The sequence below is a fragment of the Acetobacterium sp. genome (assembly GCF_041752335.1).
Lineage (GTDB): Bacteria > Bacillota > Clostridia > Eubacteriales > Eubacteriaceae > Acetobacterium.
In genome coordinates this window covers 1-40,428 of record NZ_JBGSHG010000010.1, presented here as the reverse complement: position 1 = coordinate 40,428, position 40,428 = coordinate 1, and the positions used below count along the sequence as shown (strand labels likewise).

Here is a 40,428-nt window from a genome sequence, read left to right as displayed (position 1 = left end):
CCAATGATCACTATTGACAGCCTTCGAATCATGTGCAAAAATGGATTCATATTTTAAAACTTATATTTTCATCGCAAATTTTTAATTCTGTATTTTACATTAACCTGGAAAACGAGAAAACACAAAATTATTTACACTACCCACTATCTAGCAAGGATGCGGATAAAATGTATTTTCTTATTGCATATGTTCCAACTCTTGTATTTTGGGGTTTGGACGCATATTATTTACTGCAAGAACGACTGTATCGAGCATTATACAATTCAATACGTGTGAAATGCGAAGAAGAAATCGACTTTAATATGAATGCATATCTACCTGAAATTCAAAATAAAAAAACAACCTATTGTAGATGCTTGTTATCTATAACTGAATTTTTCTTTTACTTTCCTCTGGCGCTACTCTCAACGGGTATTATTATTATAACTCACCTATAATACTTCTTGCCACCATTGCTAACGATAGCTTTCTCTTTGCGGTTACTTGGTCTCCTCTTTCAGTCGGAATTCGACCGCATATTCCTACAACCCCAATCTGCTACCTTCGAAATGCAATTCGCCAAGCACAAGATTTTATGAAAACAGAACATATCCTCTAAGTTGATTATATCCTCTTAAAGTATTGGCAACCTACGACTGGACAATATTGCATTTATCTAATTATTGACTACCTTAATTGCAACTTAGCTTCTCAATTAGCCCAAAGACAGGTATTTCTATCAGCACATTGGTAATTAGTTCGACAATCGGCCTCTCAAATAAGAAAACCACCACTGTAGTTGGATATTTAAGAGTTCTAACTTTAGACAATAAGTTCTTTCTGTACATAATTCTCATCTTTGAGTCGGTCAAAAATAATTTGAAAATCCGGATTAACGGTCAATTGAAAGTCCAAAGCGTCCTGATATGAATAACCCATTGTCAACATCATCATTCGCAAAGCATGTAATTGAACTTCAAACCACTCATACGTGGCATTATTTGCTAGTTCTCTTAAAGTACTTCTTGAAATAAGTAGGTTATGAGTATCACCTGATGAAAAAGCTTGTATTATTTGAAGGAAATTACCTTTAGTTGCAAACTTACGTGCATAAGTATTTCCACCTATTTTATTCCACGGTGGTATATCTCCGGTAAACAGTCTGTATGCTTCAATCAATTGACCTTCTACTAATTTTATATGCTCTAATCCTTCTTCACCCACATAATTGCCAACGGCGATCCCTTTGGGTTTCTCTAAAAAAATCCGATACATTTTCTCATTTCTTTGAACAATCGGTTGTGATAAAGGTGACTGCACTAAAATTGTATATCCGAGCTTTTTGTGTGTTTTGAAATAATCCTGTATTTGAAGATATTTACATGCACTATCATCAATAGGAAGAAGCCCGTTATGTTGTTTAAAACGCACACATAAATCAGATGCCAATCCAATATAAAGAATCTCTTTTGTATCGTACTCCCAGAATGAATATATCCCCGCTGAAGCCCATCCTACGGTGTCCATTGGGGAACAGATTTCATCAATGAAATTAGCCATAATTTCAAGTTCATCACTTTTATAAGCATCTAAAATAATTGTACCAAACATACTTCAACCCTCCAACAATTGTGTTTTCATCACAAATGACTAAAGATAGGCAATCGTTACAACTAGATCCGGTAATTGCCAATTGCTAACTTTCTCCTGCTTTTTCTTTATGACTCTACCTTTTTATTTTTAATTTAATCCCAGAACTGCATTTCCCACCCCAACGTTCACTCCAATAATCCACAGTCTTGCAATATCTTTTCAATTGCTACCCAAATAGAAAGGGACGGATTTTCTTTATAGAACCGGAAGCCCTTATATTGCTGCAGTACCAAACCGTTTTCTTGATTATTTCGCATAATAGTCTTTGATCGTTGGATAGCCTTTTTAACATCATCTAAAGTCAATTTACTGAGGACCCGCTTGAAGTTGTCTTCATGCTTATACTGATCAAGATTTTCGAAACATTCACCATACGCTCGATTGATGGATTTAATGTACTGCTTACGGTGAGTCAGACAACCCTGGCAGTCTATTTTATGCAATACCATCCATAGTTCAAATGTGAAATTACTGTATCCAAGTTGATATTTGATGGATTTACCAATTGACTGAGATTCCTTCATTTGATCCAACGTAGTTTGAAACTGGGTCGTGTGAATTTCGTCATTACTCTCATAGTCAAACATATGGGTTATCTCAGTTTTCCCCAAGCTCACTAATGACTTTGCCCGTTTCAAAGGATTTTTTTGAATGGGGCAGTCAATAGCAATCCTTCTATAATTCGAAGCTGGTTCAGCATTGACACTGTTTTGCAACCACTGTAAATACCACCGCTCAGTTTCACCCTCAACGGTAAAATAGTATTTTCGATTTTCTTTCATCGCTACTGCTCCTCTTTTTTGTCATCAAACAGACTTTCAAAAATTGGTGCGAAATCAATGTCCTTAATAGCACCGTAGCGACTGATAAAGTAGTTTTTTAAATAATCTTCATTCTTGCGAACGCCATTCCTGCCTGTCGTGCCAAAATCAGAAAGAGAATAGTGAATGCTGTAGTGTGTATCATCATCTCTTTCGACAAATTTTATCTCATCACGCCGAAATAAATTGGCATTCAAAAAAATCGGGTTATGCGTGTTAAAAATCAGCTGTGCATTATGGATATTAATCTCGTCGTTATGAAAAACATTGATAATACTCATTAATGCCATTGGATGAATCGAAGCATCGAACTCATCAACTATTAAGGTCCCTCCATTCAAAAGGGCATTTACTACCAAAGGAAACATATTAACAAAGCGAATCGTACCATATGATTCAAATATCTCTGCAGAAATAGCTGTGCTTTTCTCGGCATCATTAAATAGCGAATATAATTTCGCTTCGGCCTCATCCCCTTCAATTACATAACCCAAGGCATTAGAGGTGATCCCAAAATAGTTTGCGGCCTCGTTCATCGTCTTTTCAATATAGACCGACTTTTTTTGGGGATCTGAGAATTTACGAATCAGATGTAATGAGTCCGCGCGGTAGATCACCATAAACTTATTATCTAGCCAGTTGCTTATTAACAAGGTCAACTTTGCACTAAACATCGTTTTAAAGCCATTCATTAAAAACAGTTCTTCATCGTTCAAATTACTTTTTGCCAATGAAATTGCACCTTTTTCATTCTGGTCAAAAGCATTTACCAGCAAATTATCAATGGTGTCAAACGTTCCAAATTCCAAATCTTTATTTCTGACAAACACCACTTTGTCGTTGACTATAAGAGATTCCGAAATAATCTTTCTCGGGAAATCCGCCTCCAAAAACTTACCAAGATTTACTTCGAACGAATACTCAATTAAAAAGTTGTTGTCAATAAATTTAACGGAAAACGCAACCGGGCTTTGCTCAATATTTGAGTTGTTTGGAATCAACTCTAACGTATTCGCTGCTGCGTTGGGAGTATTTTTATCATCTAAATTACGGATATTTCCACGAAGCACAATTGTTTTAAAGGTATCCATGGCACCAATAATGTTTGTTTTTCCTGATGCATTGGGGCCATAAATCACTGCCGAACACAGCCCTTTGTACGCCCTCTTTCCAATTTTTGAATGCTGCACACTGTAATCCAGTCCCTTTTGCTTGGGAGCTGGGATCATCGAAAAAACTAATTCCTCTTTAAACGATTTATAATTTTTAGTTTTGAATTCAAGCAGCATAAAATTTCTCCATTCTGCAAATTTTTATCAAAATCTTATTTGTATTATATGCTTTATTAGATAAAAAAGTCAATATTATCTCTTATTTTGCAGTATTTCCTCAAATTTATGAAACAGCATTGATAATGGGCGACTTCCGCAATGCATATTATTATACTTTTACTGCTGTCCTTTAAGACTTGCTGATTTTTCTTTTCAGTTATATAATGGTACTATCATTTTATTTAAAATTTGTATTTCTGTTTTATGTTCACATCAATCGGAAATTTTATAAAATAAAGTATTTAATTATTTCTATCTCTCAAGTATTTCAAGAATAGGAAATCACTATGAAACATTCAAAAGAAAATAAGATCTTCTCATTAAAAAGCTTCGATCCCCATACCCATGGCGGCCAGTATCTGGAAAATATATCCTCAGCTAACTGGGTATCCGAGGCTTTATTCACAGCTCTGGATTTGGATCTTTTTGAAACCCTGGAGACCTATGGAATTGATGGTGCTTCGGCTGCCCGGCTTTCCCAAAAGCTCGGCACTGAGACCGTTGCGCTCTCCCCCTATCTGGCGCTGCTGGAAAGCCTGGGGCTACTTTTTTGCTTTGAGAAAAGCTACAGCAACGCCAGCCTGACCAAACGTTATCTACTTTCATCCAGCCCGGATTATCTGGGGGATGCCCTTCGCTTGCGCCAAACCCAGGCACTCCAGTGGCATCATTTAAAGTCTTCGTTGATGCCAAATAAATCCATTATCCGAAGCGAACAATCAGATCCGGTTACCAATCAAGAATTAACCGCCCTGAAAAATAAGGCGGTCAATCAACTTACTCGCATGAAAGCCCTTGAGTGTGTGGGTTTTTTCACTGACTTAACGGGAAATATTCTGATTATTGGTCCTGGTTCAGAAACAATGGCTCGGTCTTTTGTTGAAGCCTTTCCCGATATTTCAGTGACCCTCTTAACTGATGAAAGTGTTTTCTCACCGTCTTTGATGTCGATAAATGATTTTCCCCGGATTCACCTGGCGACAAAAACGGGTCTCAAAACAGCTGCTGGAAATTCCGACAATGACTATTCCCTGATTATTCTTACCGGGCTGTTTATCAACAGTAACCCCCAACTTCTTCACGATCAATTGTACAGCTATTTACCGATGCTTAAACCTGATGGAATCCTAATGCTTCACGATGCCTTTGATGAACATGCAACGCTGATGGCCAGACTGTCCGGTATCAACCGGATGATCCATTTTGGCGGCCAGGTCTGCTCTGGCAAAGAAGTCATCCGCAGATTAGAAGTAGCCGGTCTCACCACCACTGCTCTGATTCCGCTGGAAACCGATACCGCCGTTATTTTTGCCGGTAAATCGCCTGATTTTATCGATAGTCTATCGCTTACGCCCCTCCAGCGCTTAAAACATCCGATCCTTAATATCGGCTTTGATGATGTCCTGGAAATCACCACCGATTCGGTAGTCGTTACCGAATTTGCCAAGAATAAGTGCGCTTTTGGCTGCTCATCGGCCAATCTCAAACATTGTCAGGCCAATGAGATCCCTTTCGAAGAAACGAGCCGACTGCTTTCCAGCTACTCCCGCGCTTTTCTTATTAAAGGAACCCCGGGAACCGGGGAATTTCAACGAAAGATCCTCGAAGCTGAACGGTTGGCCTTTACCGGTGGCTTTCATAAGGCTTTTGCCTTCTGGGCCGGGCCTTGTCATATCTGCCCATCCTGTGATTTAGAGAAACCTTGTCTCAATACCAAAAACCGTCGACCTTCCATGGAAGGCTCCGGCATTGATGTCTTTCAAACCGTGCGAAATAATGGCGAAACCCTCAAAACCCTGGCAACCAAAGATGAATTTATTAAGTATTATGGCTTGCTGCTACTTGAATAGAACAGGTTCCCAGCAAATCCAATAATAATACTTATGTTAACTTATTTTCTCAAACAATTCCAGCCGGGGTTCATACCGGGCTGCTAAAACAAAAACCACGAAGAACCTCCGTGGTTTTTGTTTTAAACACTATCATAAACTATTCAATTACAATCACCCGTTTTTCTATTGGCACAAACTCTTTTTGAATCGGTTCTGCTGTCGGGCTACCAAAAGGCATTTGAGCAATTAAACGCCAGGCTGAAGGGATATTAAAGGCGGTCTTGACATCGTTATCAATAATAGGATTATAATGCTGAATAGTTGCTCCCAAACCTTCGGCTTCCAGTTGGGCCCATATTGCAAATTGCAGCATCCCATTGGACTGTTCAGCCCAAATCGGAAAACTTTCTTTGTAGTTTGTAAACCGCTCCATCAGACCTTTGGTGATAGACATATCATCATAAAACAGCAGGGTACCGCATCCGGCTGCAAAACCTTTGATCTTCTTTTCTGTTGCTCTAAAATCTTCGGCCAGAATGATTTTTCTGAGGCTCTCCATGACGATTCCCCAGAACTCCAAATGCCGTTCTCCAAATAAAACTGCAACACGTTGACTTTGACTGTTAAAAGCAGAAGGCACATGTTTAGTTGAATTATCAATAATTTCAAGTATTTCTTCAGCGGAAATAGGACTTTCATCACAGATTGCATAGAACGAACGACGTTCCTCCATTGCCTCTTTAAAACCTTTTGGCATACGATTTCTCCTTTATCATTCTAAATTATTTGCTAATTTAACCCCTTTAAACCTTATTATACCTTAATTATTAATAATTACCATGATAAAATGCCAGATTACTCGTAACAGTAAAAAAACAGAGTCCCAAAGACCCTGTTTTTTTATCAATTTATCTCATTATTATTCTTTTTCTACTATTTTCGGGCGATCGCTTTTTTTGCCGCTGTTACGATATCTTTGGCTGTTAAACCATATTTTTCCATCAGTGGCGCAACCTTACCGGATTGTCCAAACAGATCCTTGACGCCAACCCGTTCCAGGGGCACTGGTGCAACATCACATAACACTTCGGCCACGGCACTGCCCAGACCGCCAATGATGCTGTGTTCTTCAGCCGTAACAATGGCACCGGTATCAACGGCAGCAGCTTCAATGGCATTCACATCGATGGGTTTAATGGAGCCCATGTTTAATACTCGGGCCAAAACGCCATCCGCTTCTAAGAGTTGCGCAGCTTCCAGGGCTGGTCCCACCATCATGCCGGTGGCAATGATGGTCACGTCTTCGCCGCTTTTTAGCAAACCAGCTTTTCCCAGTTCAAATTGATAGTCTTCATCGAACAGAATGGGTACATCACTGCGACCCAGGCGAATATAAACCGGTCCGTCAATTGCGATGGCGGCATCCATCATTTTTTCTGTTTCGATGGCATCTGCCGGTGATAAAACTGTCATATTGGGAATGACCCGCATCAGCGCAATATCTTCGATGGACTGGTGCGAACCGCCATCTTCACCTACAGAAATCCCAGAATGGGTTAGAGCAATTTTTACATTCAGTTTCGGATAGCAGATGCTGTTACGAATGATTTCATAAGCCCGCCCGGCGCCAAAAATGGCAAAGGTGCTGGCAAAGGGAATTTTTCCTGCAGTTGCCAGACCGGCGGACATTCCCATCAGGTTTGCTTCAGCAATCCCGACATTGAAATGCCGTTCGGGGCAGGCCTTTTTAAAGATATTCGTCTTGGTTGCGCCCGAGAGATCCGCATCCAGAACCACCAGATTCTGATTTTTTTCTCCCAGTTTCACTAAGTATTCGCCGTATGCCTGTCGAGTTGATTTTTTATCTGCCATGATTATGCCTCCAATTCTGCCAATGCTTGTTTCACTTCTTCCGCATTCGGCCCTTTTCCATGCCATCCCGCATTGTTTTCCATAAATGAGACACATTTACCCTTGACCGTTTTACAAATGATCACGGTTGGTTTATCCTCTGATTTTTTTGCCGCTTCTACAGCGGTTCGCAGTTCATCAAAATCATGACCGTCTTCCACCGTGATGACATTCCAGCCAAAGGCTTCAAACTTGGCATCAATGGGGAATGGTGACATAACCTCACAGATGGCCCCGTCAATCTGAAGATTATTATTATCCACAAAAGCAATCAAATTATTAAGCTGGTAATGGCTGGCAGCCATGGCGGCTTCCCAAACCAGGCCTTCCTGCAATTCACCGTCGCCCAGAAGGGCATAGATTTTATGAGATTTGTTGTCCATTTTTCCGGCCAAGGCCATCCCTGCTGCCACCGAAATCCCCTGTCCCAAAGAACCAGTTGACATATCAACCCCTGGTACCTTGTTCATGTCCGGATGTCCCTGGAGCATCGAACCCAGTTGCCTCAGGTTTTCCAGCTCGGCTCTGGGGAAAAAGCCTTTTGCTGCCAAGGTTGCATAAAGCACCGGGGCGGCGTGTCCTTTTGACAAGACAAAACGATCCCGGTCTTCTTTGCGGGGATTGTTTTCATCGACATTCATTTGTTCAAAATAAAGCAGGGTCAGAATTTCTGCTGAAGACAATGATCCTCCGGGATGACCTGAAGCTGCTTTGCCAATCATTTTTACAATATCTTTGCGAATTTCCCTAACGGTTTCTTCTAAAATTGCCATTTAATTCTCCTCTTTAATAAATATCACTGTTTGCGTTAATTTGCCGATTTAAAATGTCACGTCTAATCGTCTGAGGTACCCCATCCTTAATGAACACTCGGGGTACCCGTTTGTTCACCATACAGGTAATTTCATAATTAATGGTTCCCAATGCCTCGGCCAAGACATCGGCTGAAATGTTGTTGCCAAAAAGCTCCACCTCGTCATAAAGGGAAACCGCTTCCACATCGGTCAAATCGATCATGCATTGATCCATACAAATGCTGCCGACCACCGGCACCAGCTGGCCGGCAATCCAGACCTTGCCCAAACCGTTTAACATTCTGGTGTAGCCATCGGCATAGCCAATTGGCAAGGTCCCGATGATCCGGTCTTCATTGGCGACAAAACGGTTACCGTAGCTCACTGTCTCGCCGGGATGGAGGGTTTTTAGATGAACAATGGTTGATTTCAGGGTCATTACCGGCTTTAAATCGATTTTCGACCGGTCCACTTCAGCCGATGGATAAAGCCCGTAAAGGATAATCCCCGGACGCACCATATCAAAATGAACCCCGTCGACATCAAATATTCCGGCGCTGTTGGCCATATGCTTGATGGGAATACTGATATTTTTTTCTGTCAGTTCAGCAAGAACCTGTTGATAGCGCCTGATCTGCTCTTTGGTATGGGTTTTATCGGCGGCGTCGGCGGTAGAAAAATGCGTATACAGACCCTGAAGTTCAATGCCTTCCAAGCGGTACATCGCTTCAATCACTTGTGAAGCCTCCCGCCAGCCAATCCCAATGCGTCCCATACCGGTATCAATTTTTACATGAATGGGATGGCGAATTCCGATTTCCAAACAGTAATCCGACAAGGCCTGGGCAAAATCTATCTGATAGACTCCGGGAATCAGATCCCAACGGATCAGATCGGGGATATGAGCTTTTGCTGTATAGCCCAGCAGTAAAATCTGTTCGGTGATGCCGCCCTGGCGGAGGGCAATGGCTTCATCAATAAAAGCAACTGCCAGCATATCCACCCCGGCATCACAAAGAGTTCGGGCACATTCCAGACTGCCATGTCCGTAGGCATCGGCTTTAACAACCCCCAAAACTTTAACGTTGGGTCCGACAATTCGGCGGATTTCTTCATAATTACTGGTCAGAGCATCCAGGTCTATTTCCGCCCAGGTCGGGCGCAGTGCCAATTCTTTCATATCTATGCGACTCCCTGAACGATGTTCAGCACCATCGCGACCCCATTTTTAATGGAGGCTTCCAGGTTGGCCTTGTAATCATCAGTCAGATTGGAATCGGCCTTGTCGGACATGGAGCGGATCACCAGATAGGGAACCTGGTTCAGCATGGCAACCTGTCCAACTGCCGCTCCTTCCATTTCGACACAGAGTCCGCCAAATTCTTCCCGCAGTTCTTCTTTGAGCTTGTTGGAGTCGACGCCCAAATCAGCGGTCATGATTCGACCCGTCCGGTAGGAAACCTTCAGCGCTTCGGCGGCTGCCTCCGCCAGCTTAATCAGGGCGGGGTCTGCTTTAAAAAAGGTAGTATCCATGTTTGGTATTTCGCCGCGGGGATGTCCAAAAGCCCGTGCATCCATATCATATTGACAGCTGTCCGCTGAGATGACAATGTCACCAATTTCCAGATCCGGATGAACCGCACCGGCCACACCCACATGGATGATAGTTGTTGCCTTAAAAATGTCAATCAAAACCTGGGTACACATGGCGGCATTAACTTTTCCAACTCCGCTTTTAACTGCAATGACCTCTTTTTGGTGGAGTTTTCCCTTGAAAAAAGTCATCCCTCCGTGGTGGATCTTAATTCCATCTTCCATCACCGACTTGATGTCACGAACCTCACTGTCCATGGCTGCAATAATACCGATCATCTATTTATTTCTCCTTTCAAAAGACTCACCACTGCGTTGGCAGCGATCCCCTGTTCACTCCCGGTAAAGCCCAAACCTTCTTCGGTCGTCGCTTTTACACTCACACAATCCCCTGATAAATCCAGAGTTCTACTAATGTTTGCCCCCATGGTTTCAATATAGGGCGCAAGCTTTGGAGCCTGGGCAATAATTGTAGAATCAATGTTATTGATTCGATACCCCCTCGCTGCCACAAGCTGCCCCACTTTTTCAAGCAGCAACAAACTGTCACAATTTTTATAGGCTCCATCAGTGTCAGGAAAGTGTTTGCCGATATCACCCAGCGCCAGCGCCCCTAACAGCGCATCGATAATAGCATGCACCAGCACGTCAGCATCCGAATGTCCCAGCAGACCCAAAGGATGTTCTATTTTTACACCGCCTAAAATGAGTGGTCGATTTGCAACTAAACGATGGACGTCATAACCGCTTCCTATCCGTATCATTTTACTCCTTTTAGCCACTTTTACAAGTAGATTTAACCATATTTTCAGCCATTTGTACAGGATTATTTAGTTTGCGCATGTTTATATTTGGCTGCTCCGATCCTCAAAAATAAATCAGTTGACAACTGATTTTATTTTTACAAATAGAAAAATCGTGAAAACTTTTGAAAATTACTTTCGCTTTCTAAGTCGCTGGTCGTTTGCGCTGCTGTATTCTTAGACCCTGGTGATTTGAATTTTCCGGGAGCCTCAATTTACATTAAAATTATAACATAAATAACCAAAAAAAATGCCACCAAATAAATAACTCAAAAGGTTTTTAAGCTATTTGATCTGGCAGCTAAATATCTGTTGTTAATTTTCTTTCATGTTTCCATTTTTCAGCAGATCCCGTACCACTTCACCAGCGATCAGAAGTCCAGCCACCGAAGGGACAAAAGCAATGCTGCCAGGCGGAGTTTCACGGATTATCGGTTCTTCTGTAGAATAAAGGACCTTCAGCGATCTTACGCCCCGTTCCCGCAATTCTTTGCGCATAACTTTGGCCAGAGGGCAAACTGAGGTTTCATAGATATCGGTAATATTAAAACGACTGGCGTCCATTTTATTTCCGGTTCCCATACAGCTGATAATCGGAACCTTGTTTTCCTGACTTTTGACGACCAGATCAATTTTTGCCGTTACCATATCCACCGCATCGATAACATAGTCATAATCCTGGAGGTGAAACTCCTGGGATGTTTCCGGAGTATAACATATATGCATGGGATGAACGATGGATAGCGGGTTGATGGCAATGAGCCTTCTCGCCATCACCTCCACTTTTTTCTTTCCCACCGTTTTGACATTGGCCATAATCTGGCGATTCAGATTGCTAGTATCGATGGTATCCTTATCCACAATGGTTAAAAAACCCACCCCACTTCTGATTAGCGCTTCCGCCACAAATGAGCCGACACCGCCCACGCCAAACAAAATAACTCTTGAATTTTTTAGAATCTCCAAACCCGATTTCCCAATCAGTTTTTCAGTTCGGTCAAAGATTCCTGATTCTGTTTTCATTTTTACATTCTTTCTGGAGCAGATACTCCCAAAATACCCAGGGCATTTTGAATAACTTGTTGAGTTGACTCGATCAGCGCAACTCTGGCTTTCATCAAGGCCTTATCTTCAACCCGGACGTGGCAGGCATTATAAAAACTATGGAATGCAGCCGCCAGATCAATGGCATATCGGGTAATTCGGCTGGGATCCAGTTTGTCTTCCGCAGTCAGAATTTCATCTGGGAAATTCGACAATATTTCCATCAGATACAATTCTTCTTTTTCAACCAGTCGGCTGTAATCCAGGGGAATCGTTTGATCCAACTCTTCCGTCATCTGGCGAATAATGCTGCAGATTCTGGCATGGGCATATTGCACGTAAAATACCGGATTATCATTGGACTGCTCAATAGCCAGGTCCAGATCAAAGTCAAAATGGCTGTCCGGCGAGCGCAGATTAAAGAAGAATCGGGTCGCATCAACGCCCACTTCATCGATGAGATCAGTCAGCGCAATAGCTTTCCCCTGACGTTTGGACATTCTTGCCACTTCGCCGTTTCGGAGCAGTCGCACCAGTTGCATGATGACCACATCAAAATTAGCGGCATCAATTCCGACCGCCTCCAGCGCCCCTTTGAGCCGGGCCACATGGCCGTGATGATCAGCACCCCAGACGTTGATGCAGCGATTGAACCCGCGGTTAATAAACTTATCCATATGGTAGGCGATATCGGCCATAAAATAGGTGGGCAGTCCGTTAGCCCGGATTAAAACATCATCCTTATCAGAACCAAATTCAGTGGCTTTAAACCATAAAGCACCTTCCTGTTCGTAGGTGAAACCGCCTTTTCCCAACAGCTCAATGGTCTTCTCGATGGCGCCACTGTCATAAAGGCTTTGTTCTGAAAACCAGACATCATAGCGGATCCCATAGGCTTCCAGATCGCTTCTCATTTGGGCGAGGTTTTTATTCAGCGCATAATCAATCAGGATCGGCTTACGTTCTTCCGGAGTCATCGAGCGGTGAACGTCACCATTTGCTGCAATGAAAACTCTCATATGTTCGGTAATGTCTTCACCCTGATAACCATCCTCGGGAAATGGGATATCTTCTCCCATCAATTGGCGGTAACGGGCATCCAGTGAATCGCCAAATTTAACAATCTGATTTCCGGCATCATTAATATAGAATTCCCGGGTGACATCATAGCCGGTCCAGTCGGCAACTGAAGCTAAAATATCACCAATGGCCCCACCTCTGGCATTTCCCATATGCATAGGTCCGGTAGGATTGGCAGAAATAAACTCCAGATTGAATTTTTTTCCGGCATTTTTCTGACTGCGGCCGTAATTGGCTTTCATCGCTGCTACTTCTGCTAAAACTACATATTGCCAATCGGGTTTCAGTTTAAAATTAATGAAGCCAGGTCCAGCTATTTCGATTGACTCGATGTAAGAGTCTCCGGTTTTCATATTGGCCACCAGGGTTTCGGCAATAAAACGGGGAGCTTTCTTAGTCTGTTTGGGTAACTGCATGGCGATATTGGTGGAATATTCACCATGTTCTTTTTCTCTCGGAATTTCCAGAAAAAGATCCGGCATGGTTTCAATCGCCAATGCTCCGGATTCAACCGCTTGATCTAGTGCATCGCCAATGATTTTTTTAACTTGTTCGGTGATCTTTTCGCGTATGTACATCCTTAATTTCCTCTCACTCTTCTATATATTATCAACTAATGGGGCTCTTCTATTCGTTCTCAGACTGTTGAAATTTAAAGGAGAAGCGCTCCCGGCGCTTCTCCTGTGATTGGCATCCCTGCCATTTTTTATTGGGTAATTTTTATGTTCAGGATATTCTGAGAATTTGTAACGCCTTCGATTTCGATGTTGTAATCGATGGACACCTTGGTCGGCTCTTTATCCTCATTATAGTTTACAAACACATCCTTGGTTAAAATCCCCATGGTCACATCCCCGTAAGGGGTGGAATACCAGGTCAGGTTTCTTTTTCCACGTTCAAATTCCATAATGGAGTTGGTTGTTCCCAAACGAATGACTGACACTTTTTGAGCATCAACACAAACGGTGGTGATTGTTCCTTCCATACCGGAAACTTCCGATTCTTTATAAGTCACACAGGATCGATTGGCTTCTTTATACAAATCCCCTTCGGTCAGAAACTCCAGGCTATCCTTATCTTCTTCATTTTTAATGGTTCCCGAAATGGATAACCATACTTTTTTTCTTTCTTCAGTCATTGGTCTCCTCCTAGAGGTATAATTACTCCCACTATTAAACCATTGATGGGTTTTTTTATCAAGAAAAATTATCCTCTTAAGTTTTTATTAGGATTACGCATCATAAAGAAATCGAACAACCTAGTTGGTGGTGGTGCGTTTCCGCTTTGCTGACGCAATAATCAGGTCTACAAGTTCTATATACCCAATTCCGGTAGCTTCCCACATTTTTGGGTACATACTTATATTTGTAAATCCCGGCAGGGTATTTACTTCATTGATTAAAATGCGTTCATCATCGGTGACAAAGAAATCAACCCGGGTTAAACCAGAGCCTTCAATGGCTTTAAAGGCTTTGATGGCGTAATCTCTCACTTTCTCAGTGACTTCTTTGGATAGATCAGCTGGTATGACAACCTTGGAGTCTTCCGTGGCTGAGTACTTAGCTTCATAATCATAAAACTCTTTGGAAGGGATAACCTCTCCGAGAATCGATGCCCGAGCAACGTCGCCCACTTCCAGCACTGCACATTCAATTTCTCTTCCTTTGACAAAGTCTTCCAGAATCAGTTTGTTATCATAAACAAAGGCTTCTTTAATGGCCACAACGAGTTCGGATCGGTCATGGGCTTTACTGATTCCCACACTTGAACCCATGTTAGCCGGTTTTACAAAAATAGGATAGCTCAGTTCCCTTTCGATTTCGGCAATTTTGGCATCAGGATCTTTTTTCCAGTCATTTTCCCGGAAATAAATATATTTCCCGGTGGGGATTCCCACGCTTTGGAACATGATTTTGGAAAATACCTTATCCATGCCTACTGCAGAACTTAACACCCCGCACCCCACATAGGGTTTATTCAACATTTCAAAAACACCCTGGATGGTGCCATCTTCTCCCATCGGTCCGTGAAGAACTGGAAAAAAAACATCAATCTTAGAGATTTCCGGATGAGAGAAAATTGAAAAGTCTGAAATAAGGTTCTTTTGATCCTGTTCCCAGGAACCATCCTTGATTTTTTCGGTATCGCCTGAATAGATAAACCATTTCCCCTGTTTTGATATGCCGATGGTTACAATATTATACTTTTCCCGATCGATGACACCCAAAACATTGTACGCAGAAACCCTTGAAACCTCATGCTCTCCTGACTGTCCTCCAAAAACTACTCCAATATTGAGTTTATTTTTCATATCGTTTCCTCTCTTTTCTTTCGAGATCTCCCTGTTACTTTTTAATACAATCCAGAAAATCTTCTTCTGTTATCACACGAATACCATTTGCTTTCAATAACGCCACAGTGATACCGTCCCCATCGACTAAATTACCGCTGAAGGTTCCATCATATATTTTCCCACAGCCGCAGGAAGGACTATTGCTTTTCATGATGGCAATTTTTGCACCTGATGTCCGAGCCGTATCCGTGGTTCGCTGGGCACCAAGAGTATAAGGCTCCGTAAAGTCAACTTGCTTATCATTATACACTTTCCGTTCCCCATTGACCATGACTATTTCACACGGATCTCGGGGAATTGGCAGACTTGCCAACACCTCCGGACAAACTGGAATAGCCTGTCCCTGAAGAAAAAGCTGGCGCAACTCATTGACCGGATGAGCCTTTTCCTCATAATTAATCTTCATTCCCAGCAGACAGCTGGATACTAAAATTTTCTTTTTGTTTTCTAACGCTTCTTTCAAACAAGTAAAATCTTTCTGATTCATTTTTTCTCCTCAATCTTCATTTTTATAATTTAAACTATCTTCCCGATAAATCCAGGCGCCCCGTTTAAAAACCATTTTATAAATCATATCCTTTAATACGATTTCACCAATTTTTATTACTTGATCGGGTCCGATCGTTACCCCATCGGTCACCCGGGCACCAATTCCAATTTTCGCATTCTTACCGATGGTTACTGCCTTGCCAATGATCACCCCAGGTTCCAAAGTACAGCTGTCTTCAATCCTGCTGTTTGCTTCGACTATCACCCCGGTACCAATCTGACATTGATCACCGATAACGACCCCAGCTCCAATAATCGCCCCGGCACCGATAACGGTTTCATTGCCCAGAATGACATCCTTTGAAATCACCGCACTGGGATGGATCTTTGCCCCGTTCGCCTGGTTACTCATGCTGTTTTCTCCTATTTTTTTCTAATTCTCAGTCCTTTGGGATAGTGATTTTTAATCAAGCCTTCACTGGCTTTTCCAAATCCCAGCGAATAACCATCATAACCAACCAGGATCCACCCTTTTTTTACTTGCAGATTTAACGCTTCACCTTTTAAATACTGATAGGCGAGCTCTTCACCTGTTAAGTCACAGACATTATTGGCCTGTGCTAACTTAAGTGCCATTGCCAGCGCATAACTGGGTTCAAAGCGATTTTTTTTAAAGGTTCCCAGATGAAGACCAGTACGCAAGAGTTTTAGATTGGCAATCCGCTCCAGCTCCACCCCCTCAGGGATAGCATAGAGATGTTCACCCAAAAGATAGAGACGTTCTTCGATTTTCTTGGAAAATTCCGGTTCCAGATTATTTTTGGCAAAATCAATATAGTCTTGCAACTCAATTCGGGTTGCTTTTTTTAACCGCGATTTGGCGTATCCCTGTTTGATCTCAATGGTGTCGGTGACGGCGGCTGATTTTATTAATCTGGCAATAAAATGGCCTTCACCTAAGACAGTCATGGGCATAATCCGCAGGGTTTTAGCGATCGCCTGCTCCTGATTCCGGGTCCATTCCACTCGTCCATGATCGGTAATCCCCGGTAACTCAATGGTTTCCAGAGTATAAGGATACTTCGCAATAAAAGCTTCAATCATTTGCTCATTTTCTTCCGGCGAAAAGGTACAAGTTGAATAGACCAGCACCCCTCCGGGTTTTAACAGTCGATGGGCGCTTTCCAGTATTTTTTCCTGCTTACCCATACAGCGGTCAACCCGTTCCAGACTCCAGTCGGCCAGAGCTCCCGGGTCTTTCCGGAACATACCTTCGCCGGAGCAGGGCGCATCCACCAGGATCTTATCAAAGCTTTCGTAAAAAGAATCCACCAGACGCTCCGGAAATTCATTGGTGACAATCGCATTGGTGATCCCCATCCGTTCGATATTGGAAGACAGGATTCCGGCCCGGGAATTAACCAGCTCATTGGCTACCAAAAGCCCTGCGGCCTGAAGCCTGGCGCCAATTTGGGTCGATTTTCCGCCCGGCGCTGCACAAAGATCCAGCACCCAATCCCCGGGTTTTGGATCCAGCACTTCAACCGCCGCCATCGCCGTCGGTTCCTGAACATAATAGAGTCCCGCATAATAATAAGGGTTTTTCCCCGGCCGCACCTCATGATCAATATAAAACCCTTCTCTGCACCAGTTCACACCCTGGGTTTTAAACGGTAATTTATTGGCCAGCTCTACTGGGGACAGCTTTAGGGTATTGGTTCGGATGCCTTTGCTTTCTGGCTGGTCATAGGAATCTAGCAGGCTCTGATAGGATTCACCCATCAGATTCTTCATTTTTATCTTAAATGCTTCAGGTAATTCCATTATGATCCCCATTTTTTCCACTATTTTTTTCTTGCAAGTCCAACTTTAACACTACGTCGATTTTTAACAATACTAATTTTATTATACGTAAAGCTCCAATCAATTACAATAAATTTATCAAAAAACGCCGAAATAAAAACACCAACCCAAGCGTTGGTGTTTTTATAAAAACTTTTCTATTCATACTTATGATTGCTGGTTCATTATTTCTTTGGTTTTGCAAATATCATCCGTCCGGCTGCTGTTTGCAGAATACTGGTGACAATCACCGCAGCGGTGGTGCCAATATATTTCTTGCCATTTTCAACCACAATCATGGTGCCGTCATCCAGATAGGCAACGGCCTGGCCGTTTTCTTTTCCACCTTTTACCAGGAGAACCTTCATCTCTTCCCCGGGCAGAACAATTGGCTTCACGGCATTGGCCAACTCATTAATATTAAGCACGTCGACCCCTTGAACGGTGGCAACCTTGTTAAGATTATAGTCATTGGTCAGAATCTTACCTTTGGTTGATTTTCCCAGTTTTACCAATTTTGAGTCAACCTCATGAGTGTCTTCAAAATCTTCTTCAGTAATTTGAACTTCGATTTCCAGGTCCGTCTGAATTTTATTTAAAATATCCAAACCTCGACGGCCTCGATTCCTTTTTAATTCATCCGCTGAATCCGATATCAGCTGGAGTTCGTTAAGTACAAATACCGGGATCACCAATGGGCCTTCTATAAAACCCGTTTTACAAATATCAAAGATCCGTCCATCAATGATCACGCTGGTATCCAGTAGCTTAGGAATGGCCGCGCCTTTCTTTTTGGCGGGCCGCTTTTGTCCGACCGGCACATTGGCATCTTTTTCGCGCTTAGCACTCTGAAAAGCCTGGAGAATATCTTCCCGTTTTTTAATTGGTAAAGAAAAACCAATATACCCCAGGACAATATAAATACTAATGGTTAGCAATCCGCCGATCCAGGGAATGGGAATCTGCGAAAATGCAAAACTGATCAGCATAGCAATCACCAGACCAATCACCAAACCGCCGATGCCCAAGCCAATGTCAATGAGCCGCACATTTTCCATACTGGTCTCAACAACTTTTGACAGCTTTTTAACGCCTTTAAGCATCAGTGGAAATAGAATGAAAAAAATAAGTCCAAATAAAACAATGAGCGCCGCATAAAGGACAACTTCCAATTCAGGAGTCAGGTTTATCTTCAGGGTTTTCAAAAGCCACGTATTGGTTACCAATACGTTGGCCAAGGCCATCCCAACCAGAACTCCAACAATTCCGAATGACACACGAAGTATCTTTTGTATCATCATCTTCACCTCCTTTCATAATATTACCTTATAATTATAGCACTTGATTCTTAAGATTAAACTATTAAATACAACAAAAGGCGTGAAATTCACGCCTCACTGTGTACCGAACTATTGATCAAATCTAAGATTTCTTGTTTGTCTTTATCTTGAATCAAGACCATTTCGCTGACGATGAAATTTCGGGCATTATTCAACATTTTCTTTTCTCCGGTTGAGAGGCCTTTTAATCGATCCAATAGGATAAGATTCTTGACAACCTTTGCTACTTCAAAAATATCGCCAGTTTTTAAACGCTCCAGATGTTCCCGATACCGTCGATTCCAGTTTTTTTCCATCGCATCCATTGGTAATTTCAGCGACTCGATCATCTCATCGATTACTGACTGGGACACAATGGTTCTTACCCCAATGTCATCGACTTTATCAACAGGAATTAAAATCTGTAAACCTTCAGAAACGATCTGCATGATGTAGTAAGGTTTTATTTCTTCAAATATTTCTCGTTCTTCGATTGCTTCAATGATACCCGCTCCGTGCATCGGATAAACAATTTTATCCCCAATTTTATACATTTCAACCACTCCTATCATCGATTCTCTCTATATTATAGCATATAAAAAAGGAATAAGCCTTTTATTTTATTAAAAACTTATCCCTGTGTCAATATTTATTTAGATAATCATAGTTAAACTAATTCGTTTTCGTTTCAGGTCCACAGCCAGTACTTTAACGGTAACCACATCCCCCAGGGAGACCGCCTCAGACGGATGTTTGATATAACGATCAGTGATTTGCGAAATATGCACCAACCCATCCTGATGGACACCGATATCCACAAAGGCGCCAAAATCGATGACGTTTCGGACCGTGCCGATCAGTTCCATATCCACTTCCAGATCGCTCATCGATAAGACGTCGGATCGCAAATGGGGCTTGGGCGCATTCTCCCGGGGATCCCGTCCCGGTTTTTTTAATTCTTTGACAATATCATAAAGGGTTGGGATCCCGATCTCCAGCTGGGTAGCCATTTCTGAATAGTTCAGATCGTTAAATAAATCCTGCTGTTCCCGGGTACCCAGTTTTTCTTTCTTGATGCCTTTAAGCTTCAGGAGTTTTTCCACACTTTTGTAGGCCTCCGGGTGAACCCCGGTATTGTCGAGAATGTTATCCCCGTCATCGATCCGCAAAAAACCGGCGCATTGCTCATAGGCTTTGGCGCCCAGGCCTTTGACCTTCATCAGTTCTTTTCTGCTCTTAATGGGGCCGGCGCTGTTACGATAATCCATGATATTATTGGCAATGGTTTTATTAACTCCAGCCACGTATTTAAGCAGCGCTACCGAGGCCCGGTTGACATTGACCCCGACGTTATTAACAGCATCCTCGACGGTTGCTTCCAACACCCGCTCCAGTTCTTTCTGATTGACATCATGCTGATACTGGCCGACCCCGATGTGTTTGGGATCGATTTTAACCAGTTCGGACAGCGGATCCTGAAGCCGGCCGCCAATGGAAATGGCACCCCGGATCGACACATTGATGTCCGGGTATTCCTCGGTTCCCAGTTCAGATGCTGAATAAACCGAAGCCCCGGCCTCATTCACCACAATGTATTGCACCGGCACCTTCGTTTTTTTAATCGTTTCGGCAACAAACGCTTCCGACTCCCGGGAGGCAGTGCCGTTACCGATGGCGATGATATCGACCTGATGTCGTTCAATCAGTTCAAGCAGCTCTTTTTCAGCCTTTTCAACCTGTCCCTTACCAAAGGTTGGGTAGATGGTGGTGTAATCCAGCACCTTTCCGACCTTGTCCAAAACGGCAATCTTGCAGCCGGTGCGAAATGCCGGATCAAAACCCATAGTGACCTTTTCTTTAAAAGGCGGCTGGAGCAACAGTTTTTTCAGGTTAAGGGCAAACATCTTGATGGCTCCTTCTTCAGCCCGTTCTTTTAAAGCGGTGCGGATTTCCCGCTCAATGGCCGGCGCGATCAGCCGGGTGTAGCTGTCCCCGAGGGATTTTAATAAATAGCTTGAGGGCTGATCTTTTACCAGTTCCTTTTTTAAATAGGCTTCAATTTCTTCGCTGGGGGCCAATAGTTTAACCGACAGGGCTTTTTTCTTTTCGCCCCGGTTCAGGGCTAAAACCCGGTGATCCTTGATGGTTTTAATGGCTTCGGTATGATCGAAGTACATTTCCAGTTCCGGATTTTCCGCTTCTTTGCCTTTGACCACGGTGGCTTTAATCTGACCCTTATCATAGGTACACTTCCGGATCACGCCCCGGTAGGTACCGTTGTCGGAAATGATTTCGGCAATAATATCCATGGCTAATTGCAGGGCTTCTTCAACGCTATTGATTTCTTTTTCGGCGTCAATATAGACAAGTGCCGCTTCATCCAGCTCGGCTTCTGTCAGTTTTTGCGCCAAAATTTGCAGTGCCAGCGGCTCCAGTCCTTTTTCTCGGGCTACCGATGCCCGGGTTTTCTTTTTTTGTTTATAGGGCAGGTAGAGGTCTTCCACTTCCTGAAGGGTTTGGCTTTTTAAAATGGCGCTTTTAAGTTCCGGGGTCAGCTTACCCTGTTCCTCAATACTGCCGGTGACCTCTTCTTTTCGTTTTTCCAATTTTCTTAAATATGTTAACCGCACATCCAGATCCCGTAACAGAGCATCACTTAAATTCCCGGTGACCTCTTTTCGATAACGGGCAATAAAGGGGATGGTATTCCCGCCATCGATTAAATTGATGGTATCTTCCACCTGCTGGGGGCGTATTGAAAATTCTTTAGCGAGTTGATTGATTATCTGTTCCACAAAATTCTCCATTTCTTCGTTTTTAAATTGAACGCTTCGGTTTTAATTTCCAAAGATTAGTTTAACATTTTTTTGATACAATCACAAACCTTCCTTAAAAACCGCCATTATGCTTAAGGCTAATGGCGAGAGTAATTGTAATAAGACGCGGTTCATGGTAAAATATTTTGTACTAATCGAAAAGGAGCGTCACCTTAATGGCTATAAAATTTATTGTGGATTCCATGTGTGATACCAACAGCGACATCTTAAATCGCTATGATTTTGATATATTACCCTTTCCGGTAACCCTTGATGATAAAACCTACTTTGATGGCATCAATATCACCCCCGAAATGGTGGTGGATTTTGTCAATAATAACAGTAAACTTTTTCCAAAAACTGCCCAGATCCAACCCCTGGATATAACCAATACGATTGAGAAACACCTTAAAAACGGTGATGATGTCATTTACCTGGTGCTTTCCTCCAAGCTTTCCGGCACCTACCAGACCGCCCGACTGCTGGCCCGGGATTTGCTGGAAAAATATCCGGATCGGAAAGTCGCGATTGTGGATTCCCTTTCGGCCACCACTGGTTCGGCATTGATTCTTTATCAGGGTCTAAAGCTGAATAAGCTCAACCGTCCCTACGCGGAAATTGTTGACACGATGAGCTTTCTGGCCCAGCACGCCCAGATCTTTTTTATGGTCGGGGACATCAAATGGCTGGCCCAAGGCGGCCGGATCAGTCGTAATGCGGCGATGCTTGGCGATATGCTGAAAATTGTCCCGATCCTATATTTTAAAGACGGGGAGATCCTGGTCTATGAAAAAATCCGCGGTCAGAAAAAAGCCTTAAAAACGCTGTTTGCCATTATTGAAGAAAAAATGGGCAATCGGGAGCAGGTTCTCGGGATGATCCAAAGCACGGCCCCGGATCTCCAGGACAAGGCGAAGAAATATTTTGAAAAAGAACTGGGAATTAAAAATTTCTTGCTGCCTGAAAAAGCCGGTTCTACCCTGACCGTCCATATTGGCACCAATTGTCTGGGGATTATGTTTTTTGATCAGCTGCCGGATAATTATGTCAATGTCATCCCATGAAGTCCAATTATTTAGAATGGATGAAATAAAGCACCTGACCGAATTCAAAATCGGCCAGGTGCTTTATTGTATCAATTGAATTTTAATCAGTTCTAGCCTCTTGGCGGCAGGCTTGAAGCCACCAGCTGAACCAGCCGGCTCAGCGGCATGGTTTGCAGCCAGACCTTCCCCGGTCCTTTTAAGGTCGCCAGGAATAATCCTTCGCCGCTTAAAAAGATATTCTTCATACCTTTGACGGCCTGAATGTCAAAACTCACAGATTCTTCAAACATCCCGATATGGCCCTGATCAATTTTGATCACCTCGCCGGGGGCCAGATCGTACTCGATCATTGCCCCATCCATTTCCACAAAGGCCGTTCCCGGTCCTGAGAGTTTTTGCAGAATAAAACCTTCACCGCCAAAAAAGCCGACGCCGATATTCTTTTTAAAGTACAGATCCACATCCAGGGTCGATTCCCCCGCCAGAAAGCTGCTTTTTTGACAGATAATCGACTGTCCTTTTTGTAAGGTCAAAGCTTTGATTTCGCCCGGATAACTGGAACAAAAAGAAATTTGACTATTGTTTTGCTCGGCAGTATAAGTGGTCATAAACAGCGAATCCCCGGCCAGGGTTCGTCGTAACCCCTTCATCAGACCACCTTTGGTGTTGGTTTCCATGCGGATGTTTTCGGTCATCCAGGACATCCCCCCGGACTCGGTAAACATCGATTCACCACTGTTTAAAGTCACCGTTACCACCGGGAGATTGCCTCCCCTGATTTCAAAATTCATTTTCTCCTCCTCGTTTTTGTTAATATACAAAAATCGCCAACTAGTGGATATTTACCCCAAAATTGGCGATTTATTTTATTGTATTTGATTATTTTTAAACTTTTTCAGATTATTTTTTTAATTTGATCAGGTTGATCAGTCCGCCGGCCAGCAGCATCTCTTTTTGCCGTTCGGAAACTTCCAGCAACATCTCATAGGTTAGGCCTTTGGTTTTATTTACCAGCTTGGCCTGACCTGACTTAACCGCGTCCAGGGCATTTTCAATGATCAGTTCATCATTTAGTTCGATGGTGTCATAATCGGCTTCATTTTCGAATACCAGTGGCAGAATCCCATTATTAATCAGGTTGTTCTTATGAATCCGGGCAAAGGATTTAACCGCCACCCCTTTAATACCCAGGTAAACCGGTGCCAAAGCTGCATGCTCGCGGCTGGAGCCCTGACCGTAGTTGGAGCCGCCGACAATAAAGCCGCCGCCATTATCCAGAGCTCGTTGCGGGAATTCGGCATCACAAGGCGCCAGGCAGTAGTTTGACAGGTAGGGAATGTTGGACCGATAGGGTAGTAATTTGGCGTTGGACGGCATAATATGATCTGTGGTGATATTATCTTCAACCACAATCAGCGCTTTGCCGGCAACCGTGTCTTTAAGTGGTTTGGTAGCCGGGAAAGGTTTGATGTTGGGTCCTTTGATGACTTCCACTGCGGTGCCTTCTTGAGCTGGTGCCATCACCATCGTGTCGTTAAGTAAAAAGTTTTCCGGCATCGCAATTTCCGGCAGATCAAGCTTGCCTAACGGATTGGTAAGCACCCCTGCCAGAGCGGAAATGGCTGCTGCTTCCGGGCTTAACAAATAGACATCGGCCGAGGGCGTTCCAGAGCGGCCAAAAAAGTTCCGGTTAAAGGTTCGCAGTGACACCGCCTCCGTTGAAGGTGCCTGACCCATGCCGATACAAGGGCCGCAACCACATTCCAGCACCCGGGCGCCAGCGTTTAACAGATCGGCCAGGGCACCGTTTTCGGCCAGCATCGTTAACACCTGTTTGGATCCTGGGGCAATAACCAGAGAGACATTTTCAGCCACGGTTTTGCCTTTGACAATGGCCGCAACCTTCATCAGATCCAACCAGGACGAATTGGTACAGCTGCCGATGGCAACCTGATCAATCTTTAATCCTTCGATATCCGAAATTTTTACCACCTTGTCGGGACTATGGGGACAGGCGGTTAATGGTTCCAAACCATCCATATCAACCTTGACCACTTCGTCATAGACAGCGTCAGCATCAGCGGATAGTTCAATGTAATCCCCGCCTCGTCCCTGGGCTTCCAAAAACACTTTGGTCATTTCATCCGATGGGAAAACCGAGGTAGTTGCCCCCAACTCGGCACCCATATTGGTAATCGTCGCCCGTTCCGGAACCGTCAGGGTTTTGACCCCTGCACCGGTATACTCAAAGACCTTGTTGACGCCGCCTTTTACGGTACATTGACGTAACACTTCCAGAATGACATCCTTGGAGGATACCCCAGTACGCAGTTTGCCGGTTAACTCTACCTGAACAACTTTTGGCATGGTAATATAATATGGGTCTCCAGCCATGGCCACCGCCACGTCCAGACCGCCGGCACCAATAGCCAGCATGCCGATGCCGCCACCAGTGGGGGTATGGCTGTCTGATCCCAGCAGGGTATCGCCCGGCACCCCAAAGCGCTCAATCTGGACCTGATGGCAAATGCCATTCCCCGGCTTTGAATAAAAGACGCCGTGTTTTTTGGCCACGCTTTGAATATAGCGATGATCGTCCATGTTCTCCGGACCTTCCTGAAGCATATTGTGATCAATATAGGCCAGGGATTTTTTTGTTTTAACCCGGGGTACCTCCATGGCTTCAAACTGCAAATAGGCCATCGTTCCGGTGGAGTCCTGGGTCAGGGTCTGATCGATCCGAATCCCAATTTCTTCGCCTTTGATCATTTCTCCCACGACAAGGTGTGCCGCAATAATCTTCTCTGTTAATGTTTTTCCCATTTAATTTACTATTTCCTTTCCATTCTGCAATTTTCCTGATTTCTTGGTGTGTATTTTATTATACTTATAAATCCTGATTGTATTATTATACCATCTTTTTTTCGAACTTTCCATTTTTTTACTTTCCCGGTTCTGCTTCAATTTAAATCGAAACTATGTTATACTGAGGCTCAATCAACACAATCGTTGTAAGTGGATGTGGAGGAAATCATGACTTTTCTTAAATGCTTCAGCCGCTTTTTATATGCCCAGGGAAGAAAAAACAACATCATCAATCTTTCCGCTCAGATGTCCTACCGAACCCTGTCAGCATTTATTCCTTTTTTGATGTTGCTTTATAATCTCATCAACTGGTTTTCTGCCGGAATAAATGAAACCCTGGTTTTTGTGCTTTCAAAAATACTGCCCCAGTCGATTATGGCTTACGTTAATCTGGCCATCGAAAATGCCAGCACCATTTCTTTTTCATTGGGAACCAATCTGATTCTTGGTTTTTTTATTTTGTATGTCTCGGTTTCCGCCATGCATTCGCTGATCACTTCTTTAAACCGGATCTTCGGACAAAAGGAGACCCGGGGAATCATTGCGCTCTGGATCCAAGCCATTCTTTATCTGTTCTTATTTCTGCTAATTATCTTTTTTACAATTTTTTTCTATCTGTTCGGAGAGAAACTGCTTTCCTTTATTTTTAACGCCTTGAATTTATCCGAGTTTTTTGCTGTTTTCATCATCCTATTTACACTGCTATATATGATTCTTGTGCCAACATTTATTTTTACCCTGATCTATATGTACGCTCCCAAAAACCATCTCGGTTTTTTTGAAGCCTTGCCCGGCGGCTTTTTTGTGAGCGTCAGTTGGTTTATCATCCTTTTTCTATACGCTCTGTTTGCCAATTCAGCCCTGGATTTCAACACCTTTTTCTTTAATTTGCAAGGGCCCTTCTCGCTGTTTTTCGTGGTCTATCTGATCTGCTTTAGCCTAACTCTGGGGGGCGTTGTCAATCTTTATGGAGCTGAGCAAACATTACTGAAAAAAAAATCCCGGGAGGCTCGAAGATGATTGAATGGATGCTGAATTTGAAAATTGTCAAGCTGCTCTTCTTTCTGATGGAAGATTTTAAAGAGACGGATTTTTCAGGAATCTGCACCCAAATGTCTTTTTACCTGCTGCTGGCTTTTTTTCCGTTGCTGCTCTTTCTGATTTCATTTATCGGGAATTTTATCAAACCTTTTGAATCCTATCTTTACGAAATTTTAAAAACATTTTTGCCCAATCTTTCCTATGAATATGTGACCAGCCTATTGGACAGTATGATCAGTCAGATTTCCGGTTCCCATTACAGTCTGATTCTGATCGCCTTTTTCTTTTCTTCCCTGGCGGCCAGAGCCATTATGGTTGGCATCAACCAAACCTATGGCCGAGAAGAAACCCGAACATTGAAGTTAATCTGGCTTTATTCTTTTCTGTTTACGATCCTGTTTACCCTGGCCATTTTATTAATTGCCTTTGCCTATATTTTCAGTGCCGATGTAGGTGCTGTTATTTTCCAGAAAATCGGGCTATATACATATTATTACCCCGTCCTGAGCTTTGTTGCGATCGCTTTTTCATGGATCATCTCAACCTTTATCTTTAATATGATCTATGTGATGGCACCAGCGCAGCCGTTAAAATTTAAAAGCGGTCTTCCCGGTGCGCTATTTGCAACTTTGGGAATTAATATTGCTTTTCGTATTTTCACCTTATTTATCAATCATTCCACCAAATACAGCACCCTTTATGGGAGCCTGGGCGGACTTTTCGCTCTGATGGTGGCCATCTACTTTATTTGTGTAATTCTGAATCTGGGCGGAAAGATCAATCTGTACTGGTCTTTATATCAGGACAAAGAATTCTCTTTTAAGCGATAGGTGTTACACTTTGCGTGAAATTGTTAAAAAGATTTTACTTTGTTTAAAAAGATGCACTATCAATATTAGGAGATTGTGTTAAAATGTTAGGTGAATAAACACTAGATTCCAACCAAAATTGAAAGGACACGTGTACAATCATGAATAAAATCGATGACCATGCAGATTTAGCCAGTAACAGGCGTTTTCTCAGTTACCAATATTTTGGTGCCCATCTTAACGAAAAAGGGGTCACTTTTCGGGTCTGGGCTCCCCATGCCCAGGGTGTTTCCGTTGTCGGCGATTTCAATGGCTGGAACATCCATGATCATCACATGAAACCAGTTTTCGGCACCGATGGGATCTGGGAGCTATTTATCCCGGAACTATCCCCGGGACTGCTTTATAAATATGCGGTTCGCCAACACGATGGCGAGCTGGCCTATAAAGCTGATCCCTACGGTTTTTACAGTGAGGTTAAACCTAAAACCGCCTCCATTATCTGGGAACTTGATGGCTATTCCTGGCAGGATGAAACCTGGTGCAAAAAAAGAAACGAAACCGATTGGCTGAAAATGCCGATAAATATTTATGAAGCCCATCTGGGCAGCTGGAAGCGCAATGAAAAAGGGGAGTATCTGACCTACCGTGAACTGGCCGATCAGCTGGTTCCCTATCTGGTGGAAATGCATTATACCCACATTGAACTGATGCCGATTATGGAACATCCCTTTGATGGTTCCTGGGGCTATCAGCTCACTGGCTATTACGCTGCTACCAGTCGCTACGGCAATCCCCAGGGACTGATGCATTTCATCGATTGCTGCCACCAGGCCGGCATCGGCGTGATTCTCGATTGGGTTCCCGGTCACTTCTGCAAAGATGATCAGGGTCTGCGGCATTTCGACGGTACCAGTCAATACGAGTTTTCCGAACACCAGCAATGGGGCACCATGGTCTTTGATTACGGGAAGCCGGAAGTAATGGACTTTCTTATTTCCAATGCCCACTTCTGGTTTGACCGCTACCATATCGATGGCCTGCGCATCGATGGGGTGGCCAGCATGATTGAACTTAATCACGGCCTGGACGGTGAACCCTACCATAATACCGAGGGCGGTACGGATCGGCTGGAAGCCCTGTCCTTTCTCCGGGAATTGAATACCATTATTTTCCGAGACTATCCCTTTGCGATTATGTCAGCCGAAGATTCCACCGCCTATCCGATGGTCACCTGGCCAGTAGATAAGGGCGGCCTTGGCTTTAACCTGAAATGGGACATGGGCTGGATGCACGATACCCTGGATTATATGAAAACCGATCCGATGTTTCGGAATCGCTTCCACAATCTGTTAACCTTTTCGATGGCCTATGCCTTCAACGAAAATTTCATCCTGCCCCTGTCTCATGACGAAGTGGTTCACAGCAAACGAACCATTCTTGACAAGATGTTTGGGGATTATAATATGAAATTTGACCAGTTTCGCATCCTCTTCGGGTATTTAATGACTCACCCGGGAAAGAAACTTTCGTTTATGGGCAACGAATTTGCGCCCTTTCTGGAATGGCGGGTCGACGAATCCCTGGAATGGTTCCTGCTGGTTTATCAAAAACATCAGGAAATTCACACTTATATAAAAGATTTGAATAAGTTTTATATTAAAGAAAAAGCCCTCTGGACCGATGACCATAGCTGGGACGGTTTTGAGTGGCTGGAACCCAACAACAGTGAACAGAGCATTCTCATTTTTAAGCGCCTGGGTTTAGAGGATAAGGATTCCCTGATTATCATCATCAACTTCTGCCCGCTTACCTACGCTGATTATCAGATTGGCGTTCCGGCTGAGGGCAATTACCGTCTGGCCTTCAATTCCGATGACATCAGCTATGGCGGCAGCGGTTTCAAAATGAAAAAAACCATGAAGGCTCAAGCCATCCCGCTCCATGGACAAAACTATTCGGTTTCCATCAATATCCCGCCCTCATCGTTCATTGTCTTAAAAGGTGTTGTTCCCCGGGCAAGCGCTAAAAATGAACCGGCACCGGCTAAAAAAACGAAGTCAAAAAAATAAAACTATCTTTGTTGAAAGGAACTACCATGAATTCTTCCGAAAGAGAAAAACTAAAAGCAAGCTATAAGGCTACCTTTACCAAAAAAATCGAAGAGGTTTCCGGAAACTGTCTGGCTGATGCCTCCCTGCTTAAGCAATACCAGGCATTGGCTGAAATGGTAATGGAAAGTATTACCTCCCAATGGGCCAAAACCAACACCCTCTATAACAAAAACGAATCCAAACAGGTCTACTTTTTTTCCATTGAGTTCTTAATCGGACGCCTGATGAAATCCTACCTCAGCAATTTGGGGGTCGAAGATCTGGTTCAGGAATGCTCGGCCGAAATGGGGCTGGACTATGAGGCTATTCTTACCCAGGAATCTGACCCGGGGTTAGGAAATGGTGGCCTGGGCCGCCTAATGGCCTGCTACCTGGATTCCTCTTCGGCCATGGGGATGCCGGCCCACGGCAATGGCATCCGTTATAAATACGGCCTGTTTGAGCAGCGGATTATCAATGGTGAACAGATTGAAGTAGCGGATAACTGGCTCAAAAACGGCTATCCCTTTGAAATCCGCAATCCTGATAAGTCGGTTATTGTCAAATACTACGGCCAGATCCACTCCGAAAATATTAATGGCAACCTCACCTTTGTCCACGAAAATTACGAAGCCATTATGGCAGTTCCCTATGATGTTCCGGTTAAAGGTTATCTCAATGAAACCGTAAATTCTTTGCGGCTCTGGAGTGCCGAGCCGCTGGAAGCCTTTGATCTGCCAAGCTTTAACCAGGGCCATTTTTTAAACGCCGTTCGACATAAATCCGAAGCCGAAGCCATCAGCCAGATCCTCTATCCCAATGACAATGGTTTCGATGGCAAGCTGCTGCGTCTCAAACAAGAGTACTTTTTTGTCTGTGCCGGGATCAAGCGGATCATTGTGGATTTTAAACGATCAAATAATAATTCCATGGACGGTTTTAGTGACAAAATTTGTATTCATATTAACGATACCCACCCGGCCTTATGTGGACCCGAACTGATGCGGGTACTAATGGATGAAGAAGGCCTGGGTTGGGAGGAATCCTGGAAAACCACCTTGGCCGCACTAAGTTTCACCAACCATACAGTCCTCCCTGAAGCTCTGGAAAAATGGCCGGTGGATATGATGAAGGATTTACTGCCCCGGGTTTATATGATTATTGAAGAAATAAACCGCCGTTTTCTACTGGATCTGGATAGCGAATTCCCTCATGATTTAGACCAGAACCACAGCCTTTCGATTATCCGGGATAACTATGTCCATATGGCCAGCCTGGCCATCGTATCCAGCCATTCCATCAATGGCGTGGCGGCCCTCCACAGCAAAATCTTGAGAGAAGAAACCTTTAACGGCTATTATCAGGTCTTCCCCAAGCGGTTCTATTCGGTAACTAATGGGGTTTCACCGCGACGTTTTCTGATGAACAGTAATCCGGAGCTGAAAGAGCTGCTTAATGAATCGATCGGATCGGATTGGAATCATAACCTGTTTCATCTCAAAAAACTGTTGAACTTTATCAATGATCCAATTTTTTATCAAAAGTTCGCTGCGGTCAAACTGTCAAATAAGATTCGGCTTGCCAATTACATGGCCAGCCATAATGATGTGAAGGTCGATCCCGACTCGATCTTTGACATCCAGGTCAAGCGGATCCATGAATATAAACGACAGCTACTTAACGCCCTCCATGTCCTTTATCTGTATAATCGGCTTAAAGAAAACCCCAACCTGGAAATGGCGCCGCGAACCTTTATCTTTGCCGGTAAAGCCGCACCCGGGTATTACTATGCTAAAGAGGTGATCAAGCTGATTACCGCTATTGCCGAGCTGGTCAACAACGATCCGATCCTCCATGACAAGCTGAAGGTGGTTTTTCTGGCCAATTTCAACGTTTCGCTGGCGGAGATCATCTATCCGGCTGCCAATATTTCGGAACAGATTTCAACGGCGGGAAAAGAAGCCTCAGGAACCGGAAACATGAAATTCATGATGAATGGTGCCGTCACCCTGGGCACCATGGACGGCGCCAATATCGAAATTCTGGAAGCCGTAGGCCCCAGCAATATTGTGACCTTTGGTCTGTCTGCCGATGAGGTCCATCATTATCAGAAGTACGGCGGCTATCGATCGATTGATATTTTTGAACAGGATCCACGGATTCAGCAGATCCTTCACCAACTGATTGATGGAACTCTGGGACATGGTCTCAGCTTCCAGGCCATCTATGATTCCCTGCTTTTGTATAACGATGGCTATTTTGTGTTAAAAGATTTTAACGCCTATACCGATGCTCAAAATCAGGTGGATCATCTCTTCCGCAATCCGACCATTTGGACAAAAATGTCCATCAGCAACGTAGCAAATTCCGGTGTTTTCTCAAGCGATCGTTCGATTGCCGACTATCAACGAGAAATCTGGAAAATCATTTAAGGAGGTATCACTTTGAATACTGAATGTGTCGCAATGCTCCTGGCGGGAGGGCAGGGGAGCCGTTTAGGCTCACTGACCTTTAATAACGCCAAACCGGCCGTTTTATTTGGGGGGAAATATCGAATCATTGATTTTCCTCTCAGCAATTGTATGAATTCGGATATTGATGTGGTGGGCGTGCTGACCCAGTACCGCCCCTATATCCTCAATAATTATATTGGTGATGGGTCAGCCTGGGCGCTGGATCAGGTCCAGGGGGGGGTCCATATCCTGCCGCCATATATGGGGCAAAAAGGAGGCCGATGGTACTCGGGAACGGCCGATGCTATTTACCAGAATCTGGACTTCATTGACCGCTTTGATCCTGAATATGTGCTGATTCTTTCCGGCGATCATATCTATAAGATGGATTATTCTAAAATGCTGGCCTTTCACAAAAAGCAGGAAGCCGACCTGACCATTGCGGTGATGGATGTACCCTGGGAAGATGCCCACCGGTTTGGTATTGTAAACACCGATGAAGAACATTGCATCAAAGAATTCCAGGAAAAACCCGAACACCCCAAAAGCAACAAGGCATCCATGGGTATTTATATTTTCTCCTGGAAAGAACTAAAAAAAGCCCTGCTGGACGATGCCGGAAACCGTGAATCCGAACATGATTTTGGCCATAATGTGATTCCCATGCTCCATGAAAGCGGCAAGCGAATTTACGCCTACCCCTACTCCGGCTACTGGCGGGATGTGGGAACAGTTCAGAGCTATTATGATGCCAACATGGATCTCCTGAATTGCGATTGTGACTTTGATCTCAGCGACCGCAACTTTCGGGTCTTTTCCAATAATACCAGCCGTCACCCCCAATTCATCGGCCCCCAGGCCAAGATCAGCAATAGCCTGATCTGTGATGGCTGTATTATTTTTGGAAAGGTCGAGAATTCTATTCTATCCCATGATGTGGTGATTCACAAAAAAACCAGTTTAAAGAATGTGATTGTTCATACCGGAGCTGTCATCGAGGATGGGGCTATTTTAGAAAATTGTATTGTCGGAGCCCGGGCAAGAATCAAAGGTGATGCCCGATATATTACCGATCCCGCCGACACAACTCCTGAAATACACGTCATCAACAACTGAAAGGAGTAAGAAAAAATGAAAAATGCTGTTGGACTTATCTTAAATGTAGATGGAGAGGATGATTCCTTAAAAGATTTTCTTCAACATCGCAGCTTGAGCACCCTGCCTTTCGGCGGACGTTATCGACTGATCGATTTTACCCTTTCCAATATGGTCAATTCCGGTTTATCTCATATTGGTGTCATCGGCTCCCATAAATACAGTTCACTGGTGGATCATCTGGGAACCGGCAAGGAGTGGTCCCTGAGCCGAAAAACTCAGGATCTTTCGATCCTCTCCGGATCAAATAATTACCATATCGGACGGCTGATCAAGGTTAATCTGCGCAATCTCCAGAATAACCGGGGCTTTCTGGACGCCACCGGTGCCGAACATATACTGATTGCCACGCCAAACCTGGTCACCACCTTTGATTTTCGAAATGCCTATGATATTCATATGAAAAACGACAGTGACATTACCCTGATTTTTAAAAAAGATGATCCCCTGTATCATCTCAGAGACAATGATCTCTATCTGGAATTTACTAGAAACCGGGTCAGCGGTCTCCATTATAAACGCGAACATACCACCGGTCATTTTTTCACCGAAATGTTTTTTGTCAAGAAATCCATTCTGGAGGAATTGCTGGATCTCAGTGAGCGTACCGGAGACTGGGATTTAATGGATATGATCAAATATAATATCGATTCCCTCCGGGTTTTTGGCGCCCAACATACCGGTTATATTAAACGGGTGAACTGCCTGGAAAATTATATGAAAACAAGTATGGATCTGCTTGAGTACGAGATTATGCAGGAGCTTTTTCTGGGTAAAAATTCCATCCATACCAAAATAAAAGACAATCATCCCACCCTTTATGAAGATCCTGCCCAGGTATCCAATTCCATCGTCGGCAGCGGCTGCATCATCGACGGAACCATTAATCACAGCATAATTTTTCGAGATACGCAAATGAACGTTGGTTCACACATCCAAAACAGTATTATTATGCAACGATGCGAAATCGGGAGAAATGTCAATCTGAACTATGTAGTCATGGACAAGGATACCAGAATCAGTGACCATACAACCTTAGTGGGCAAACCCCATGCTCCCATTGTTTTAAAGAAAGGCACGGTAATTTAAATGTTGAATGTCCTATTTGTTGCTTCGGAAGCTTACCCTTTTTCAAAAAGTGGTGGCTTGGGAGACGTCCTTGGCGCCCTGCCAAAATCATTTCCCGAAGATGTCGACGCCCGGGTTATCCTTCCCTATTACAGCACCATTCCAGAAGTATTACGGCAAAAAATAAAGCCTCTCAAGCATTTTCAGATGTGGATGTCTGACACCCTGCACTATTGTGGCCTGTTGACCTGTGAATACGAAGGCGTCACCTTTTATTTTATCGACAATGAAGCTTTTTTCAAACGCCCATCGCTTTATGGCTATTTTGATGACGGAGAACGGTTTAGCTTTTTTTGTCGGGCGGTACTGGATTCTATGCCCTTGCTGGATTTCAGCCCGGATATCGTTCACTGCAATGACTGGCAGACAGCTGCTGTTCCCTATCTGATCAAACATCAGTATCGGCGGGCTTTTCCCGATACCAAGGTGGTTTTTACGATTCATAATATCCGCTATCAGGGAGTTTATGGTTTTCACGATATCAGTCCCTATCTCCATCTGGGTTTCTTACCCTCGGACCTGGAGTTTTACGGCAAAATCAATCTGATGAAAGGGGCTCTTTATGCTGCTGATTTGATCACCACTGTTAGCCCAACCTATGCTGAAGAACTGACCGATCCCTATTATGGAGAGGGCCTGGACGGGGTGATCCGCCATCTTAATCAACAGGTAGTGGGGATTCTCAATGGCATCGATGAGTCCATTTATAATTCAAAGACCGATCCCGCCTTATTTGTCCCCTTTGACAATCCGGAAAAAAAGAAAGCCGATAATAAGAAAGCTTTACAGGAGTATTTCGACCTGCCCGTCCGGGGGGATGTTCCGATGGTATCGATGATCACCCGGTTAGTTGAACAAAAAGGCCTGGATCTTGTATCCAACGTGATTCATGAGATTTTACAGCAGGATTTGCAGCTAGTTATTCTGGGTACCGGTGATGCTGTTTATGAAAATCTGTTCCGGAGCATCGCCTATAACTACCCCGATAAGATGGTGGCCATCATCGATTTTGATGAAGCGCTATCAAGGAAAATTTATGCGGCCAGCGATTATTTCCTGATGCCTTCTAAGTTTGAACCCTGCGGCCTTTCCCAGATGATTGCAATGCGTTATGGAGCAGTCCCCATCGTGCGGGAAACCGGCGGGCTTAAGGACACTGTCAGTTATTTTAATGCCAAGACAAAAAAGGGTAACGGCTTCAGCTTTGCAACTTATAATGCACACGACATGCTTTTCACTATCCAGCATGCGGTAACCTTATACCACAACTCTCCATCTGCCTTTAAAAAACTGGTAAAAAACGCCTATAACACGCATTTTGACTGGAAACAATCAGCCGATATTTATCTTTCATATTATAATAAATTAATGGAGTGATAAAATTATGAATTTTCGTCATCATTCATGGGAACAGGCATTTCGCAGTCCCTTTGGGGCACTGCCAGTTGGCAGTACCGTTACCCTGCGAGTCGATGCCACTGAAATTGAAAAATTGCAACTGCGAGCTTCTTTTAATGATCAGGAATTACTACACCCCATGATCAAATCCCAGGAATCAAATTTTTGGGAAATCACCTTAGATATGCCCCTGGTTCCCGGCATCTTCTGGTATGATTTCAGTTTTTCCTCCCGGGGGAGAGCCTATGCCTATGGCACCCTGAGTGACCATTTAGGTGGCGAAGGACGGGTTTATGAATCAAAACCGCCCTCTTATCAAATTACGGTTTATGATCCCAAACGACAGTCGCCGGCCTGGTATTCCCAGGGCATTATGTACCAGATCTTCCCGGACCGGTTTAGGCGGGGAGCAGACTTCGATCTTGATAACTTCCATCAAGATGCCATCCTCCATCCCAACTGGAACGATACCCCCCACTATTTCAGAGAAAAGGACGGCGGCATTAAATACTGGGATTTTTTTGGTGGCACCCTGACAGGAATTACGGAAAAGCTGGACTACCTGCAGAGTTTAAATGTCACAATTCTCTATCTCAATCCCATTTTTAAATCCCAAAGTAACCACCGCTATGATACTGGCGATTATATGTGTATCGACCCGGCCCTGGGAACCCAAAAAAGCTTTGAAACCCTGGCCTCAGAATGCAAAAAACGCGGAATTTCAATTATTTTGGATGGGGTTTTCAGCCATACTGGTGATGACAGCCTTTACTTTAATCGTTATGGTCATTATTCCGGTGTCGGTGCCTATCAATCGCAAGATTCAGAGTACTATCCGTGGTATACCTTCACGGACTATCCCAAAACCTACACCTGTTGGTGGGGGGTTGATGCCATGCCGAATACCAATGAGATGCATCCTAACTTTCAAGCCTTTATCTATAAAAACAAAGACAGCGTCATTCGCCACTGGATGAAAGCTGGGGCTTCCGGCTGGCGGCTCGATGTGGCTGATGAACTGCCAGATCTTTTTATCAAGGGCTTGAAAGAAGCCATGATTGAGGAAAACCCTGACAGTATTCTGATTGGCGAAGTCTGGGAAGATGCCTCCCGAAAAGTCGCCTATGATGAACTGCGTAGCTATTTTTCCGGCTATGAGCTGGATGCCGTCATGAACTACCCATTCCGGGAAACCTTCATCGATTTTGTTCTTGGTGACAAAAGCTCAGTCCTGGCCGCCCGGATTATGATGTCACTTTATGAACACTATCCCCAAAATCAATTTATGGGAAACATGAATCTGATCGGCAGCCATGACCGCCGGCGGATCCTTAACGTGCTTGGTGAAGCCTATAAGTATCTGGGAAACCACAGTCATAAAACCTATCGACTGGATGACACCCAATACGCGCTCGCCGTAAAACGTTTAAAACTGCTCAGCCTGATCCAGTTCACCTTCCCTGGCGTCCCCTGCCTATACTACGGCGATGAGGCCGGAGTCCAGGGTTTTGAGGATCCCTACAACCGGCGCACCTATCCCTGGGGCAATGAGGATCAGGATCTCCTTGCCTGGTATCAATTGATCACCAAACTCCGGGCCGATCATTCGGTCTTTCAAAACGGTACCTGGAAACCCTATGAAGCCAGCGATGATCTTTTTGTCTTTGAACGGCGAAACAAAGAAGCCCTCTGTTTCTGCCTGTTCAACCGAAATTCCCGAGCCGTTCATTTGTTTAAACACCCTGACTTTACCGGCTGCCGAGGTTTGGATCTGATCTCAGGGGAAGCCGTCTCATTAAACCCCATTGTCCTTCAACCCCTTTCTTATGCCATTGTTATGGTAACACCCAACACCTGTCAAATTATTTAGACTCACCATTTCAAAAGGATTGCGGTTATCCGCAATCTTTTTTGTTTTATTATTCTGATAAGGGGTAAGTAAATTAGGATACTTTGAATGCTAAAATGAAAACCAAAGTTTCTCTGATTCTTACACTACTTTATTGAAAGGAATACTCATGAAACCATCAGCACACCTAAAAATAATCGAAGAGTTTAAAGCTGCATACATTAAGAAGATTGAAGAAGTTTCCGGTGAATATCTGGCAGAGTCATCTGTACTTGATCAATATCAGGCTTTAGCTGAAATAGTCATGGACAAAACAGCTTCCCAATGGGCTAAAACAAGATCTCAGTACGACGAGGTCCCGCACAAGCGGGTCTACTTGTTTTCCATTGAATTTTTAATTGGCCGGTTGCTGAAATCCTATGTTAATAGTCTGGATATGGAGGAAACCGTCAAAATTGCCATGGCTGAACTGGGCTTGGATTACGAGACCATTCTCAGTCAGGAAACCGATCCGGGTTTGGGAAATGGTGGTTTAGGACGACTAATGGCTTGTTTTTTAGAATCTTCTGCCACCTTGGGTTTACCCTTCCATGGCAATGGTATCCATTACAAGCATGGTCTTTTTGAACAGAAGATAATTAACGGTGAACAGGTTGAAGTCGCCGACAATTGGCTGCGCAATGGCTATCCCTTTGAAATAAGAAAGCCCAATGAATCGGTTATTGTTAAGTTTTATGGCGATCTCCGTTCTGAGAAAATCAATGGTGTGCTGACCTTTGTTTATGAAAATTACGAACCGATTCTGGCGGTACCCTATGATATCCCATTAAAAGGTTACCATAATAATACGGTGAACTCGCTGAGACTGTGGAGCGCTGAGCCGATTGAGGAATTCGATCTACCCAGTTTCAATGAGGGTCAGTTTCTCGATGCTGTCCGGCATAAATCCGAGGCTGAAGCCATTACCCAAATTTTATATCCCAACGATAATAAATTCGATGGCAAACAACTGCGTTTGAAGCAGGAGTATTTTTTCGTCTGTGCCGGTTTAAAACGGATGATCACACGATTTAAGCGCTATAATAACGATTGTCTGGATGAGTTTGCCGACAAAATTTGTATCCACATTAACGATACCCACCCCGCTCTGTGCGGGCCTGAAATGATGCGAATTTTTATGGATGAAGAAGGCTTAAGCTGGGATGATGCCTGGAAGATTACTGTCAACTCACTAACCTTTACCAATCACACGGTTCTGCCGGAAGCTCTGGAAAAATGGCCGGTGGAAATGATGAAACTTCTACTCCCGCGAATCTATATGATTATCGAAGAGATCAATCGGCAATTCCAGGAAGATTTGAGGATAAAATCTGGACTCAATGAATTGCAAATTAGTTTACTATCGATCATTCAAGATGGTCAAATCAATATGGCTAATCTGGCCATTGTCTGCAGCCATTCTGTGAACGGTGTTGCCGAGCTGCACAGTAAAATCTTAAAAGAGGAAACCTTCAATGGCTATTATAAGCTATTTCCTGAACGATTCCATTCGGTCACAAACGGGGTTACTCCCCGTCGTTTTCTAATTAACAGCAATACCGGTCTCAGAGATTTGATTACCGAATCCATCGGCACTGATTGGATCAACAATCTTTTTGCACTTGAAAATCTCATGGCTTTTAAAAATGATGTGCCGTTTTTTGATCGATTCAACCGGATCAAACTGGATAATAAAATCCATTTTGCAAATTATATTAAGGAACATCATCATATCTCAGTAAACCCGGAATCTATTTTTGACATTCAGGTCAAACGTATCCATGAATACAAACGACAGCTCCTGAACGCCTTGCAGATACTCCACTTGTATAATCATTTAAAAGCAAACCCCCATATCGAAATCGTCCCCCGAACCTTTATCTTTGCCGGTAAAGCCGCCCCAGGATACTATTTTGCCAAAGAAGTCATTAAACTGATTAATTATATTGCCGATCTCGTCAATAATGACAAAGATATCCGCGATCAGATTAAAGTGGTTTTTCTGGCGAACTTTAATGTATCTTTAGGTGAGATCATCTATCCGGCCGCCAATATTTCAGAGCAGATTTCGACTGCCGGAAAAGAAGCCTCCGGTACTGGTAATATGAAATTTATGATGAATGGTGCCATTACTCTGGGTACCATGGATGGCGCCAACATTGAGATTCATGAAGCCGTAGGGGATGACAATATCATTACCTTTGGCTTATCCTCTGATGAGGTCTCGCATTTCGAAAAATATGGTGGCTACAGTTCCGTGCAAATTTATGAAAGCGATCATCGTATCCAAAAAATTATGCATCAGCTCATTGATGGTACCTTTGGGCATTTAACGAATTTCCAAAGTGTTTATGACTCGCTGCTTTTGTATAATGATACCTACTTCGTATTAAAAGACTTTGATTCTTATGTAAACGCTCAGCATCGTATCAATGAACTATTTAAAAACAAAAACAAATGGTTTGCAATGTCGCTCAGCAACGTGGCCTACTCTGGTCTTTTTTCCAGTGACCGGGCGATTCTGGAATATCAAAAGAATATTTGGAAGACACTGTAGATTAGACACCCTCCTTTCCCCCCTTTATCTGGAAACCTAACCTGAGTTTAACCCGGGTTGGGTTTCCTTAGAACTTGAATCAGGCTCTTAACTTCACTACCGTTGTACTCGCTCATGCGGCACTTCGGCTCCGCGGTGCTGCGCCTCAGTCGCGTCAGTCGCCAGATGGCTCCTTCCTAAAAAATACAAAAAGAGTAAGCGTCAAATACAGCCCACATTGAAAAGCAGTCCAATTGATGAGATAATGTTCTCACAAAAGGACTGCTTTTTTATAGCGGTTATTCTTTATTGATAGTTGACCGGCATTCTTCCGGCAGTGTCTCAGACCAGGGTAA

At 43.7% G+C, this 40,428-nt stretch carries 32 protein-coding genes; 11 read left to right on the top strand and 21 right to left on the bottom strand.

The annotated features are described in order from the left end of the window. Positions 1 to 801: 801 nt before the first annotated feature. The 3 genes from ACEW8F_RS01950 to ACEW8F_RS01940 form a co-directional block, all read right to left on the bottom strand. Positions 802 to 1,590, bottom strand: a complete 789-nt coding sequence (locus ACEW8F_RS01950; RefSeq protein ID WP_373481791.1) for a GIY-YIG nuclease family protein — start codon at positions 1,588 to 1,590, stop codon at positions 802 to 804. Between the two features lie 167 nt (positions 1,591 to 1,757). Beyond that, positions 1,758 to 2,414: an RloB domain-containing protein gene (locus tag ACEW8F_RS01945; protein ID WP_373481790.1), complete on the bottom strand. Its 657-nt coding sequence runs from the start codon at positions 2,412 to 2,414 to the stop codon at positions 1,758 to 1,760. Positions 2,415 to 2,416: 2 nt separating this feature from the next. Then, positions 2,417 to 3,742, bottom strand: a complete 1,326-nt coding sequence (locus ACEW8F_RS01940) for an ATP/GTP-binding protein (RefSeq protein ID WP_373481789.1) — start codon at positions 3,740 to 3,742, stop codon at positions 2,417 to 2,419. 329 nt (positions 3,743 to 4,071) lie between these two features. On the opposite strand from ACEW8F_RS01940, the gene ACEW8F_RS01935 reads away from it, so the two are divergent. After that, entirely contained in the window at positions 4,072 to 5,634 is a 1,563-nt protein-coding gene (locus tag ACEW8F_RS01935) for a DUF2284 domain-containing protein (RefSeq protein ID WP_373481788.1), read from the top strand. Between the two features lie 139 nt (positions 5,635 to 5,773). On the opposite strand, the gene ACEW8F_RS01930 is transcribed toward ACEW8F_RS01935, so the two are convergent. The 16 genes from ACEW8F_RS01930 to ACEW8F_RS01855 all read right to left on the bottom strand — a co-directional run bounded on the left by ACEW8F_RS01930 (position 5,774) and on the right by ACEW8F_RS01855 (position 21,639). Then, entirely contained in the window at positions 5,774 to 6,373 is a 600-nt protein-coding gene (locus ACEW8F_RS01930; RefSeq protein WP_373481787.1) for a nitroreductase family protein, read from the bottom strand. 176 nt (positions 6,374 to 6,549) lie between these two features. Beyond that, positions 6,550 to 7,488: a transketolase family protein gene (locus ACEW8F_RS01925; RefSeq protein ID WP_373481786.1), complete on the bottom strand. Its 939-nt coding sequence runs from the start codon at positions 7,486 to 7,488 to the stop codon at positions 6,550 to 6,552. Positions 7,489 to 7,490: 2 nt separating this feature from the next. Beyond that, entirely contained in the window at positions 7,491 to 8,300 is an 810-nt protein-coding gene (locus ACEW8F_RS01920) for a transketolase (protein ID WP_373481785.1), read from the bottom strand. Positions 8,301 to 8,313: 13 nt separating this feature from the next. After that, positions 8,314 to 9,501, bottom strand: coding sequence for an alanine racemase (alr, locus tag ACEW8F_RS01915; protein WP_373481784.1), 1,188 nt, complete (start codon positions 9,499 to 9,501; stop codon positions 8,314 to 8,316). A gap of 2 nt (positions 9,502 to 9,503) precedes the next feature. Continuing rightward, positions 9,504 to 10,193: a 5'-methylthioadenosine/adenosylhomocysteine nucleosidase gene (locus ACEW8F_RS01910; protein ID WP_373481783.1), complete on the bottom strand. Its 690-nt coding sequence runs from the start codon at positions 10,191 to 10,193 to the stop codon at positions 9,504 to 9,506. Further along, positions 10,190 to 10,675, bottom strand: a complete 486-nt coding sequence (gene ispF, locus ACEW8F_RS01905; protein ID WP_373481794.1) for a 2-C-methyl-D-erythritol 2,4-cyclodiphosphate synthase — start codon at positions 10,673 to 10,675, stop codon at positions 10,190 to 10,192. The genes ACEW8F_RS01910 and ispF overlap by 4 nt, the downstream gene beginning before the upstream one ends. A 357-nt stretch (positions 10,676 to 11,032) precedes the next feature. Further along, complete coding sequence (locus tag ACEW8F_RS01900; RefSeq protein WP_373481782.1) at positions 11,033 to 11,740, bottom strand: ThiF family adenylyltransferase; 708 nt, start codon at positions 11,738 to 11,740, stop codon at positions 11,033 to 11,035. 2 nt (positions 11,741 to 11,742) lie between these two features. After that, complete coding sequence (gene argS, locus ACEW8F_RS01895) at positions 11,743 to 13,419, bottom strand: arginine--tRNA ligase (protein WP_373481781.1); 1,677 nt, start codon at positions 13,417 to 13,419, stop codon at positions 11,743 to 11,745. Positions 13,420 to 13,547: 128 nt separating this feature from the next. Then, the gene (locus ACEW8F_RS01890; protein WP_373481780.1) at positions 13,548 to 13,979 is read right to left on the bottom strand and encodes a DUF1934 domain-containing protein; all 432 of its coding nucleotides are present in this window, start codon (positions 13,977 to 13,979) and stop codon (positions 13,548 to 13,550) included. Positions 13,980 to 14,099: 120 nt separating this feature from the next. Beyond that, complete coding sequence (locus tag ACEW8F_RS01885) at positions 14,100 to 15,152, bottom strand: D-alanine--D-alanine ligase family protein (protein ID WP_373481779.1); 1,053 nt, start codon at positions 15,150 to 15,152, stop codon at positions 14,100 to 14,102. 34 nt (positions 15,153 to 15,186) lie between these two features. Then, on the bottom strand, positions 15,187 to 15,681 hold the full coding sequence (locus ACEW8F_RS01880; protein ID WP_373481778.1) for a DUF523 domain-containing protein: 495 nt from the start codon (positions 15,679 to 15,681) through the stop codon (positions 15,187 to 15,189). A 9-nt stretch (positions 15,682 to 15,690) separates the two neighbouring features. Further along, on the bottom strand, positions 15,691 to 16,095 hold the full coding sequence (locus ACEW8F_RS01875) for a DapH/DapD/GlmU-related protein (protein WP_373481777.1): 405 nt from the start codon (positions 16,093 to 16,095) through the stop codon (positions 15,691 to 15,693). Between the two features lie 11 nt (positions 16,096 to 16,106). Continuing rightward, on the bottom strand, positions 16,107 to 17,507 hold the full coding sequence (locus tag ACEW8F_RS01870) for an RsmF rRNA methyltransferase first C-terminal domain-containing protein (protein ID WP_373481776.1): 1,401 nt from the start codon (positions 17,505 to 17,507) through the stop codon (positions 16,107 to 16,109). 203 nt (positions 17,508 to 17,710) lie between these two features. Beyond that, positions 17,711 to 18,823: a PIN/TRAM domain-containing protein gene (locus ACEW8F_RS01865; RefSeq protein WP_373481793.1), complete on the bottom strand. Its 1,113-nt coding sequence runs from the start codon at positions 18,821 to 18,823 to the stop codon at positions 17,711 to 17,713. Positions 18,824 to 18,912: 89 nt separating this feature from the next. Continuing rightward, positions 18,913 to 19,398 (bottom strand): CarD family transcriptional regulator, encoded by a 486-nt coding sequence (locus tag ACEW8F_RS01860; protein ID WP_373481775.1) that lies wholly within the window; start codon positions 19,396 to 19,398, stop codon positions 18,913 to 18,915. Between the two features lie 99 nt (positions 19,399 to 19,497). Continuing rightward, positions 19,498 to 21,639 (bottom strand): Tex family protein, encoded by a 2,142-nt coding sequence (locus ACEW8F_RS01855; RefSeq protein WP_373481774.1) that lies wholly within the window; start codon positions 21,637 to 21,639, stop codon positions 19,498 to 19,500. Positions 21,640 to 21,836: 197 nt separating this feature from the next. Between ACEW8F_RS01855 and ACEW8F_RS01850 the strand changes: the two genes are divergently transcribed. After that, positions 21,837 to 22,724 (top strand): DegV family protein, encoded by an 888-nt coding sequence (locus ACEW8F_RS01850; RefSeq protein ID WP_373481773.1) that lies wholly within the window; start codon positions 21,837 to 21,839, stop codon positions 22,722 to 22,724. Positions 22,725 to 22,816: 92 nt separating this feature from the next. On the opposite strand, the gene ACEW8F_RS01845 is transcribed toward ACEW8F_RS01850, so the two are convergent. Both ACEW8F_RS01845 and ACEW8F_RS01840 read right to left on the bottom strand, forming a co-directional pair. Beyond that, complete coding sequence (locus tag ACEW8F_RS01845) at positions 22,817 to 23,497, bottom strand: TIGR00266 family protein (protein WP_373481772.1); 681 nt, start codon at positions 23,495 to 23,497, stop codon at positions 22,817 to 22,819. A gap of 109 nt (positions 23,498 to 23,606) precedes the next feature. Then, the gene (locus ACEW8F_RS01840) at positions 23,607 to 25,529 is read right to left on the bottom strand and encodes an aconitate hydratase (RefSeq protein WP_373481771.1); all 1,923 of its coding nucleotides are present in this window, start codon (positions 25,527 to 25,529) and stop codon (positions 23,607 to 23,609) included. A 210-nt stretch (positions 25,530 to 25,739) separates the two neighbouring features. Between ACEW8F_RS01840 and ACEW8F_RS01835 the strand changes: the two genes are divergently transcribed. The 9 genes from ACEW8F_RS01835 to ACEW8F_RS01795 all read left to right on the top strand — a co-directional run bounded on the left by ACEW8F_RS01835 (position 25,740) and on the right by ACEW8F_RS01795 (position 40,093). Beyond that, entirely contained in the window at positions 25,740 to 26,591 is an 852-nt protein-coding gene (locus ACEW8F_RS01835; RefSeq protein WP_373481770.1) for a YihY/virulence factor BrkB family protein, read from the top strand. Then, on the top strand, positions 26,588 to 27,442 hold the full coding sequence (locus ACEW8F_RS01830; protein WP_373481769.1) for a YihY/virulence factor BrkB family protein: 855 nt from the start codon (positions 26,588 to 26,590) through the stop codon (positions 27,440 to 27,442). Before ACEW8F_RS01835 ends, ACEW8F_RS01830 begins: the two co-directional genes overlap by 4 nt. Before the next feature lie 140 nt (positions 27,443 to 27,582). After that, positions 27,583 to 29,493: a 1,4-alpha-glucan branching protein GlgB gene (glgB, locus tag ACEW8F_RS01825; RefSeq protein ID WP_373481768.1), complete on the top strand. Its 1,911-nt coding sequence runs from the start codon at positions 27,583 to 27,585 to the stop codon at positions 29,491 to 29,493. A gap of 26 nt (positions 29,494 to 29,519) precedes the next feature. Beyond that, positions 29,520 to 31,946, top strand: a complete 2,427-nt coding sequence (locus ACEW8F_RS01820) for a glycogen/starch/alpha-glucan phosphorylase (RefSeq protein WP_373481767.1) — start codon at positions 29,520 to 29,522, stop codon at positions 31,944 to 31,946. 12 nt (positions 31,947 to 31,958) lie between these two features. After that, positions 31,959 to 33,083 (top strand): glucose-1-phosphate adenylyltransferase, encoded by a 1,125-nt coding sequence (locus tag ACEW8F_RS01815; RefSeq protein WP_373481766.1) that lies wholly within the window; start codon positions 31,959 to 31,961, stop codon positions 33,081 to 33,083. A 15-nt stretch (positions 33,084 to 33,098) separates the two neighbouring features. Next, positions 33,099 to 34,211 carry a glucose-1-phosphate adenylyltransferase subunit GlgD gene (gene glgD / locus ACEW8F_RS01810; protein WP_373481765.1) on the top strand — a complete coding sequence of 371 codons (1,113 nt, stop codon included), beginning with the start codon at positions 33,099 to 33,101 and terminating at the stop codon, positions 34,209 to 34,211. A gap of 3 nt (positions 34,212 to 34,214) precedes the next feature. Next, positions 34,215 to 35,627 carry a glycogen synthase GlgA gene (gene glgA, locus ACEW8F_RS01805; protein WP_373481792.1) on the top strand — a complete coding sequence of 471 codons (1,413 nt, stop codon included), beginning with the start codon at positions 34,215 to 34,217 and terminating at the stop codon, positions 35,625 to 35,627. A 7-nt stretch (positions 35,628 to 35,634) separates the two neighbouring features. After that, on the top strand, positions 35,635 to 37,518 hold the full coding sequence (locus ACEW8F_RS01800) for a glycoside hydrolase family 13 protein (RefSeq protein WP_373481764.1): 1,884 nt from the start codon (positions 35,635 to 35,637) through the stop codon (positions 37,516 to 37,518). A 148-nt stretch (positions 37,519 to 37,666) separates the two neighbouring features. Beyond that, on the top strand, positions 37,667 to 40,093 hold the full coding sequence (locus tag ACEW8F_RS01795; RefSeq protein WP_373481763.1) for a glycogen/starch/alpha-glucan phosphorylase: 2,427 nt from the start codon (positions 37,667 to 37,669) through the stop codon (positions 40,091 to 40,093). Positions 40,094 to 40,428: the final 335 nt, after the last annotated feature.

Excerpts from the sequence above, each read along its gene's own strand:
- ACEW8F_RS01950 (WP_373481791.1), bottom strand. The coding sequence starts at position 1,590 with ATGTTTGGTACAATTATTTTAGATGCTTATAAAAGTGATGAACTTGAA.
- ACEW8F_RS01945 (WP_373481790.1), bottom strand. The coding sequence starts at position 2,414 with ATGAAAGAAAATCGAAAATACTATTTTACCGTTGAGGGTGAAACTGAG.
- ACEW8F_RS01940 (WP_373481789.1), bottom strand. The coding sequence starts at position 3,742 with ATGCTGCTTGAATTCAAAACTAAAAATTATAAATCGTTTAAAGAGGAA.
- ACEW8F_RS01935 (WP_373481788.1), top strand. The coding sequence starts at position 4,072 with ATGAAACATTCAAAAGAAAATAAGATCTTCTCATTAAAAAGCTTCGAT.
- ACEW8F_RS01930 (WP_373481787.1), bottom strand. The coding sequence starts at position 6,373 with ATGCCAAAAGGTTTTAAAGAGGCAATGGAGGAACGTCGTTCGTTCTAT.
- ACEW8F_RS01925 (WP_373481786.1), bottom strand. The coding sequence starts at position 7,488 with ATGGCAGATAAAAAATCAACTCGACAGGCATACGGCGAATACTTAGTG.
- ACEW8F_RS01920 (WP_373481785.1), bottom strand. The coding sequence starts at position 8,300 with ATGGCAATTTTAGAAGAAACCGTTAGGGAAATTCGCAAAGATATTGTA.
- alr (WP_373481784.1), bottom strand. The coding sequence starts at position 9,501 with ATGAAAGAATTGGCACTGCGCCCGACCTGGGCGGAAATAGACCTGGAT.
- ACEW8F_RS01910 (WP_373481783.1), bottom strand. The coding sequence starts at position 10,193 with ATGATCGGTATTATTGCAGCCATGGACAGTGAGGTTCGTGACATCAAG.
- ACEW8F_RS01900 (WP_373481782.1), bottom strand. The coding sequence starts at position 11,740 with ATGAAAACAGAATCAGGAATCTTTGACCGAACTGAAAAACTGATTGGG.
- argS (WP_373481781.1), bottom strand. The coding sequence starts at position 13,419 with ATGTACATACGCGAAAAGATCACCGAACAAGTTAAAAAAATCATTGGC.
- ACEW8F_RS01890 (WP_373481780.1), bottom strand. The coding sequence starts at position 13,979 with ATGACTGAAGAAAGAAAAAAAGTATGGTTATCCATTTCGGGAACCATT.
- ACEW8F_RS01885 (WP_373481779.1), bottom strand. The coding sequence starts at position 15,152 with ATGAAAAATAAACTCAATATTGGAGTAGTTTTTGGAGGACAGTCAGGA.
- ACEW8F_RS01880 (WP_373481778.1), bottom strand. The coding sequence starts at position 15,681 with ATGAATCAGAAAGATTTTACTTGTTTGAAAGAAGCGTTAGAAAACAAA.
- ACEW8F_RS01875 (WP_373481777.1), bottom strand. The coding sequence starts at position 16,095 with ATGAGTAACCAGGCGAACGGGGCAAAGATCCATCCCAGTGCGGTGATT.
- ACEW8F_RS01870 (WP_373481776.1), bottom strand. The coding sequence starts at position 17,507 with ATGGAATTACCTGAAGCATTTAAGATAAAAATGAAGAATCTGATGGGT.
- ACEW8F_RS01865 (WP_373481793.1), bottom strand. The coding sequence starts at position 18,823 with ATGATACAAAAGATACTTCGTGTGTCATTCGGAATTGTTGGAGTTCTG.
- ACEW8F_RS01860 (WP_373481775.1), bottom strand. The coding sequence starts at position 19,398 with ATGTATAAAATTGGGGATAAAATTGTTTATCCGATGCACGGAGCGGGT.
- ACEW8F_RS01850 (WP_373481773.1), top strand. The coding sequence starts at position 21,837 with ATGGCTATAAAATTTATTGTGGATTCCATGTGTGATACCAACAGCGAC.
- ACEW8F_RS01845 (WP_373481772.1), bottom strand. The coding sequence starts at position 23,497 with ATGAATTTTGAAATCAGGGGAGGCAATCTCCCGGTGGTAACGGTGACT.
- ACEW8F_RS01840 (WP_373481771.1), bottom strand. The coding sequence starts at position 25,529 with ATGGGAAAAACATTAACAGAGAAGATTATTGCGGCACACCTTGTCGTG.
- ACEW8F_RS01835 (WP_373481770.1), top strand. The coding sequence starts at position 25,740 with ATGACTTTTCTTAAATGCTTCAGCCGCTTTTTATATGCCCAGGGAAGA.
- ACEW8F_RS01830 (WP_373481769.1), top strand. The coding sequence starts at position 26,588 with ATGATTGAATGGATGCTGAATTTGAAAATTGTCAAGCTGCTCTTCTTT.
- glgB (WP_373481768.1), top strand. The coding sequence starts at position 27,583 with ATGAATAAAATCGATGACCATGCAGATTTAGCCAGTAACAGGCGTTTT.
- ACEW8F_RS01820 (WP_373481767.1), top strand. The coding sequence starts at position 29,520 with ATGAATTCTTCCGAAAGAGAAAAACTAAAAGCAAGCTATAAGGCTACC.
- glgD (WP_373481765.1), top strand. The coding sequence starts at position 33,099 with ATGAAAAATGCTGTTGGACTTATCTTAAATGTAGATGGAGAGGATGAT.
- ACEW8F_RS01800 (WP_373481764.1), top strand. The coding sequence starts at position 35,635 with ATGAATTTTCGTCATCATTCATGGGAACAGGCATTTCGCAGTCCCTTT.
- ACEW8F_RS01795 (WP_373481763.1), top strand. The coding sequence starts at position 37,667 with ATGAAACCATCAGCACACCTAAAAATAATCGAAGAGTTTAAAGCTGCA.